The following is a 55749-nucleotide window of genomic DNA, read 5'->3' as shown; positions in this document are numbered from 1 at the left end:
AAGCGGCCGACGTGCTGGCCGTTCTCCTTGATTTCGAACAGGCGCACGTCCGGGTGCCAGCTGTCGAAGCCTTTCAGTTCGGCGATCTCGATGCCGTAGAGGCGCTGGACAATGGCGAACAGGCCGCTGAGAACCTTGTCGATCGGGAAGTAGGCGCGCAGGGCTTCCTGGGCCACGCTGTAACGTTGCTGGCGCAGTTTTTCACCGTAGAAACCGCTGTCCCAGCTTTGCAGGTCGGGGCAGCCCTGTTCGGCGGCATAGGCCTTGAGCTGTTCCAGGTCCTGGGCGGCGAATGGCTTGCTGCGCTTGGCCAGGTCACGCAGGAAACTGAGGACCTGGTCGCTGGACTCGGCCATCTTGGTCGCCAGGCTCAACTCGGCGAAGTTGGCGAAACCGAGCAATTGGGCCAATTCCTGGCGCAGGTCGAGGATCTGTTCCATCACCGGGCCGTTGTCGTTCTGGCCGGCGTTCGGGCCTTGGTCGGAGGCGCGGGTGCAGTAGGCGGCGTAGACCTCTTCGCGCAGGGCGCGGTCTTCGGCGTAGGTCATCACGGCGTAGTAGCTGGGGAATTCCAGGTTGATCAGCCAGCCGTCCAGCTCCTTGGCCTGGGCGGCCGCGGCCATTTGTGCCTTGGCCGAATCGGTCAGGCCGGCGAGGGCGGCTTCGTCAGTAACGTGCTTGGTCCAGGCCTGGGTCGCGTCCAGCAGTTGATTGGAGAAGCGGCTGCCCAGCTCGGACAGTTTGCTCTGCACCTCGGCATAGCGCTTCTGCTGCTCGGGCGGCAGGTCGATGCCCGACAGGCGGAAGTCGCGCAGGGAATGTTCGAGGATGGTTTTCTGCGCCACGTCGAAGCCGGCGGCTTCCGGGCTGTTCGCCAGGGCTTCGAAGGCCTGGAACAGTTCGCGGTTCTGGCCCAGTTCGGTGGAGTAGGCACTCAGCGCCGGCAGGCAGGCCTCGTAGGCTTCGCGCAGTTCCGGGCTGTTGCGCACGGCGTTCAAATGACTGACCGGGCTCCAGGCGGCGCCCAGGCGATCATTGAGCTCGTCCATCGCCAAAACCAGGCCGGCCCAGGTAGGCTGCTGGACTTGGGTCTTGAGGATTTCGGCAATGGCCGCACGGTTATCAGCCAGGATCTGCTCGATGGCCGGTTGCACGTGCTCGGCACGGATCGCCGAGAACGGCGGCAGGTCATAGGGCTGCAAAAGAGGGTTGTTCACGCTCACGGTCGACACCTTGGCTGGAAGAAACATTGGCCCATCTTAATTACAATCGGCGTTCACCGCAGCTAGCAGCGCCTATCACCGGATAAGAGAGAGCCTATCGTGACCCTTCGCACGTACCAGAACCACAGCCCGCGGCTCGCCCGTGGCGCTTTTGTCGACAGCACCGCGGTGGTGATCGGCGACGTCGAAATCGGCGAAGACAGCTCCGTCTGGCCGCTGACGGTCATTCGCGGCGACATGCACCGCATCCGTATCGGTGCGCGGACCAGTGTCCAGGATGGTTGTGTGCTGCACATCACCCACGCCGGGCCCTTCAATCCGGATGGCTTCCCGTTGCTGATCGGCGACGACGTGACCATCGCCCACAAGGTCATGCTCCATGGTTGTTCGGTGGGCAGCCGGATCCTGATCGGCATGGGCAGCATCGTCATGGACGGCGCGGTGGTGGAAGATGACGTGATCATCGGTGCCGGCAGCCTGGTACCGCCGGGCAAGCGCCTGGAAAGCGGCTTTTTGTACGTGGGCAGCCCGGTGAAACAGGCCCGGCCGCTGACCGACAAGGAACGCGCGTTTTTTACCTACAGCGCGGCGAACTACGTGAAGCTCAAGGACCTGCATCTGGCCGAAGGCTACGACCAGCCACAATCCTGACCGACCTGCCCGGGACCCTGTGGCGAGGGGATTTATCCCCGCTGGGCTGCGCAGCAGCCCTCTGAGGTGTGTCAGGTTGGATAGTTTTCAGCCTGATCGGGGCTGCTTCGCACCCCAGCGGGGATAAATCCCCTCGCCACAAAAGCATTCGAGCCCGTCCATTACTCTGGAACTGACATGCATTACCAAACCGTACTCTTCGACCTCGACGGCACCCTCACCGACCCGCGCGAGGGCATCACCCGTTCGATCCAGTTCGCCTTGAGCAAATTGGGCATCGACGAGCCCGACCTCACCCGCCTCGAGCATTTCATTGGCCCACCGCTGTTGCAGGCCTTCATGCAGTTCTATGACTTCGACGAAGCCAAGGCCTGGGAAGCGGTGAATTTCTACCGTGAGCGGTTCAAGGTCACCGGCCTTTATGAGAACCGGGTCTTCGACGGCGTGATGCCGCTGCTGGAAACCTTGGGCGGCCAAGGGCGCCAGTTGTACATCGCCACGTCCAAACCCTGGGTCTTCGCCCGGGAAATCGCCCGCCACTTCGACTTCGCCCGGCATTTCAAGGTGATCTACGGCAGCGAACTGGACGGCACCCGTACCAACAAGGTCGAGCTGATCGCCCACCTGCTGGCCGAAGAAGGCCTCGACCCGACCAGCACCCTGATGATCGGCGACCGCAAACACGACCTGATCGGCGCCCACAGCAATGGCCTGGATGCGGCAGCGGTCGGGTATGGGTTTGGCAGCCACGAAGAACTCACCACCGAACGCCCGGCGTATCACTTCCAGACGGTGGAGGCGTTGCATCAGGCGTTTTTGCGGCGTTGACTGGGTCGTCATCGCGAGCTTGCTCGCGATGGCGGCAGCCCAGACACCCCCCGGCCTCAAGGTGTAGCGGTGACTCAGGCCCTGAACTGGCTGGGCGCCACGCCGCTCCAGCGCACGAAGGCATGGCGGAAGCTGGCGGTTTCGCTGAAGCCCAGTCGTTCGGCGATTCGATAGATCGGCAATTGATCCTCACAGAGCATCTGCTTGGCCCGCTCGAAGCGCAGTTCGTCCAGCAGCTCCTGGTAGCTGCAGCCCAGGTCCTTGAGGTGGCGGCGCAAGGTGCGCGCCGAGCAGTTCATCTGTTCGGCCAGGCCCTCCAGCCCGGGGGCGGCGTCCAGTTGGGTGTCGAGCAACTGGCGGATCCGTCCCAGCCAGGCTTGGCGTCCGGTGAATTCGGTGTTCTGCCGGCGACAGCGTTCGGCCATGGCGTGATGGGTGATGGGGTCGGCCAGGGGCAAGGGTTGGTCGAGCCAGTGACGGTCGAAGGCGAAAGCGTTATCGATGCTGTCGAAGCGCACCGGGCAGTCGAAGAGCGTGGTGTAGCGCGCCTGGTAGTCGGGCGCCGGGTGTTCGAAGCGCGCGGCGTGCAACGGCAATGCATGGCCGAGGAGGTCGTTGCAGATCACCTTTAGCGAAACCATGCAGAACTCGGCATTGAACACCGCCAGGGCCGGGCTCTCCCGATAATCGTTGGCGCTGAACCAGATGTGCTCGCCATCGTCGTCCAGATTCAGCTCGAAGAGTGTTCCCAACAGCGCCGGATAGCGCAGTGCCAGGCGCAAAGCGTCACCTAAGGTGGCACTGGTGAGCAGGGCATAGCCGAGCATGCCGTAGGACGAAACGTGCATGCGCAGGCCCAATTCCAGGCCGATGTCGCGCTTGAGGGCCACGGCGTTGGCGCAGACCTGCATCTCCTGGTTGGTGGTGATGCGCGTATCGGCCCGGCTCAGGTCCGCCGCGCTGATACCGCTGCCGGCCAGCAAGGCATCGCTGGGCAAGCCTTCGCTTTTAAAGGTGCTCAGTACCAGCGAGACGGCGTTGAGGGTGGTGAGGTGGGAATGCAGCATGTTCGTTTCCAGCCTTGGGGAGGCTGGAGGTCGAGCAAATTGCATGCCGCGGGTGTGGTACAGCGATTGTGGCGAGGGCATCTATCGGTGGCGAGTGGGAATCAACGTTAGAGCAGCAATCCATCAATCGGCCTGCACCGAGTAAACCGGTCCCCAAGTTGAATGGCCAGTGGATTTTTTAGCCGGTACTTTTAAAGGGCGGTAGGTCAGTTGTTTGAGCACCTCGGCCATCTTAGGAAAACCGTAATCTGCAGCATTTAATACCTGCAAAACCTGATCAACCTCGGCGATCAGTTTTACCAGCCTGACTTGCTGAAGCTCACAGCGCATTTGGCTCTGCTGAGTTTGCCGGCAGCTTCCCTCCTTATACTCAAAACTCGGTGGATCAGCAAAGAAGCCATCGATCAGTACTACCTCGCCTGCCGCTACATCAAATGAGGCAAAGTCCTTGGACAAATGAGCAGATACCGTCCTGCCTTCAACATCGCGCTGTTGGATAGTTTTTCGCCAGCCTGCGGGAGACGTTTGGCGCTGTACCTCGTAAGAGTATTTGCCAGTGCTCACGCACTCGCCATTGACAACACGAACTGCAGTACAACGCTCCTCTTGGACCGTGTCGGTCGTGTAACTGGCATCCTCCCATCGCTCGCCACGGTCATACTCAGCGAAGCTCTTGGGCGAGAGGGTGATATAGCCCAAGCTTGAAGCCCGAATACCATGGTCACCGGGGGGCTCATAGGCGCTTGTCCTCGGTACGTCATAGCTGACGCCGCTGATTGTATAGTGGCCAGGATCTATCAAATAAATCTTGTACAGTGTACGGCCAAATACAACTTGAAAATAAGAGCCTTGCGGAGAGCCGATGGCGGTTTTCTGAGTATCGTAGCCGACTTTAAACTGGGCAGTGGAATTCTGTGTGTTCGTCCATTCGGTGACGGCCGAACGCAATTTTAGAAACTCCATTGTTGAATCATTGTTTTGGAAATCTGTGTTCAAGCTATCCAGGCTTGCGGTGGGTACCACTAATACCACCTTGCCCGTCGACTTGGCGTCAGCGAAAAGTTGGTCTTCGCGCTTCTGGAGCTCAATAGCTTCGGCGTCCGGCCCCGAGTCTTGCATTATATCGGTTTGGTCAATAGGTTGAATGGGGGCGATGGGGGCACACCCCACTAACAACGAAATGCCGGCCGCCATGACAGCAACCGGGCTTAGGGAGCGCAATAGGGAGATCATGTTCAGCAGCGTCCTTCGGCTTTAGTCAATGCGGTGCACTGAGTGGAGGATAGTTTTGGGCTATTGAAGGCGCGAGCGTGGCGTATCCATCCGGCGCCGACGCCAGAAAAGTCGAAGGCTAAAGCCGGGTAGGCATTAATGATTTCCATAAAAACAATTCCATTTGAATAGTTGAATTCTTCCAAGGTGACCAAGTGCCCAGGTTTATTTTCGTGATTCGCTACGAGTCATGATCAGCCCGAGAGGCACTTCACGTTTTTTAGTTGGCATCTATAAAGCAAGGGCCAAAAAAATAAAGCAATAGTGTGTCTGGGCTATTGCCTTGCCTGCTGCCGATGTGTATCAGCAGCGCCGCCATGAGGATCGGCGTAATTATGCCCATTTATCGCCGCAGTTTTTAGATCGGACGGGCACTGCTTTAAGCCGATAAGCAGCACCCGGTTCAGCCAATTGCTCAGCGCTGAGGGTGACTCAGCGGCATGGGCCTTCCAACTCGAAGGCCGCCCAGGTTAATGCTGGGCCAGTGTCAGGACAATTCGCCACACAGGTCCAGCTCAACCAGCCGCCGCACCTCTTCCACCGGCAACCCTGCGCCGATCAATGCCTGCAACTTGCCGAACGCTGCCTCGCGGGTCATGCCGCCGCCGGACAGCACGCCGACACCGCGCAAGCGGCTACCGGCTTCATACACGTCCAGCTCGACGCCACCTTCGTGGCATTGGGTCACCGCCACGACCACCACGCCGCTGTCCCGCGCCCGCTCGAGGCTGGCGAGGAAGGCCGGGTTGTCGCTCGGCCCGGTGCCGCTGCCGTAGCATTCCAGCACCAGGCCCTGGATACCGCTGCCCAGCAGGCCATCGAGGATCTGCGCACTGATGCCGGGAAACAGCGGCAGCGCCGCGATGTTCGCCAGTTGCTTGGGCTGGTTGTAGTTCAACTGCGCTGGCAGGGTCGGCGCCGGGGTGCCGCCGCCCTGGCGTTCCAGGCGCTTGAACGGGTGGCGACCGAAGCTGCGCACCTTCGCGCAACGGGTCGGCGCCAGCAGCTCACCGTGGAAGTACAAATGCACGCCCGGCGCCAGGCCCTGGCCGAGGGCGACCAGGGCGCCGCTGAGGTTTTCCCAGGCGTCGCTGTCGGTCACGCCGGCGGGCAGCATCGAGCCGGTGAAGCAGACCCGCGCATGCAGGCCCAGCAGTTGGAAGCTCATCGCCGCCGCGCTGTAGGCCAGGGTGTCGGTGCCGTGCAGGATCAGTACGCTGTCGCAGCCCTGCACGTCCACGGCATCGACTACCGCTTCGCGCAGTTGCTGCCAATAGGCCGGGGTCATGTTGGCGCTGTCGATCAACGGCGACATTTCCCGGAAGCGCCATTGCGGCACGACGAGTTCGGGTTGGCTGTGCAGGTAATCGCGCATCCGCGCTTCGAAACCGGATGCCGGGGCCAGGCCGTGGGCGCTGGCCTGCATGCCGATGGTGCCGCCGGTGTAGAGCACCATGACGTGCTGGGCGGCAGGGTAGGTCGAGGAATTCATGGTTGTTCTCCGAGGACGAAAACGGCAGCTTGGGTCAGCCGCCACAACATAAGGCCGAGCATGACGCCGACCCTACGCTGTGTCACGCCGGGCGCAGGGGATGCGCCCGGTTTTTTACAATCGGCCTGCCGATCAGCGTTGCGCTGCGGCCACGCCAGCAGTCGCGGCGTCGGGCTTGGCAACCGGTGCCGACGGGGTGGCTGGCCACGCCTTGCGGTCCAGGTCCAGGTCCGGGAACTTGCTGGAGTCGAACACGGGCACCTTGATGCCGGCCGAACGCTGGTCATCGTAGTCACGCAGGATGCGCATGCCGACCTTGAACAGCAGGAACAGCGCGATCAGGTTCACGAACGCCAGCAGGGTCATGGTGATGTCGGCGAACGCGAACACGGTGCCGAGGTTTTCGATGGCGCCCCAGAAAATCAGGACCAGGACCAGCGCGCGGTAGCCCATCAGGACCTTGCGATTGTCACCGATCATGAAGCGCAGGTTGTTCTCGCCCAGATAGTAGTTGTAGAGGATCGAGGTGAACACGAACAACGACAGGGCCACGGAGATGAATATCCGGCCCCAGTCACCCACGACGGCTGCCAGGGAGTTCTGGGTCAGGGCAATGCCGTCGCCTTCGAAGCCCGGGGTGTAGAAACCCGACAGCAGGATCAGCAACGCGGTGCAGGTGCAGATCACGAAGGTGTCCAGGAACACGCTGAACGCCTGGACCACGCCCTGGGCGACCGGGTGCTCGACCGACGCGACGGCGGCGACGTTAGGCGCACTGCCCAGGCCGGCTTCGTTGGCGAACACGCCACGCTTGACGCCCATGACGATGGCGCTGCCGATCAGGCCGCCGAAGGCCTGGTCCAGACCGAAGGCGCTCTTGACGATGGTCGCCAGCATGCCCGGTACATGTTCGAACTGCAGCACGATCACGTAGAGGGTCACGGCGATATACGCCAGGGTCTTGACCGGTACCAGCAGGTCGGCAACCTTGGCGATGCGCTTGATTCCGCCGATGAACACCAGGCCCAGCAGTACCGCCAGGCCGAGGCCGGTGTAGGTGGTGTCGAAGCCGAAAGCGTTGTTCAGGGAGTGGGTCACCGCGTGGGCTTGCAGGCCGTTGAAGGCGAAGCCGAAGGTGACCAGCAGCAGGAACGCCATGATCATGCCCAACCAGCGCTTCTGCAGGCCGTGCTGGATGTAATAGGACGGGCCGCCACGGTACTGGCCTTCGGAGTCGCAGCGCTTGTAGAGCTGGCCGAGGGAGCACTCGAAGAAGCTGCTGGACATACCGACCAGGGCGGTTACCCACATCCAGAACACCGCACCAGGGCCGCCGAGGGTCACGGCGATGCCGACACCGGCGATGTTGCCCGCGCCGACACGGCCGGCCAGGCTGAGCATCAGGGCCTGGAAGGAACTGAGCTGGTCAGTGCTGCTTTTCAGGCTGTCACGGAACACCGTGAACATGTGGAAGAAGTGACGGAACTGGACGAAACGCGAGCGGATCGTGAAGTAGCCACCGAGCCCGACAATGAGCACGATCAGCACTTTCCCTGATAGGAAGTCGTTGATGACTTCGAGCATGAGTATTCCTCGCTGTTTTTTGTTTAAGCAAATGCTGGCCATTTGGAAACATCGCGTTACATCGGTCGGCGCGCGGCCCGACAGGTGAGGCGAAGTTTCGTCCCGGTCCATTTTCGCGGGTTTGTTATTAGTTCGGTTTTCGCATGTTTAAGGGTCTCGTTGCGGACGACCGCTCATGCGAAGAGGGGCGGCACTATACCTATCAGTGCGGTGCCCGTCTGCACAGTTGTGGTGCGTCCGACGAAGCGGACCCGTTGAAACACCTGGCCTTACGGTCAGGTTCTTGTGGGGATGAGCCTGCTCGCGTTGGCTGGCGACACGGTTTACAACGGGCAGCGCGTCGTCGTTTATCGCGAGCAGGTTCCTTCCCACAGGTTCGGTCATCCTTGGCTGCTATCCATTAAAAAAAGGGCTTGGGGAAGATCCCCAAGCCCTCAAAAGGTGAGAGGTGTCTAGTCCCTCGACCTGGTGAGCGGTGGCCGTGTCGATCACGCTTTGAGCGGGACCAGACGCGGAGCAATCATGTTTTCCGGGCGCAGGATGTCGTCGAGCATGGCGTCGTCGAGCAAGCCTTCTTCGCGCACCAGTTCCAGCACGCCGCGGCCACTTTCCAGGGCAACACGGGCGATGCGGGTGGCGTTTTCATAGCCGATGTACGGGTTCAGGGCAGTGACCAGACCGATCGAGTGCTCGACCAGTTCGCGGCAGCGCGCTTCGTTGGCGGTGATGCCGACGATGCAGTGCTCGCGCAGCATGTCCATGGCCCGTTGCAGCAGGCGGATCGAGTCGAAGATCTTGAAAGCGATCAGCGGCTCCATCACGTTCAGTTGCAGTTGGCCGCCTTCGGCCGCGATGGTCAGGGCCAGGTCGTTGCCGATGATTTGGAACGCCACCTGGTTGACCGCTTCCGGGATCACCGGGTTGACCTTGCCGGGCATGATCGAGCTGCCTGGCTGGCGGGCCGGCAGGTTGATTTCGTTGATGCCGGTGCGTGGGCCGCTGGACAGCAGGCGCAGGTCGTTGCAGATCTTCGACAGCTTGACCGCGGTGCGCTTGAGCATGCCGGAGAACAGCACGAAGGCGCCCATGTCGGAGGTGGCTTCGATCAGGTCGGCGGCCGGTACCAGCGGCTGGCCGCTGATGGTCGCCAGGCGTTGTACGGCCAAGGCCTGGTAGCGCGGATCGGCGTTGATGCCGGTGCCGATGGCGGTACCGCCCAGGTTCACTTCGGTGAGCAGTTCAGGCGCCAGGGTTTTCAGGCGTGCCAGGTCTTCGCTCAGGGTGGTGGCGAAGGCGCGGAATTCCTGGCCGAGGGTCATCGGCACGGCATCCTGCAACTGGGTGCGGCCCATTTTCAGGACGTGGCTGAATTCTTCACCCTTGGCGGCGAACGCCTGGATCAGGCTGTCGAGGCTGGCCAGCAACGCGTCGTGACCCAGCAGCAGACCCAGGCGGATCGCGGTCGGGTAGGCGTCGTTGGTGGACTGCGCCATGTTCACGTCGTTGTTGGGGTGCAGGTACTGGTACTCGCCTTTCTGGTGGCCCATGGCTTCCAGCGCGATGTTGGCGATGACTTCGTTGGCATTCATGTTGGTCGACGTGCCGGCGCCGCCCTGGATCATGTCCACCACGAATTCTTCGTGGAAGTCGCCGCGGATCAATCGTGCACAGGCTTCGCTGATGGCGGCATGCTTGGCTTCGCTGAGCTGCCCCAGTTCGCGGTTGGCGTCAGCGGCGGCCTGTTTGACCATTGCCAGACCGACCACCAGCTTGGGGTAATGCGAGATCGGGACGCCGGAGAGACGGAAGTTGTTTACCGCTCGTAGGGTCTGGATGCCGTAATACGCTTGCGCTGGTACTTCAAGTACGCCAAGCAGGTCTTTTTCTGTGCGGAATGATGCAGCGGAGGACATGACGGAAATCATCTCGATAAGGACCCGGTCTGAGCCGGAACGCTGTGGATCCTAGGCTCTGGGAAAAAATAGGGCCAATGCTGTTAAACACTGGCCTATGCATATTCGGCATAATGCCGGTGTGACGTCGACGGTGCGGCGAACGTGTGACCTGTTTTGGTGCGTGTAAGGGAGGGCGTGATGAATCTTGAAAGCAAGTGGCTCGAGGACTTCAGTGCCCTGGCCGCGACCCGCAGTTTCTCCCAAGCGGCCGAGCGGCGTTTCGTGACGCAACCGGCATTCAGCCGGCGGATTCGCAGCCTTGAGGCTGCGCTGGGGCTGACCCTGGTCAACCGTTCCCGTACGCCCGTCGAGCTGACGGCGGCGGGGCAGTTGTTCCTGGTGACGGCGCGTACGGTGGTGGAGCAATTGGGCGAAGTGCTGCGCCATTTGCATCACCTGGAAGGCGGGCAGGGCGAAGTCATCCAAGTGGCGGCCGCCCACTCCCTGGCCCTGGGCTTCTTCCCCCGCTGGATCGCGCAACTGCGCAACGAAGGGATGAACATCGCCACGCGGCTGGTGGCGACCAACGTCGGCGACGCCGTCCACGCCCTGCGTGAAGGTGGCTGCGATTTGATGCTGGCCTTCTACGACCCGGATTCGGCCATGCAGATGGACCCGGAGATCTTCCCGTCACTGCACCTGGGCCAGACCGAAATGCTTCCGGTGTGCGCCGCCGATGCCAGCGGCAACCCGCTGTTCGACCTTGAAGGGGAGTCCAGCGTGCCGCTGCTGGCCTACAGCGCCGGGGCGTTCCTGGGGCGTTCGGTCAACCAGTTGTTGCGCCAGCGGGCGCTGCGATTCACCACGATCTACGAGACGGCCATGGCCGACAGCCTGAAAAGCATGGCCCTGGAAGGCCTGGGCATCGCCTGGGTGCCGCACCTGAGCGTACGCGCCGAACTGGCCCGGGGTGAACTGGTGATCTGCGGTGGCACGCAATGGCACGTGCCCCTGGAGATCCGCCTGTACCGCTGCGCCCTGGTGCGCAAGGCCAATGTGCGGTTGCTGTGGCGCAAGCTCGAAGGCGGCGCGGCGCAGGGCGCCATCGGATCCTGAAAACAATGCAGAACCCCTTGTGGGAGCGAGCAAGCCCGCTCCCACAGGGATTTATGCTGTTCCCTCGCTGACCTGCGAGTCAATAAAACCGCCACTTCAGCCCAAATGACAGATGGTCGGCGAAAGTGCGTTTAACGCACCATTTTCGGTATACTGCCCGGCCTTCGGTCGGTTCGCCCGGCCATCATTCGTACAACAAGCCACGCCGGTTTCCTGCGTGGCTTGTTGTTTTTTGACGCGCCTGCGGGCGCCCAGAGAGAAGAGGCACGACGATGAGTGCACTGGTTGGCGTGATCATGGGCTCCAAGTCCGATTGGTCCACCCTTAGCCACACCGCCGATATGCTGGAAAAGCTCGGCATCCCTTACGAGGTGAAAGTGGTCTCCGCCCACCGTACCCCGGACCTGCTGTTCCAGTACGCCGAAGAGGCCGAGGCACGTGGCATCGAGGTGATCATCGCCGGTGCCGGTGGCGCGGCCCACCTGCCGGGCATGTGCGCGGCCAAGACCCACCTGCCGGTGCTGGGCGTGCCGGTCCAGTCGTCGATGCTCTCGGGCGTCGACTCGTTGCTGTCGATCGTGCAGATGCCGGCCGGTATCCCGGTCGCGACCCTGGCCATCGGCAAGGCCGGCGCGATCAACGCGGCCCTGCTGTCGGCGAGCATCCTGGGCGCCAAGCATCCACAGTTTCATACCGTGCTGAAAAAATTCCGCGCTGAGCAGACAGACAGCGTCCTGGACAATCCAGACCCACGCATTGCCTGAGGTTGTTGACGAATGAAGATCGGTGTAATCGGTGGCGGCCAGTTGGGTCGCATGTTGGCCCTGGCAGGTACGCCGCTGGGGATGAACTTCGCTTTCCTGGACCCGGCGCCTGACGCCTGTGCCGCGGCGCTGGGTGAACACCTGCGGGCCGACTACGGCGACCAGGATCACCTGCGCCAATTGGCCGATGAAGTCGATCTGGTGACCTTCGAATTCGAAAGCGTCCCGGCCGAAACCGTGGCCTTCCTGTCCCAGTTCGTCCCGGTCTACCCGAGCGCCGAAGCCTTGCGGATCGCCCGTGACCGTTGGTTCGAAAAGAACATGTTCAAGGACCTGGGCATCCCCACGCCGGCCTTCGCTGACATTCAATCCCAGGCCGACCTGGACGCCGCTGTCGCCGCCATCGGCCTGCCCGCCGTGCTCAAGACCCGTACCCTGGGTTACGACGGCAAGGGCCAGAAAGTCCTGCGCAAGCCTGAAGACGTGGTCGGTACGTTTGCCGAGCTTGGCAGCGTGGCCTGCCTGCTGGAAGGTTTCGTGCCGTTCACCGGGGAAGTCTCGCTGATCGCCGTGCGTGCCCGCGACGGTGAGATCCGCTTCTATCCGCTGGTGCACAACACCCACAAGGACGGCATCCTCAAGCTGTCCGTCGCCAGCACCGATCATCCGTTGCAGGCCCTGGCCGAGGACTACTCCAGCCGGGTGCTCAAGCAACTGGACTATGTCGGCGTGATGGCGTTCGAGTTCTTCGAAGTGGACGGTGGCCTCAAGGCCAACGAAATCGCACCGCGGGTACACAACTCCGGGCACTGGACCACCGAAGGCGCCGAGTGCAGCCAGTTCGAAAACCACCTGCGGGCGGTGGCCGGGCTGCCGCTGGGGTCGACCGCCAAGGTCGGTGAAAGCGCGATGCTCAATTTCATCGGCAAGGTCCCTGACAGCGACAAGGTCCTGGCGATTGCCGACTGCCATTTGCATCACTATGGCAAGGCGTTCAAGGTCGGGCGCAAGGTCGGTCACGCCAACCTGCGCTGCGCTGACCGGGCCACGCTGGCCCAGCAGATCATCAAGGTCGAGGCGCTGATCGCCGAACAATAATCTGGAACGGCGGTGGAACCATTCGTCGGCTGATCTTTCTCATGGCTAAGTGCCAAAGCCTGACCGGGCTTTGGCTTCGCGACTCAATGAGAGGGAAATGCCATGGGAATCATCGGAACCATCTTTATCGGCTTGATCGTTGGCCTGTTGGCGCGCTTCCTGAAACCGGGCGATGACAGCATGGGCTGGATCATGACCATCCTGCTCGGTATCGGCGGTTCGTTGGCAGCCACTTACGGGGGCCAGGCCCTGGGCATCTACCAGGCCGGCCAAGGCGCCGGTTTCATCGGTGCCCTGGTGGGCGCGATCGTGTTGCTGGTGATCTACGGCCTGATCAAAAGAAACTGATCCAAATGCAGCAAGGCCCTCTCTGCGTGGCGAGCAGAGGGGGCTAGAATGCTCGGCGTTTCATTTTTCATTCATTGCCGAGCCCTTTCATGCGCCGTCTAGTATTGACCCTTCTTCTGCTGGGCAGTGGCCTGGCCCATGCCGCCGAGCTGCCGGAAACCGACTGGCTCGAACTGATGCCCAAGTCGGACCAGAAAGCCCTCGAGGCTATGCCCGAGATCGACCACAACTCCCCGGAAGCCAACGGCACCTTCACCGAAAAGGGCGGCCTGAAGCAAAGCAAGGGCTTGCCGGCGGTGATGTATTCGACCAAGACCGTGGCGGCGATGAACGACAAGCACATCCGCATCGGCGGTTACCCGGTGCCGCTGGAAACCGACGCCAAGGGCCGCAGCACGCTGTTTTTCCTGGTGCCCTACCCTGGCGCCTGCATCCACGTCCCGCCACCGCCGCCTAACCAACTGGTGCTGGTGCGCTATCCCAAGGGTCTGAAGCTGGACGACATCTACACGCCGCTCTGGGTGACGGGCACGCTGAAGATCGAAAAAGTCGACAACGACCTGGCGAGTGCGGCGTATGCGCTGGAGGCGGAGAAGGTGAGAGTGGTGCAGGAGGCGGATTTGTAGGGCGGCAGCTTGGCTTGACCCAAAACCCAATGTGGGAGCGAGCAAGCTCGCTCCCACAGTGGTTTTTGTGGTGGGGTTTAGAGCGGTTTGCTGCAGATGCTCACCCCGAGGGTATGGCTGCCCTGCGGTAACAACGTCACCACGTCGTCCATCACATTCGCCGTCTCGATGCACAACATGCGCTGCCAGCCATCGTCGGCCATGTCGCTGAAGGCCTTGGCGCGTTCGGTCCAGGGGTTCCAGATCACCGCCGAGCGCGAACCGCTGCTGGTCAGTTCGATCCGTCGTTCCCAGTGCGGGTCGATGATGCTCAGCGTCGGCGGGGTATCGAGGTAGATGCGGTCGGTCTCGCTGGCAAATGTCAGGTCGCCGGCCTGGGTGTGGGTGTTCCAGTCGTCCAGGGTCTCGATGTAGCTCAAGCCATCCACCCCCTCGACCCGCACGTTGCGCACGTCGCTCACGGCGAAGTAGCTGTGCAGCGCCTGGCTGAGGCTGACGGTGTCGCTGCCACGGTTATGGCTGGTGAGGCGGATGTGCAGTTGCTCGTCCATCACGATGGTCAGCGTCAGGTCCACCTGGTGAGGCCAGCCCGAGAGGCCGTTTTCAGGGTAGGGCAGCACGAATTCCACCTTGAGGCTTTCGCCTTCGGTTTCGATGCCCTTCAATTCCCAATCCATCGCCCGTACCAGGCCGTGGGCCGTGGCCGGGTCATTGGTCACGCGCATGGCCTGTACGCTGTCGGGGTTGCGGGTCAGGTTGCCGAACCACGGCCAGCACACCGGCACGCCCGCGCGGATGCTCTTGCCAGTCTTGAACGTGGCCTGGTCGTTGAGCCAGATCAGTGGCGGCTGGCCGTCCACTTGATAACTGAGGATGTGCGCGCCTTGCTGGGCCACCAGCAACTCGGCCTGACCGTGACGGATGCGCCAGGCGTTCAGTTCATCCAGTTTGACCGCTTCGACGTTGGGCGTAGGCATGTTGCAAATCTCGCTCGGGAACAGGGACTGCAATGGACCGCAAAACGGCCGCCATGTTTAACGGGCGCGCGGCGGAACCGAGCGGGTACGACCGCTGCCGTCGATGGCGACAAAGACAAAGACCGCCTCGGTCACCTTGCGCCATTCACTGGACAGCGGGTCGTCGCTCCAGACCTCGACCATCATCTGGATCGAGCTGCGGCCGATTTCCAGGGCCTGGGTATAAAAGGAAAGCTGTGCACCCACCGCCACCGGCACCAGGAACGCCATGCGATCGATCGCCACGGTGGCCACGCGTCCGCCGGCCACCTTGCTGGCCATGGCGGTGCCGGCCAGGTCCATCTGGGACACCAGCCAGCCACCGAAAATATCGCCGAAGCCGTTGGTCTCGCGAGGGAGCGCGGTGATTTGCAGGGCCAGGTCGCCTTGCGGGATTGGATCTTCTTGTTCGAGCTCTATCATGCCGGGGGGGCCTCTGACCCGTAACGCTGTCTGGTACTTCAGGTGAATAGCCGTCTTTGAAAAAAACGATTCAGCCCGAACATACTGCGTTCGTCACGTTTTTCGTAAAGGCGTGCCAAAGGGAAACTCTGCGAAACCGGCTGGTTCTGGTACTACGCCACCAACGACGTTTTCGCACAGCAACCCCTTACAGGGTACTGCAAGGTTGCGAGTATATCGGGCGATAGACGTCGAGACGACCACCCGGTTCTGATTTCGACTATCAAATACGCACCTCTATGTGCTTTTTCGAACAATTTGCTATCGTGCCGGACCTGCCCAGGCCCCAACCCGTGTTACCAGGGTTGCAGAACCGACTATAAGAGAAGCCCTTGCCATGACCACTGCGCCTTCGAGCACGGCGACGCCCGCACAACCAGCACGTCCACTGACCCGCAACGATTACAAGACTCTGTCGCTTTCAGCTTTGGGCGGTGCGCTGGAGTTCTACGATTTCATCATCTTCGTGTTCTTTGCCACCGTGGTCGGCAAATTGTTCTTCCCTGCCGAAATGCCTGAGTGGCTGCGCCTGATGCAGACCTTCGGCATTTTTGCCGCCGGTTACCTGGCCCGGCCGCTGGGCGGGATCATCATGGCCCACTTCGGCGACCTGCTGGGGCGCAAGAAAATGTTCACCCTGAGCATTTTCATGATGGCTGTGCCGACCCTGATCATGGGCCTGTTGCCCACCTATGCGCAGATCGGCATGTGGGCGCCCATCCTGCTGTTGCTGATGCGGGTGATCCAGGGCGCGGCCATCGGCGGGGAAGTGCCGGGGGCCTGGGTATTCGTTTCTGAACACGTTCCGGCGCGCCACATCGGCTACGCCTGCGGCACGCTGACGTGTGGCCTGACCGCGGGGATTCTGTTGGGTTCGCTGGTCGCCACGGCCATCAACAGCATTTATACGCCGGTGGAAGTGGCGGATTACGCCTGGCGGATCCCGTTCCTGCTGGGCGGTGTGTTCGGTCTGTTTTCGGTGTACCTGCGCCGCTGGCTCCACGAAACCCCAGTGTTCGCCGAGCTGCAACTGCGCAAGGCCCTGGCCGAGGAAATACCGCTGCGGGCCGTGCTGCGCGATCATCGCGGCGCCATCGCGATTTCGATGCTGCTGACCTGGCTGCTGTCGGCCGGCATCATCGTGATCATCCTGATGACCCCGACGGTGTTGCAGACCGTTTACCACTTCAGCCCGACCACCGCGTTGCAGGCCAACAGCCTGGCGATCGTGTTCCTGAGCTTTGGTTGCATCGGCTCCGGCGTGCTGGCCGACCGCTTCGGCGCCGGGCGGGTATTTGTCTTCGGTAGCGCGTTGCTGCTGATCACCTCTTGGACCTTTTATCACAGCCTGTTCGACCACCCCGACTGGCTATTCCCCCTCTATGCGCTGAGCGGCCTGCTGGTGGGCACCATCGGCGCGGTGCCTTACGTCATGGTCAAGGCGTTCCCGGCCGTGGTGCGCTTCAGCGGCCTGTCGTTCTCCTACAACCTGGCCTACGCCATCTTCGGCGGCCTTACCCCGATGATCGTGACCTTGTTGTTGAAAGAGAGCCCGATGGGGCCGGCGTATTACGTGGCGATCATTTGCGGAATAGGGATTGTGGTGGGCGGTTATCTCTGGAAGAAGGGGCGCTAGGTGGCGCTGAACAGGCTTCTGTGGCGAGGGGATCTATCCCCGTTGGGCTGCGAAGCGGCCCTCAAGCCAGCGCTCCTCGGTGTTTCAGACTGATTGCATCCAGCCGTTGGGCTGCCTTGCAGCCCAACGGGGGATAAATCCCCTCGCCACAACATCCTGTAAAACTCAATGCTGGCCTTTCATCCAATTGTCATATTTCAGCCATAGAGTGTTCACACGGCTTACCAATACTTGGCCGACTTAACACACCTATCTGCTAGGAGTAAGGCATGAAACTGAAGCGTTTGATGGCGGCAATGACTTTTGTCGCTGCTGGCGTTGCGACTGCCAACGCGGTTGCCGCTGTTGACCCTGCGATCCCGAGCTACACCAAGACCACTGGTGTGTCGGGTAATCTCTCCAGCGTCGGCTCCGATACCCTGGCCAACCTGATGACCTTGTGGGCCGAGAACTACAAGAAAGAATACCCGAACGTAAACATCCAGATTCAGGCCGCCGGTTCCTCCACCGCGCCGCCCGCGCTCACCGAAGGCACCGCCAACCTGGGCCCGATGAGCCGCAAGATGAAGGACAACGAACTGCAGGCCTTCGAACAGAAGTACGGCTACAAGCCAACCGCTATTCCGGTTGCCGTGGATGCCCTGGCCGTATTCGTGCACAAGGACAACCCGATCAAGCACCTGACCATGGCTCAGGTCGACGCCATTTTTTCCTCGACTCGCCTCTGCGGCGCCAAGGCTGACGTCAAGACCTGGGGCGACCTGGGCGTGACCGGCGACCTGGCCAACAAGCCGGTCCAACTGTTCGGTCGTAACTCGGTGTCCGGCACCTACGGCTACTTCAAGGAAGAAGCCTTGTGCAAAGGCGACTACAAGCCAAACGTCAACGAACAGCCGGGTTCGGCTTCGGTTGTGCAGTCGATCAGCAGCTCGCTTAACGGCATCGGCTACTCGGGTATCGGCTACAAGACCGCCAGCGTGAAAACCGTTGCCCTGGCCAAGAAAGAAGGCGGCGAGTTCATTGAAGACACCGAAGAAAACGCCCTGAACGGCAAGTACCCGCTGTCGCGTTTCCTCTACGTCTACGTCAACAAGGCCCCGAACAAGCCTCTGGCCCCGCTGGAAGCCGAGTTCGTGAAGCTGATCCTGTCCAAGCAAGGCCAGGAAGTCGTGGTCAAGGACGGTTACATCCCGGTACCTGCCAAAGTCGCCGCCAAGGCACTGGCTGACCTGGGGCTGCAGGAAGGCGGCAACGTCGCCAAGCAGTAATACCTGAGCCAGGGCCAACGCCCGGGCTCTCTGTGGGAGCGGGCTTGCTCGCGAATGCGGTGGATCAGTCGGCATCCATGTCGAATGTACTGGCCCCTTCGCGAGCAAGCCCGCTCCCACGGACACGAATTTTCCGTCCGCTGCCGCTTCTAGCTGGCGGCGGATTTGTTGCGTCACTTCACTGTCATCTTTCTGTCATACAGGATCGCTAGGGTGTGCGCATGAATGATCTGGCCAACTCCACAATGACTACGACTTCCCCTCCCAAGCGCATTGATTTCAATACGCCTGAGTTGCAACGCAAGCGTCGCATCCGCGCGCTCAAGGATCGCCTGACCCGCTGGTATGTGCTGGTCGGCGGCCTCGCCGTCCTGGCGGCCATTACGCTGATTTTCTTCTTCCTGGCCTATGTGGTGCTGCCCCTGTTCCAGGGCGCGGACCTGACCGCCAAGGACTCGATCACTCCGGCCTGGATGCAAGACGCCGGCAAACCGCTGATGATCTCTATCGAAGAACAGAACCAGGTCGCCATGCGGGTTTCCGACAAGGGCCAGGCGCTGTTTTTCGATGTCGGCAGTGGCGCCGAACTGCGCCGCGTCGACCTGCCGATTCCGGCCGGCGCCAGCGTGACCGCCATTGGCGAGGACCAGCCCGGCAGCCCATTGGTGGCGATCGGTCTGTCCAACGGCCAGGCCTTGGTGTTCCGTCACACTTATAAGGTCTCCTACCCGGACGGCAAGAAAACCATCTCGCCCGCCGTCGAATACCCTTACGGCGAGACGCCGATCGCCTTGAACGAACAGGGCGCGGCCCTGGAGCATGTCAGCCTCAACGCCACGGATTCGACCCTGCTGTTGGCCGGTTCCAGCGGCGCCCAGCTGCAAGTGCTGTCGCTCACCAGCGAAGAAAACATGATGACCGGTGAAGTCACCAGCGAGCAGACGCGTATCGACCTGCCGCAGATGACCGAGCCGGTGAAGAACATCTTCGTCGACCCGCGCCAGCAATGGCTGTATGTGGTCAACGGGCGTGCCCAGGCCGATGTGTTCAGCCTGCGGGACAAGAGTCTCAACGGCCGTTACAAATTGCTGGAAGACGGCGAAGCCCAAGTCACCGCCGCCACCCAGCTGGTGGGCGGGATCTCGCTGATCATCGGCGACTCCAAGGGCGGCCTGGCCCAATGGTTCATGGCCCGGGATCCGGACGGCGAACTGCGCTTCAAGCAGATTCGAACCTTCCAGATGGGCAGCGCGCCCATCGTCGAGATCAGCGCCGAAGAACGTCGCAAAGGTTTCGTGGCGCTCGACGCCGCCGGCAAGCTCGGCGTGTTCCACAGCACCGCCCACCGCACCCTGCTGGTGGACCAGGTGGTCGACGGCCAGGGCCTGTTCGGCATGTCGCCACGGGCCAACCGCCTGATCGTCGAACAGGGCGGCAAGCTGCAACCATTGACGCTGGACAACCCGCACCCGGAAGTGTCGTGGAGCGCGTTGTGGAGCAAGGTCTGGTACGAAAACTACGACGAACCTAAATATGTCTGGCAATCGACCGCCGCCAACACCGACTTCGAACCCAAGCTGAGCCTTTCGCCGCTGACCTTCGGTACCCTGAAGGCGGCGTTCTACGCGATGCTGCTGGCCGCGCCGCTGGCGGTTGCCGCAGCGATCTACACCGCCTACTTCATGGCCCCGGGCATGCGCCGCAAGGTCAAGCCGGTGATCGAGTTGATGGAGGCGATGCCGACGGTGATCCTCGGTTTCTTCGCCGGCCTGTTCCTGGCGCCGTACGTCGAAGGGCACCTGCCGGGTATCTTCAGCCTGTTGATGTTGCTGCCGATCGGCATTCTGGTCACCGGTTTCGCCTTCAGCCGCCTGCCGGAATCCATTCGCTTGAGAGTACCCGAGGGCTGGGAAAGCGCCCTGTTGATCCCGGTGATCCTGTTCGTGGGCTGGCTCTCGCTGTACATGAGCCCGTACATGGAAGCCTGGTTCTTCGGCGGCGACATGCGCATGTGGATCTCCCATGACCTGGGCATCACCTACGACCAGCGCAACGCCCTGGTGGTGGGCCTGGCGATGGGCTTCGCGGTGATCCCGAACATTTATTCCATCGCCGAAGACGCCGTGTTCAGCGTGCCGCGCGGCCTGACCCTGGGCTCCCTGGCCCTCGGCGCTACGCCGTGGCAGACCATGACCCGCGTGGTGATCCTCACCGCCAGCCCGGGCATCTTCTCGGCGCTGATGATCGGCATGGGCCGTGCGGTGGGCGAGACCATGATCGTGCTGATGGCCACCGGTAACACGCCGGTCATGGAAATGAACCTGTTCGAAGGCCTGCGCACCCTGGCGGCCAACGTGGCGGTGGAGATGCCCGAGTCGGAAGTCGGCGGCAGCCACTACCGCGTGCTGTTCCTCTCGGCCCTGGTGTTGCTGTTGTTCACCTTCGTCATGAACACCCTCGCCGAGCTGATCCGTCAGCGTCTGCGCAAGAAATATTCGTCGCTTTAAGAAAGGTAGAAGTCTGTGAAACAGAACTCCCTGAAAGGATGGTTCAAGAGCGGCGCCCCTGGCGTCTGGATCAGCGGTGGCGCGGTGTCCATCGCGGTCATCATGACCATTGGCCTGCTGGCGGTGATCGCTGTGCGCGGCCTGGGCCACTTCTGGCCGGCGGACCTGATCCACGCCAACTACAACGTGCCGGGCATGCCTGCGCACCTGGTGGTCGGCGAAGTCGTACAGAAAGAAGAAGTGCCTCGCGAGCGCCTGAAAAGCGCCGGCTTGCCGGTGCCGGACGAAGGCCCCGAGTTCATGACCCGCGAACTGATCAAGGTCGGCAACCGAGACCTGAACGGCACCGACTTCACCTGGATCGTCGGCGATTGGTTGACCAACCAGACCACGCCGCCGGAACTGATGGCCATCGAGCGTCGTGAGTGGGGCAACTTCTACGGTTACCTGGTCAACGTCAAGGAAGGCGGCAAGGTCATCGCCGAGGGCGAAGCGGCCTGGCCGCAACTGCAGGCTCGCGTACAGCGGGTCAATCAGTTGGCCGCCGAACTCAAGACCCTGGAAAAAGTCGACATCGGCGCTATCAACGCCGGTCTGGAGCGTATCCGCCTGCACGGTCGCAAGCTGGAGCTGGACGGCAAGCTCGATGCTTCGGCACAGGCCGATCTGGAAAGCGAACGCGCCGAACTCAACGCCCGCTACAAGGACATCGAAGCGCGCCTGGCCGACCTGCATGCGCAGTTCAACCGCGACAGCCTGACGGCCCGCGATGCCAACGGCAAGGAAGTGGAGATCGAAATCGGCAAAGTGGTGCACGCCTACCAGCCAAACGGCATGGGCACGTTCACCAAGCTGGGTTTCTACTTCAGCAAGGTCTGGGAGTTCCTCAGCGACGACCCCCGTGAAGCCAACACCGAAGGCGGCATCTTCCCGGCGATTTTCGGCACCGTGATGATGACCCTGATCATGGCAATGATCGTGACGCCGTTCGGCGTGCTGGCGGCGGTCTACCTGCGTGAATACGCCCGCCAGGGCCCGATGACCCGTCTGATTCGCATCGCGGTGAACAACCTCGCGGGCGTTCCAGCTATTGTTTACGGCGTGTTCGGCCTGGGCTTCTTCGTCTACGTGCTGGGTGGTTCGGTCGACCGCTTGTTCTTCCCCGAGGCCTTGCCGGCGCCGACCTTCGGCACCCCGGGCCTGCTCTGGGCGTCGCTGACCCTGGCGCTGCTGGCGGTGCCGGTGGTGATCGTGGCCACCGAAGAAGGCCTGGCGCGGATCCCGCGTACCGTGCGCGAAGGCTCCCTGGCCCTCGGCGCGACCAAGGCCGAGACCCTGTGGAAAATCGTCCTGCCCATGGCCAGCCCGGCGATGATGACCGGGATGATCCTCGCCGTGGCCCGTGCCGCGGGTGAAGTGGCGCCGTTGATGCTGGTGGGCGTGGTGAAACTGGCCCCGTCGCTGCCGCTGGACGGCAACTACCCGTACTTGCACCTGGACCAGAAGATCATGCACCTGGGCTTCCATATCTATGACGTCGGTTTCCAGAGCCCGAACGTCGAAGCGGCGCGACCGCTGGTCTATGCCACGGCGCTGCTGCTGGTGCTGGTGATCGCCACGCTCAACCTGTCGGCGGTGTGGATCCGTAACCACCTGCGCGAGAAGTACAAAGCGTTGGATAGCTAAAAGTCATTAGCCACAAGCGGCAAGCGACCCGCCGCTTTTGCTCAAACTTGCAGCTTGCAGCTAGAAGCTTGCAGCTACGAACGGAGTGAGACCATGCAACACGAAGCACATACACACGGCATCAACATGTCGGCCCTGGGCCGCGACAAGCAGAGCCTGGATCTGGCGCAAGAAACCGTCGCCATCGAAGTACCTGGCCTGAACCTGTTCTACGGCGAGAAGCAGGCGCTCTATGACGTCAGCCTGAACATCCCGAAACAGCGCGTCACCGCGTTCATCGGTCCATCGGGTTGCGGCAAGTCAACCTTGCTGCGCACCTTCAACCGCATGAACGACCTGGTGGACGGCTGCCGCGTCGAAGGTGAAATCAACCTCTACGGTAACAACATCTACCGCAAGGGCGAAGATGTGGCCGAGCTGCGTCGTCGCGTCGGCATGGTGTTCCAGAAGCCGAACCCGTTCCCGAAAACCATCTACGAGAACGTGGTCTACGGCTTGCGCATCCAGGGCATCAACAAGAAGCGCATCCTCGACGAAGCCGTGGAATGGGCCCTCAAGGGCGCCGCGCTGTGGGATGAGGTCAAGGACCGTCTGCATGAATCGGCCCTCGGTCTGTCCGGCGGCCAGCAGCAACGTCTGGTGATCGCCCGCACCATCGCCGTGGAACCGGAAGTGCTGCTGCTCGACGAACCCTGCTCGGCCCTCGACCCGATCTCGACGCTGAAAGTCGAAGAGCTGATCTACGAGCTCAAGTCCAAGTTCACCATCGTCATCGTGACCCACAACATGCAACAGGCGGCGCGGGTTTCCGACTACACCGCGTTCATGTACATGGGCAAACTGGTGGAATTCGGCGATACCGATACGCTGTTCACCAATCCGGCGAAGAAGCAGACCGAAGACTACATCACCGGTCGCTACGGCTAGTCGAGGCAGCTGCATAGCCGCACTGCGCTATCAGGATCAACATTTAACTGCTTGAAGCTTGCAGCTTGAAGCTTGCAACTTTCGCGGAGCGAACAAGATGATTTCGAAGGAAGGCCTTACTCACCACATTTCCGCCCAGTTCAACGCCGAGCTGGAGGAAGTGCGCAGTCACTTGCTGGCCATGGGCGGGCTGGTGGAAAAGCAGGTCAACGACGCGGTGACCGCACTGATCGAGGCCGACTCCGGCCTGGCCCAGCAGGTGCGTGAAATCGATGACCAGATCAACCAGATGGAGCGCAACATCGACGAGGAGTGCCTGCGTATCCTGGCCCGTCGTCAGCCGGCTGCCTCCGACCTGCGCCTGATCATCAGCATCTCCAAGTCGGTGATCGACCTTGAGCGGATCGGCGACGAAGCCACCAAGATCGCCCGTCGTGCCATTCAGTTGTGCGAAGAAGGCGAGGCGCCGCGCGGCTACGTCGAGGTTCGCCACATCGGCGACCAGGTGCGCAACATGGTCCGTGACGCACTGGATGCCTTCGCCCGTTTCGACGCCGACCTGGCGTTGTCGGTGGCCCAGTACGACAAGATCATCGACCGCGAATACAAGACCGCCCTGCGCGAGCTGGCCACCTACATGATGGAAGACCCGCGCTCCATTTCCCGGGTGTTGAGCATTATCTGGGTGCTGCGTTCTCTCGAGCGTATCGGCGATCATGCGCGCAACATCTCGGAACTTGTCATCTACCTGGTGCGCGGTACCGATGTGCGCCACATGGGGCTCAAGCGGATGAAGGAAGAAGTTGAGGGCACCCCGTCCGAAACCGCTAATGTTCCAGGCAAAACTGACGATAAGTAAGATTGCCAAGAAAAGCGCCCGGCCTTCTGGTCGGGCTTTTTTTTTGGCTTTTTTTAATCCAAAGCAGCACCCCGCGAACGAAAAGTCCCGGCGTGACTGACGGTTTTTTTGGCAATATGCCATCAGTAAAGCGGTATGCTTGCCGGGATTTTTTAGAGGTGTATCTGGATGAGTAAGGTCAGTGTGTTGGTCGTGGACGATGCTTCGTTCATTCGTGACCTGGTGAAGAAGTGCCTGCGCAACTACTTCCCGGGCGTGCGTATCGAAGACGCGGTGAACGGCAAGAAAGCCCAGGCCCTGCTGGCGCGCGAGGCATTCGACCTGGTGCTGTGCGATTGGGAAATGCCGGAGATGTCCGGTCTCGAACTGCTGACCTGGTGCCGCCAGCAGGACACCCTCAAGGGCATGCCCTTCGTGATGGTCACCAGCCGCGGCGACAAGGAAAACGTGGTCCAGGCGATCCAGGCCGGCGTTTCCGGCTACGTCAGCAAGCCGTTCACCAACGAACAGTTGCTGACCAAGGTCAAGCAGGCCCTGCACAAGGTCGGCAAGCTCGACACGCTGATGAACAGTGCTCCGACCAAGATGAACTCGGCGTTCGGTAATGATTCCCTCAGCGCCCTGACGGGCAATAAGGCGCCGGTTGCGGCTGTTGCTTCGGCACCGGCGGCGAATCCGTTTGCCAAGCCGGCGGCCGCTCCCGCTCCCGCAGCCGCTGCTGCCCCGGCCCGTGGACTGCTCAACAGCCCGCCGGTCAAGGCGCCGGTAACCGCCGCTTCGACAACCAACCGTGGCCAAGGCCAGTTGCGCCTGTCCAGCGGCACCCAGCAATGCGTGATCAAGGCCTTGAGCCTCAAGGAAGCGCTGCTGGTGGTCAAGCGTACCGACACCCTGCCACAAGTGCTCGAAAGCGCAGTGCTGGACATGGAGCAGGGCGACAACGCCGAAACGGCCCGTCTCAACGGCTACCTGCACGCCATCGTCGCCCATGAGCAGACCCCCGACAGCGAATGGCTGCAGCTGACGTTCCGCTTCGTCGACAAAGACCCGCAGAAACTCGACTACATCTCCCGCCTGATCGCCCGCGGTACGGCGCAGAAACACTTCGTGCCGGGCGCCTGATCCGGCCATGCAGATCGTTCCCATGCTCTGCGTGGGAATGCCTCTACGGACGCTCTGCGTTCGGCGCTTGAGGGGACGCGGAGCGTCCCTGGCTGCATTCCCACGCAGAGCGTAGGAACGATCACCAACACCGATCGCTGATCCAATTTTGAAACATCCGTCGACTACGCTGGTCCATCCCAGCTGCTAGGCTGCTGTGCAGGCCTTCATTTTCGACAGAACCTTTGCCCATGTTCGTGCCCCTGCTGTTTGCCTGTGGTCTTGTCCTGGCCTCCACCTCGGCCGTGGCCATGACGATCTACAAATCCACTGATGCCAATGGTGTGGTGTCCTATAGCGACCGCCCCAGCAAGGGCGCCCAGGTGTTCGTGTTCCGCGACCGCATGGTCGAGCGCCTGGAGCGGCAGGTGTTTCTGGATATCAAGAAACAGAACGGCGCGGACGCGGTATTCGTGCGCAACGATCTGTACGCGCCGGTGGAGATCGAATTGAGTTTCGCCGGGCTGCGTAACGTCAGCGGGGCGCCGAGCCGGCCGATTCGGCGGGTGCTGCCGGCGCGCAGCAACCTGCGCCTGGCGCTGCTCACGGCCACCCGGCCCGGCAGGCCGCTGGTGTACACCCCAAGGTTCGAATATTCCCTGGGCGACCCAGCAGGCGCCGCCGAGGCCTATCGGTACCCGCTGCCTTGGCGCGGAGGGCCGTTCCGGCTGAGCCAAGGGGCCAACGGCCAATACAGCCATTACGGCCCGAAGAATCGCTACGCCATGGACATCGCCATGCCCGTTGGCACGCCGATCATCGCCGCGCGGGGTGGCGTGGTCATCAAGACCGAAAACGAGCAGACCGGCCGCGGGGACGACCCCGCGGGCAACTTCGTGCGGGTGCTGCACGATGACGGCACCATGGGTGTCTACCTGCACCTGCAGAAGGGCTCGGTGAGCGTACGGGAAGGGCAGCGGGTCGGGGTGGGCACGCCGCTGGCGTTGTCGGGCAATACCGGCAACAGCTCAGGCCCGCACCTGCATTTCGTGGTGCAGCGCAATACCGGGTTGGGACTGGTGTCGATTCCCTACCAGTTCAATCAGCCGGTGGGCGACCTGCCCAACTTTGCGTTGGGCAAGCAGTAGCCTCTGCACAAGCCAAGGCGCTTTTGTGGCGAGGGGATTTATCCCCGCTGGGTCGCGAAGCGACCCCAACACTGCCGGCTCAATTCACCAGGCAAACTGGAATTTCAGGTTTTAGGGCTGCTTCGCAGCCCAGCGGGGATAAATCCCCTCGCCACAGGAGGGTAGTCGCCGGAAAGCGGTCGACACTCAATCGAGCATCAACACCTTCGCCAGGATGATCTTCGGCCCTTTCATTTTCTTGATGATGATCCGCAGGCCTTCGACTTCCAGCACTTCTTCCTCTTCCGGCACGCGCTTGAGGGTTTCATAGACCAGGCCGGCCAGGGTTTCCGCTTCGATGTGGTCCAGGTCGATCCCCAGCAGGCGCTCGACCTTGAACAGCGGCGTATCACCCCGTACCAGCAGCTTGCCCGGCTGGTAGGCCAGGATGCCGCGTTCGGCCTTGCGGTGTTCGTCCTGGATGTCGCCCACCAGCACTTCCAACACGTCTTCCATGGTCAGGTAGCCGATGATGTTGCCGTCGGCTTCCTCGACCAGGGCGAAGTGCGAGCCGCCCTTGCGGAACTGCTCCAGTAACTGCGACAGCGGCATGTGCCGCGACACCCGCTCCAGCGGCCGGGTCAGTTCGGCCAGGTTGAACGACTCGGGAATGTGATCCAGGGCCGCCAGTTCCAGCAGCAGGTCCTTGATGTGCAGCAGGCCGACGAACTCCTGGCGCTCGCTGTCGTACACCGGATAACGGCTGAACTTGTGGCGACGGAACATCGCCAGGATTTCCTTGAGCGGCGCGTTGAACTCCAGCGTCACCAGGTCTTCCCGGGAGTTGGCCCAGTCCACCACTTCCAGCTCGCCCATCTCCACGGCCGAGGCCAGCACGCGCATGCCCTGGTCGCTCGGGTCCTGGCCGCGGCTGGAGTGCAGGATCAGTTTCAGTTCTTCGCGGCTGTAATGGTGTTCATGGTGCGGGCCGGGCTCACCCTGGCCGGCGATGCGCAAGATGGCGTTGGCGCTGGCGTTGAGCAGGTAGATTGCCGGGTACATGGCCCAGTAGAACAGGTACAGCGGCACGGCGGTCCACAGCGACAGCAGCTCGGGTTTGCGGATGGCCCAGGATTTGGGCGCCAGTTCACCGACCACGATGTGCAGGTACGAAATGATGAAGAATGCGGTGAAGAACGACACGCCCTTGATCACTTCTGGCGACTGTACGCCGACCGCGCCCAGCAACGGCTCGAGGATGTGGGCGAACGCCGGCTCGCCGACCCAGCCCAGTCCCAGGGACGCCAGGGTGATACCCAGTTGGCATGCCGACAGGTAAGCGTCGAGCTGGCTGTGGACGGTGCGCAGGATGTGCCCGCGCCAGCCGTTCTGCTCGGCAATGGCTTCGACCCGGGTCGAGCGCAGCTTGACCATGGCGAATTCGGCCGCAACGAAAAAGCCGTTGAGCAAAACCAGGATCAGAGCGAAAAGAATCATGCCGAATTCGGCGAAGAGTGTGACGAGGGACAAGCCAGGGGAAGGGTCCATGATGGGGTTTTGCGGGTTCCGAATAGTCGTAGGAGTTGGAAATGGGCGCCTGAAAAGGCAGGCGCAAGCCAGTCAATGTAGCGGCTGACTCGGCGATTGCCTAGGGGGCGTGCTCAATCAGCGGGGCGGGCGAGGCGTGCGCGAACCACCTGGGCCGGGGCGAAATGGCAGGTAAAGGTGCTGCCATGGCCGGGTACGCTGCTGATTTCCATGCGGGCGCGATGGCGCAGCAGGACGTGTTTGACGATGGCCAGGCCCAGCCCGGTGCCCCCCGTGTTGGAGTTGCGGCTGGAGTCGACGCGGTAGAAGCGTTCGGTCAGGCGCGGCAAGTGCTTGCTGTCGATACCGATGCCCGAATCGCGCACGCTCAGGTGCGCGCCTTGCTCATCGCCCCACCAGCGCACATGGATCCGACCTTGCTCCGGTGTGTACTTGACCGCGTTGAACACCAGGTTGGAAAACGCACTGCGCAGTTCCGCCTCGCTGCCTTTGAGCTGAACGGCCGGGTCGGCTTCCAGGGTAATGGTCTGCTGCTTGGAGCCGGACAGTTCCTGCGCATCTTCGGCAATGGTTTGCAGCAGGTCGTCGATGGGCACTGGCTGGTTGTCCGACGGGTAATCGGTGGCTTCCAGCTTCGCCAGCAGCAACAAGTCGTTGAGCAGGGTCTGCATGCGCCCGCTTTGTTGGTGCATCTGCTGCAAGGCCCGGGTCCAGCGCGGGTTCACCTCCTCGACGTTGTCGAGCAGGGTTTCCAGGTAACCGCAGATCACCGTCAATGGCGTGCGCAGTTCATGGGAAACGTTGGCGATGAAATCCTTGCGCATCTGTTCCAGCTGATGGATCCGCGTGACATCGCGCACCAGCATCAGGTGCTCGTTGTTGCCGTAGCGGGTGATGTACAACTGGATGCGCAACCGATCGTTGGTGGGCGAAGGGATTTCCAGCGGCTCGGCATAGTTGGCTTGCTCGAAATATTCCTTGAAGCGCGGATGACGCACCAGGTTGGTCACCGGCTGGCCGCTGTCCTGGGGTGTCTTGAGGCCCAACAGGGTCTCGGCAGCGCGGTTCCACCACTCCAGGTTGCCGTCGCTGTCGAGCATGATCACCGCGTCTTTCAGCGCGGCGGTGGACTCCTGGACCCGGTCGATCACCGCCTGCAGGCGTCCGCGAACGCGCTGGTCGCGCCGTTGCAGGTGGTAGATGCTGTCGAACACCTCACCCCACAGGCCATAGCCGTCGGGCGGGGCTTCGTCGGGTTGGTGCAGGCGCAGCCATTCATGCAGCCGCAGCAATTGCTTGAGGGTCCAGGCCAGGTAAAGCCCCAGCCCGGCGGCCAGGCTCCAGCCGTAAAAACCGCTGATCAGGCCGATCAGCAAACAACCGGTCACCAGCAACAACATGTGGCGAATCAGGGTGCCATGCCAGTTTTGATTCACGTGACGCGCGTCCTTGTCAGCTTGTCGGGCGGTAAGGGCTCGGATCAGGCCTTGGTCGAAAAACGATAACCGGTGCCGCGCACGGTTTGTACCAGATTTTCATAAGCATCGCCGAGGGCCTTGCGCAGGCGCCGAATGTGCACGTCCACGGTGCGTTCCTCGACGTAGACGTTGCCGCCCCAGACCTGGTCCAACAATTGGCCGCGGGTGTAGGCACGTTCCTGGTGAGTCATGAAGAATTGCAGCAGGCGGTATTCGGTCGGGCCCATCTCGGCGGGTTTGCCGTCGATGGTCACGCGGTGGCTGATCGGGTCGAGCAGCAGGCCACCGACTTCAATCGGCGCTTCGCCATCGGTCGGCCCGGCGCGGCGCAGCACGGCTTTCAGGCGCGCCACCAGTTCCCGTGGGGAGAACGGCTTGGTGATGTAGTCGTCGGCACCGACTTCCAGGCCCTGGATCTTGTTGTCCTCTTCGCCCTTGGCGGTGAGCATGATGATCGGGATATCACCGGTCAGCTCGTCGCGCTTGAGGCGTCGCGCCAGTTCGATACCTGACGTGCCGGGAAGCATCCAGTCCAGCAGGATCAGGTCGGGCTTGCGGTCGACGATGATGGCATGGGCCTGTTGAGAGTTTTCTGCTTCCATGCAGTCATAGCCGGCCATCTCCAACGCAACGGCGATCATCTCGCGGATGGGTGCCTCGTCGTCGACGATCAGAATGCTCCTGCCAACCATGGGGTAATCCTCTTGTCATTTAACTGTCTTGCGCCGCATTAGATAACGGAATTATTGCAGTCGTGTGACAGTTATTTCATGACCCGGCAGCGAGGGGGATCCTGGGCTACGCTTTTCAGTCCGAATCCTGACAACCACAAAAGAAGGTTTCCATGACTTACTTCACCCAATCCATCAAGGCACTGGCGGTCACAGCTGCACTGGCGCTGCCGACCTGGGCGTTCGCGGCTGAGCCGGCGATGGTCTCAGACAAGGGGGTGCTGACTGACCACAAGGAGATGACGCTGTATACGTTTGCCAAAGACTCGGGCGGCAAGTCGATGTGCAACGACAAATGCGCCGCCAACTGGCCACCGCTCATGGCCGAAGAAAGCGACAAGCCCATGGGTAAATGGACCGTGATTACCCGCGACGACGGCAAGAAGCAGTGGGCCTACAATGGCAAGCCGCTGTACACCTTTGTCATGGACAAAAAGGCCGGGGACATGACCGGTGACGGCAAAATGGACGGCGCCTGGAAGGTCGCCAAGCCCGACTGATAGTTTTTCGCCAAAGTAGCGGCAGATCATTGTGGCGAGGGGATTTATCCCCGTTGGGGCGCGAAGCGGCCCCAGATCTGTCGCCTTGGTGTATCAGGCCAAACTCATTGGCTGTATGGGGGTTGCTGCGCAACCCAGCGGGGATAAATCCCCTCGCCACAAGGTAACGGTGGGCTTCAGCGCAGCGCGTAATCCAGCACGATCCCCACGAAAATCGCCAACCCGGCCCAATGGTTGTGCAGGAACGCCTGGAAGCAACGCATCCGGTCCCGGCCACGGGTGTACCAGAATTCCCAGGCAAAGCACGCGGCAGCGGCCACCAGCCCCAGGTGGAACCAGCCACCCAGCTGGAATTTCGACCCGGCCAGCAGCAGGCAGCCCAAGGCCAGGCCTTGCAGCGTCAGGATGATCACCCGGTCGGCGTCGCCAAACAGGATCGCCGTGGATTTCACGCCGATGCGCAAGTCATCGTCCCGGTCGGTCATCGCGTAATAGGTGTCGTAGCCCACCGTCCACAGCAGGTTGGCGATGTACAGCAACCACGCGGCCGCCGGCAGATGCCCGGTTTCGGCAGTGAACGCCATCGGCATGCCCCAGGAGAACGCCGCGCCCAGCACCACTTGCGGGTAGTAGGTATAGCGCTTCATGAACGGGTAGCTGAACGCCAGCGCCAGCCCCCCGAGGGACAACAGGATGGTCGGTGCATTGGTGCACAGCACCAGCAGGAAGCTCACGCTCATCAGCACGGCGAAGAACACCAGCGCTTCTTTCGAACTGATCTTGCCGCTCACCAGCGGGCGCTGCTCGGTGCGTTTGACGTGGCCGTCGACCTTGCGGTCGGCCCAGTCATTGATCACACAGCCGCCGGCGCGGGTCAGCACCACGCCGAGGACGAAAATCACCACGTTGGCGATGGACGGCGAGCCTTCACCGGCAATCCACAACGCCCACAGTGTCGGCCACAGCAGCAGGTAGATGCCGATGGGCTTGTCCATACGGGTCAGTTGCACGAAGTCCCACGCCCGTGGATTCAGGCGATTCAAGGATTTGAGCAGTTGCACGTACATCAGAAATTCTCCGAATAGGCGCGGGCGACAGTCCACAAGCGTGGCAGGAAGATTTCCGCCACCAGCACGCTCAACGCACCGCGATCGAAACGTGAACGGCGACCCCACAACCCGCTGGCGCGGACGTCTTGTGGCAACCCGGCCTCGGGGTAATGGCAAACCTCGATGGCCCGGCGCTGGAACGCCTGGTCGCAAAACAGCAATTCGCCCAGGGAGCGGCTGCCCAGTTCGTCCATCTGCAACCCGTCACCCTGCAAGGCACTGCGCGCCGCCACACTGCGGGCGAACACCCAAGGCTGGTCGCGGCCGCGCAGATACACTTCGCGTACCCAGCCCTCGCTACCCTCGGCCAGGTCCAGGGCGGCACATTCGTCGGCGCGCAACGGCTGCCAGCCTTCGAACAATGGCGTCACGCTGAAATGGCCGTCCGACAGGCGCGTGAGGCGCCGGGTCAGGGAGCCTTCGTCGAACAGCCAATCGAGTACACCCGCATCGGGGCGGGGCGACAGCAGGTGCTGGGGCAGCCATTGGAGTGTAGGAAATATCGAATTTGTATGCGGCACAGAGGTCTTGAATGGCAGCAAATGAGGCCGCGAGCTTACCATGTCGGTCGCGGGTTTTGACGGGCCCGGCCGGCTGCACAGCTGATCATGCTTGCATCTGTCGCAACCGATCAGTACAAAACGGCCCTGAGCCGGAAAATACCGGCCAAGGCCTGACATCTTGAGGAAGTATTGGAATGAAGAAGTGGCAATGTATTGTCTGCGGCCTGATCTACAACGAAGCTGACGGCTGGCCTGACGATGGCATCGCGCCCGGCACCCGCTGGGAGGATGTACCGGCAGACTGGCTGTGCCCGGACTGCGGCGTCGGCAAAATGGATTTCGAAATGATCGAAATCAACTGATCGTTTCATCAAATGGAGAGCAATATGAGCGCACCTGTCGTCATCGTCGGTACAGGCCTGGCCGGTTATAACCTGGCCCGGGAGTTTCGCAAGCTCGACAGTGAAACCCCGTTGCTGCTGATCACTGCGGACGACGGTCGCTCGTATTCCAAGCCGATGCTCTCCACCGGCTTTGGCAAGAACAAAGACGCCGACGGCCTGAGCATGGCCGAGCCGGGGGCCATGGCCGAGCAACTCAAGGCCGAAGTGCGTACCCATACCCGCATCAGCGGCATCGATCCGGGCCACAAACGGTTGTGGATCGGCGAAGAGGCGGTGAACTACCGCGACCTGGTCCTGGCCTGGGGCGCCGAAACCGTGCGCGTGCCGGTACAGGGCGATGGGGCGGACTTGATCTTTCCCATCAACGACCTGGAAGACTACGCACGCTTCAGGGCCGCGGCGACCGGCAAGCGTCGGGTGTTGTTGCTGGGTGCCGGCCTGATTGGCTGCGAGTTCGCCAACGACCTGAGCCTGGGTGGCTACGAAGTACAACTGGTGGCGCCGTGCGAGCAAGTCATGCCGACGCTGCTGCACCCGGCCGCCGCGGCAGCGGTCCAGGCCGGGCTGGAAAGCCTCGGTGCGCGCTTCCACTTGGGCCCTGTGCTCAACCGCTTGCAGAAGGTCGCCGACGGGCTGGAGGCACACCTGTCCGACGGCCAGGTGATCGCCTGCGACCTGGTGGTCTCGGCCATCGGCCTGCGCCCTCGTATCGACCAGGCAGCCGCGGCCGGCCTGGTGGTCAACCGCGGCGTTGTGGTCGACCGTCACCTGAAAACCTCTCACGCCAATATCTACGCCCTGGGCGACTGCGCCGAGGTCGACGGCTTGAACCTGCTGTATGTCATGCCGCTGATGAGCTGCGCCCGGGCCCTGGCCCAGACCCTGGCCGGCAACCCGACTGCCGTCAGCTACGGCCCCATGCCGATTACCGTAAAAACCCCGGTGTGCCCCTTGGTGGTGTCGCCGCCACCGCGAGGCAGCGAGGGCGTGTGGAGCGTCGAAGGGCAGGGGGCGGACATCAAGGCGCTGTGCCGCGACGCTCAAGGCAACCTGTTGGGTTATGCCCTGACAGGCACGGCGGTGATGGAGAAACTGGCGCTGAACAAGGAGCTTCCAGCCCTGCTGGCGTAAATACTGGTCGTTCTGTCGCAAAAACCCTACTTTTGGTCCCACAAAGGTCGCCCGGACACTGGCGCCGTTTTCGGCACCGTGCCATCCTCACTTCCGTCTGCCGCAGAGTAGAGCCTGCGGCGCCTTAGGGGCTGTTCCAAAGAGAGCAGCACGGACATAACAACAAAAAAACCGTCAAAGGGGCTTCATTCATGCGTAAACCAGAACTCGCCGCCGCTATCGCGGAAAAAGCAGACCTCACCAAAGAACAAGCCAACCGCGTCCTCAACGCCGTCCTGGAAGAAATCACCGGCGCCCTGCACCGCAAGGACAGCGTTACCCTGGTGGGCTTCGGCACTTTCTTGCAACGCCACCGCGGCGCCCGCACTGGCAAGAACCCACAGACCGGTGAGCCGGTGAAGATCAAGGCCAGCAACACTGTTGCCTTCAAACCAGGCAAGTCCTTGAAAGAAAGCGTCAACCCATAATTGCTACGAGTACCTCGGCCGGGGGAAAGAAAGCGGCAATCAAAAGGGCATATCGATGAGTTGGTATGCCCTTTTTTGTGGTGGTGCGTTGTGTAGGAGCTGCCGAAGGCTGCGATCTTTCGCTTGAGACTCAAGTGTCAGGAAAAAGATCGCAGCCTCGCTTCGCTCGGCAGCTCCTACACGCGATGACGTCCGTCTAGTCAGCGGAAGTTTTCGGCTGCGCCAAGGCCTTCAAAGCCGCCTTGCGCGCTTCGATCGGCAATTCGCCCAGCTTCTCCACCGCCGCATAAAATGCAACCCAATCACCGCCCTCGCGCCTGAACAGCGCCGCAAATGCCGGCACCCACTGGTCGTACAGCCCGAACGGCAATAGTCGCGCATTGTTCAGTGGCGCGTAGACCCAGGCGTCGTAGCGTTTGTCGCCTGCCCACTGGGTGTCGCGCATTTGCACATAGTCGGCACGCAGGCGCTCGAATTCCGCCGCTTTGCGGTGGCGCATCTGTTCGGCTGTCAGGGGCTGGGCGTAGAGGGTTTCCAGGCGCTGGCGGGTGTCGAGGATCAGTTGGATGAACTGGTCGCGCTGGCGCACCTGCTTGCCGTTGTCGGGCGCTAGCCCACGACTGGCACGCCATTGTCGGGTGCCTTCCTGTTCAACGAAGGTGGCGAAGGACTCATTGAATTCGGTGTCGTCCTTTACATAAAACCGCTGGTGCGCCAGTTCATGAAAGATCAGCGTCGCCAGGCGTTCGTCGCCCCAGTGCATCATCGAGCTCAGGATCGGATCGTTGAACCAGCCCAGCGTCGAATAGGCTTCCACACCGCCAATCGCCACGTCCATGCCCTGCAAGCGCTGCAACGCGGCCTCGCCACGGGCGGCGCCCTGGCTGTAATAACCGCGATAAGCCACGCAACCGGCAATGGGGAAACAATGATTCTGCGGCGCCAGGGAAAATTCTGGCGTGGCAAAGACATTCCAGACGACGAATGGCCGGCCTATATCCGCATACAGGCGATAGCTTCGATTGTCCGGTAAATGCAGGTGATCGCTGGCAAACGCCCGTGCCTCGCGCGCCTGGGCCAGGTGTGCCTTGAGTTGGGTATCGCGAGCGGGGTCGGCAATGACCTGGTCGATAGGCTCCCGGGCCTGCAACAACCGCAGTTGCCCGCCGACGAGCTGGCTGTAGTAACCGACGCTACTGCAACCGTTCAGTAACAAAAGCAGGAGGCCTGGAAACAAAATCTGGAAAACACGGTCGAGTAACCGACGGCTTGAACGCGGCCTGATCAATTGGAATCACCCTGGGAAGTCTGCCTCCAAGACTATCTCGCTTGCCTGGAGCTTCGCTATGCGCGTGTTGATGCTGACGAGTGGCCTGTTGCTGCTGACCGGTTGTGCCGGCTTGCCTGACCCGGATCCATCCCAAGCGTGGATCGACCTGGGAAACCAGCAGGACACCGCGCTACAAGCGCTGGAAGTCGATGACAAGATGTCCATTGACCGGCGTTATTTCGAAGTGCAACCCGGCAGCCATGAGCTGACGGTGCGTTATCAATTTGCCGTCGAGCCCGGCAACATCGGCCCGGATGCCGAGCCGCTGTGGCGCGATTGCCGGTTGAACCTGAAATTCAAGGACTTCAACGCCGGCCAGCGTTACCAGCTACAGGCCGGTAGCATAGGTTTCCGACCTTGGGCCAAGCTGTACGATCAGCAGCGCAAAGTGGTGGGGCAAGGTACGCCGGCGGGCTGCCAACAAACGTGATTGGCGCTATGCTCAGTGTCCGGTTTTAAGGAAACTCACGATGCGCTTATCCCTGCTGTTACTGGCCCTGGTCTCCATGAGCGGTTGTGCAACGAGCCCGCTGCCCCAGGTCGACCCGAACATGGCGTGGGTTGATTTCGCGACCCCTATGCCGGGCGGCAAAATGCTGATGGCTGAAAGCCTGGACGGCCAGCGATTGCGAGACGGACGGATCTTTCAGGTTTCGCCGGGCAGCCACGAATTGAAAGTGCGCTTCGACTTCGAAGTGTTCAGTGGCGGTGGCCTGGGCATGCAAGCCGAACCGCAAGAACGGCTGTGCTACATGCTCGTGCGTTACGACCATTTCGAGGCTGGCCAACGTTATCGGCTGGAGGCTCGCAACCTGGCATTCACACCCAGCGCCCGGCTCTATGACGCCAAGCGTCAAATCGTGGCCGAAGAGCGACAAGTCAACTGCGTTCCGTAGGACGCCCTAGCGGTCGTTCTTCTGGTAAATGATTTTCTTCGTGCCGTTTTCGCAAGTGCCCACTACCATGTTCTGGTCGTGGACTTCGTCATTCGTGACGATTTCCAGTGTGTAGGACGACACGTTATTGGCCTGGATCTTCGCTTCGATTTCCGCTTTCAGCTCTTCACAGGATTTGGGTGCGGCAAGGGCTGATGCAGCGAATGCGCAGCCGATGACCACCAGGGCTGATCGTTTCATGTTCGAATTCCTCATGGCAGCGCGCACTGCCTGTGCGCTGAAACTGCGGGCTTCATTCGACCATAATTGCGCCAGGGTAAACAGCTCGACCGCATTCAAAAAAACGCAGCCTTCGCCAACGCTGCAAAGGCTGCGATCCTTTCATGCGTCAGTTCACCAGCGTTGCATCCAGGGTGATCTGAGCGTTCAGCACCTTGGAAACCGGACACCCTTCCTTGGCCTTCTTGCTCAGCTCATCGAATTGCGCCTGGCTGGCACCGGGGATTTTCGCCTTGAGCACCAGCTTGACCGCCGTGATCGCAAACCCGCCCTCGACCTGGTCCAGGGTCACTTCGGCGTTGGTGTCGATGCTGTCGGCCTTGAGCCCGGCATCTCCAAGGATCATCGAAAAGGCCATGGAAAAGCAGCCGGCATGGGCCGCGCCGATCAACTCCTCGGGGTTGGTACCCTTGCCGCCTTCGAATCGTGCCTTGAAGCCATAGGGCGCTTCGCGCAACACACCGGTTTCCGTGGAGATGGAGCCGATACCGGTTTTCAGGTCACCTTCCCAATGAGCCGATGCTTTCTTGATGATAGCCATGTCTGCCTCCTGAAGATTCGGCGCGAAAGCCGCGCCTGTGTGTTTTTTAGCTGTCTGGGTTGTGAGGATAGACCGCCTGTAAAAGTTCACCCTGTCGATTAGCCGACGAATTTAGTAGGAAATTTCGTCGCTGCTATTGAAACTCGGGTATATGCCCACATTGCATGGAACACACCTATAGAAACGGCAGGCTTTTGCCCGTAGGAAAAGCCCGGAACGCCGTTGGAGATCCCGGCCCATGAAACAGCTGTCCGACGTGAAATTCTCAACCCTCGACTTGGTGCCCGTGCGCGCCGATGGCAATGCCGCCCAGTCCTTGCGCAACTCGCTGGACCTGGCGCAGCACGTGGAAAAATACGGCTACACCCGCTTCTGGGTAGCCGAGCACCACAACATGGACGGTATCGCCAGTTCGGCGACGGCGGTGCTGCTGGGTTATCTGGCGGGGGGCACTTCGACCATCCGCGTCGGCTCCGGCGGTGTCATGCTGCCCAATCATGCGCCGTTGATCATTGCCGAACAGTTCGGCACGCTGGAAAGCCTCTACCCGGGTCGAATCGATTTGGGCCTGGGACGTGCGCCAGGCTCCGACCAGATGACCGCGCGGGCGTTGCGTCGCGAGCGTTCCGGCAGTGCGGACGATTTCCCCGAGGACGTGGCCGAACTGATGCGCTATCTCGGCCCGCGTACCCCGGATCAACGCATCATCGCCATGCCCGGCACCGGGACCAACGTGCCGGTATGGCTGCTGGGTTCGAGCCTGTTCAGTGCGCAATTGGCCGGTGAGCGCGGTTTGCCCTACGCATTCGCCTCCCATTTCGCACCGCGCTTCATGCACGAGGCGATTCGCATCTACCGTAACCACTTCAAACCGTCGGCGGTGCTCGACAAGCCTTATGTGATGCTCGGCGTGCCGCTGGTCGCGGCGGATACCGATGAACAGGCCGATTACCTGGCGACGTCGGTGTACCAGCGGATACTGGCGCTGATGCGTGGCCAGAGCCTGGTGCAGCGTCCGCCGGTGGAAACCATGAACGGTCTGTGGTTGCCCCATGAGAAAGAGGCGGTTGGCGATTTCCTGGGCCTGGCCATGGTCGGCGGCCCGCAGAAGATTCGCGCCAAGCTGCAAGTATTGATCGAGCAAACCCAGGCCGATGAGCTGATTTTCACCAGTGACCTGTACGAACACGCCGATCGTTTACACTCCTACGAGTTGCTGGCGCAGGTCATGAAAGGCTGAATGACGCCCATGAAAAAGCCGACGCAATGCGTCGGCTTTGATGTTCGAAAGAATCACTTTTTATAGATGATTTCTTTCGTACCGCCCTCACAGGTGCCGACGACTTTTCCGCCAGTCGCTGCGCCTTTATCGACGATTTCCAGTGAATAACCTGGCACGCCCTTGGCGTCCAGCTTCGCTGCGATTTCGCTTTTCAGCTCTTCGCAGGGCATACCGGCCGCAAACGCACCACCGGCAAGGCTCAGCAAACCCAGGGCCACCATCAACTTTTTCATCGCTCGCACTCCTTGGTCGGATCAAATAGGGCAGGTATTGGAAAAAACGTAACGCGCAGACCATAGCGCATCGCCACTCCCTATGGCACTCCGCCAGCGTGCAAGTTCAAAAGAACCTCAGCTATTGGCTATCCGGAACCCGACTTTGATGGTCACCTGAAAGTGCGCGGCCCGGCCATTCTCGATGTGGCCGCGGGTTTCCGTGACTTCGAACCATTCCAGATGCTTGAGGCTTTTGCTGGCCTCGGCCAAGGCGTTGTTGATGGCGTCTTCAATGCTGGTGGGAGACGAGCCGACCAGCTCGACTTTTTTGTAAGTGTGATGATCACTCATGGGGATTCTCCTTGGTTGTGTTTAACAGCCTAGCAGCGATTTTTCGCCTTACGTGTGTCGTCGTTCGCGCGCTGAAGTTCAGATTTACTGCACTTTCAGAAACGACCGGAGTCCCAATTCACACACGCCACTCAACCACTGCAGGAGAGAGCCACCATGGCCAGCAATTCGTTACGCAAAGCCTCGTTGCAAAGCATGGAAGCGGAGATCGAGAGTCTGCTCAAGTCATTGGAAAGCCTGAAGGACGACGCTTCGGACGAGTCGCGCAAGACCCTCAAGTCGCTCAAGGCCAATGCCGAGAGCGCGCTGAAACATTCTCGTCATCTGCTCAGCGATGCCTATGAAGAGGTCAAGGTGAAAACCCGTGAAACCGGGATCGCCACTCGCGACTATGCGCAGGAACACCCGTGGACCACGGCCGGTGTCGCAGTCGGTGCGCTGGGTCTGCTGGCCGCTTACCTGCTGTGCAAGCGCGGTGACTGAGTCGGTTGGCTCAGCTCATGCCTGAGCCACTGGGCCAATTGCCGAGCGCGCCCATCTGCGGCGCGCTTGGGCAGCCACAACGCCAGTCGCGCCGCGGTTTCATCGAAGCCCCACGGCGCGACCAGGCGACCGGCGCGTACGTCCTCGGCCACCAGCGGCTCGGGCGCGATCGCCACGCCTAACCCCGCTACGGCGGCCTCCAGCAAATAATACAAATGCTCGAATCCTTGCCCGAACTTCAGTGCCTGGGGTTCCAGGGCGTTTTGTCGTGCCCAGGTCGGCCAGGCTTGGGGGCGGGATGTGGTGTGCAGCAACGGCTCGTCAAGCAGCGCGCTGGCCGGTGCGGCTTGCAAGCGGGCGAATCCGGCGTAGTGGGGGCTCACCACGGGGCCGATCCGCTCGCTCACCAGTTCGTACACCTGCATATCGGCCGGCCACGGCGGCTCGGCGAAGACCAGCAGGGCATCCAGCCCCGGTCGCCTGGGGTCCAGGTCGCCTTCGCCGGCGGAAAGGTGCAGGCGCAAATCCGGCAAGTCGGCGTTGAGCCTGCCCAGGCGGGGAATGAACCAGCGCGCCAGCAGGCTTCCCGAGCAGCCTAGGACAAACGGGGCATCTGCCGTACTTTGCATCAGCTCCGCGCAAACACCGCGCAACCGCTCGAACGCATCGGCGCTGACGTCCCGCAGGCGCATGCCTGCATCTGTGAGTTTCAGGCCGCGCCCGTCCTTGATGAACAAGCTGACGCCCAAATGCTCTTCCAGCACCTTCAGCTGTCGACTCACGGCCCCATGGGTGACATGCAGCTGTTCGGCCGCCTGGCTTACGCTGTTCAGGCGGGCGGTAGCTTCGAAGGCGCGCAAGGCGTTGAGCGGAGGAAGATCGTGGCTCATTTTATCTGTGAGTTTTCCTGACAGGTTGTGGCGATCTTATCGGTTTTCACCGGGGGATGTCAGGGGTAGAGTGAACCTCATAGTCTTTCAACGCATTTGCCTGGAGCGCCCGATGACCCAGCCTACGACCCCTTTCAACCTGCGCAGCGGCCCCGACGCCAACGGCCTGTTCGGTGCATTCGGCGGCCGCTATGTGGCCGAGACCCTGATGCCGCTGATCCTTGATCTGGCCCGTGAATACGAAGTGGCGAAGGAAGATCCGGCCTTCATAGAAGAATTGGCCTACTTCCAGCGCGACTACGTCGGTCGCCCAAGCCCGCTCTACTTCGCCGAGCGCCTGACCGAGTACTGCGGCGGTGCCAAGATCTATCTCAAGCGTGAAGAGCTGAACCACACCGGCGCGCACAAGATCAACAATTGCATCGGCCAGATCCTGCTGGCACGGCGCATGGGCAAAAAACGCATCATCGCCGAGACCGGCGCCGGCATGCACGGCGTGGCCACCGCCACCGTGGCCGCGCGTTTCGGGCTGGATTGCGTGATCTACATGGGCACCACCGACATCGAACGCCAGCAGGCCAACGTGTTCCGCATGAAGCTGCTGGGGGCCGAAGTGATCCCGGTGGTCGCCGGTACCGGTACCCTGAAGGACGCAATGAACGAGGCCCTGCGCGACTGGGTCACCAATGTCGACAGCACGTTCTACCTGATCGGCACTGTGGCAGGCCCGCATCCGTATCCGGCCATGGTGCGCGACTTCCAGGCCGTGATCGGCAAGGAAACCCGCGATCAACTGCAAGCCCAGGAAGGTCGCCTGCCGGATAGCCTGGTGGCGTGCATCGGCGGTGGCTCCAACGCCATGGGCCTGTTCCACCCGTTCCTGGACGACAAGAGTGTCGAGATCATCGGCGTCGAAGCCGCCGGTTATGGCATCGAGACCGGCAAGCACGCGGCGAGCCTGAACGGTGGCGTTCCGGGTGTACTGCACGGCAACCGCACCTTCCTGTTGCAGGACGACGACGGCCAGATCATCGATGCCCATTCGATTTCCGCAGGTCTCGACTACCCCGGTATCGGCCCGGAACATGCCTGGTTGCACGACATTGGTCGCGTCCAGTACACCTCGGTGACCGACGCCGAAGCCCTGGAAGCCTTTCACAAATGCTGTCGCCTGGAAGGGATCATTCCTGCACTGGAAAGCGCCCATGCCCTGGCGGAAGTGTTCAAACGCGCACCCAACCTGCCGAAAGATCACCTGATGGTGGTCAACCTGTCCGGCCGTGGCGACAAAGACATGCAAACCGTGATGCACCACATGGAACAGTCCCAGCAGGAGAAACACTGATGAGCCGCCTGCAAACCCGTTTTGCCGAACTCAAGGAACAGAACCGCGCCGCCCTGGTCACTTTCGTCACGGCCGGCGACCCGAACTACGACACCTCGCTGGCGATTCTCAAGGGGCTGCCGGCGGCCGGTGCCGACGTGATCGAGCTGGGTATGCCGTTCACCGATCCGATGGCCGACGGCCCGGCGATCCAGTTGGCGAATATTCGTGCCTTGGGCGCCCAGCAGAACCTGGCGAAAACCCTGCAGATGGTTCGCGAGTTCCGTAAGGACAATACTGAGACGCCGCTGGTGCTGATGGGCTACTTCAACCCGATCCACCGTTATGGCGTGCAACGTTTCATTGGCGAAGCGCTGGATTACGGTGTGGATGGCCTGATCGTTGTGGACATGCCGCCCGAGCACAACAGCGAACTGTGCGAACCGGCCCAGGCGGCTGGCTTGCACTTCATCCGCCTGACGACGCCGACCACCGACGATGTGCGTTTGCCGACGGTGCTTAACGGCAGTTCGGGTTTTGTGTACTACGTGTCGGTGGCGGGCGTGACCGGTGCCGGTGCCGCGACCCTGGAGCATGTAGAAGAAGCCGTGGCGCGTCTGCGTCGCCATACCGATCTGCCCATCAGCATTGGTTTCGGTATTCGTACGCCGGAGCAGGCTGCCGCCATCGCACGATTGGCTGATGGGGTGGTGGTGGGCTCGGCGCTGATCGACCATATCGCCAGCGCCGAAACATCGGAACAGGCAATTGATGGGGTGTTGAGCTTGTGTGCCGCCCTGGCCGACGGTGTGCGCAAGGCGCGTCTCGGCTGATTTGATTCAGCTGACAGCCACGAAAAAAAGGGTTCAGAACTCGGTTCTGAACCCTTTTTTTATTACACCAGGAACAGTCTTGGCGCTGCTCTTTGTAGGGTCAAGGCAACTCCAGCCCGCCCCCGGCCTTGTGCAGCTTGCGCAAATGCTCGCCAATCTCTTTCACATTGGCTTCGCTCGCCGCAATTTCAGCCGCGCGGCTCGGCTCGAGCAGCGCCCGGACTTCCTTGTCCAGATCGCCTGTCAGCGTTTGCAGTTGTTTCTGCCGTAAGCTGCTTTCCGATTCCAAGCGTTGCCACTCGCTGGGTTGCGGCAAGCCGTAGCCGCTGCTGCCCAGCAGTTCGGCCGGACGGCTCAGGAAACCGCTGTTGGCGAGGATCTGCTGCAGCGTCGCATTGGCCCTTTCCATCCCGCCGTTCTGCAATTCACGGGCACCCAGGTAGCGCTGTTTGACTTCATCCTGCGCCAACAACAATTGCCGGCGATAACTGGCCTGTTCCAGCAGCAACAACGCCGCGCTGGTGCGCAGGTCGGCCTGTTCGAACCAGACGCGGCGTTCGGCGGCGTCCAGGGTCAGCCAGTCTTCCACCGTTTGTTGCTTGATCGGCAGATACTTCTTCAGCACCTCGAACATCGCCTGGTACCGCTCGCGGAATGAGTCGAAGCGGTAGCCCAGCCGCAAGGCTTCCTTGGGATCATCCAGCACGCTGGTATCCGCCAGGCCCCGGCCCTTGAGTACCTCCAGCAGGCCGTTGGGCATGATGCTGTCCAAGCCCTTGAGTTGCTCGTTATTGCTGCCGCTGCGCAACAGTTTCAAGCTCTCCACGGCGCAGTTATTGGACAGGAAGTAATAGTTGCCGTCGTAGCTCCAGTGCATTTCGGCGGCGTGCTCGACCGTTTCCTCGATCTCGGTACGTGACAGGTTCAGCGGCACCGATGCCAGGCTGCGCAGTTCGGTCTTGGTGTATTCATCGATCACCTGGGCCAACGGCAATACGAACAGGCGCGACGGGTATTTGCCGACCAGCCCGTCCCAGCTCGACAACTGCACATCGCCCACGAAGGCGCGGTATGACAGCACCAGGTGTTGGTCCAGATCCAGTCGGCAGTCCGGGCCACGTGGGCGGCCCGGTGCGCAGATCACCAGTCGGAGCATGCTGTGGCCCCAGCGGCTCACCCAGTTCTGGTTGGCCTCGGCCAGCAGGTAATCGATGGCATAGACCCGTTCTGGATCAACCTTGCCCAGCGGTGTCTTGGCGAAGTCGTTCCCGGCGTTGAGGAAGGCGAACGATTGGGTGCAGGTGTCCTTGGCGGCGGGGGCCCAACCGAAGTGTTCCTGGTAATAGCGATACAGGGCGGGGCGTCGGCAGGCATAGCTGGAGTCCAGGAGAAAGTACTCCATGTTGACCGCGACGAACTCCTTGGGGCTGCTCGTTTCATAGAGATCCGGGCTGCGGGCGACCTGGCGGTTGTGCTGTTCCCGTTCACCGCGACGGCCGACGTATTGTGGCCAGCCGGCCAGGTCCAACAAGCGAGGATCATCGCTAAGGGTGAAACGGCGGTCGTTCTGGCCCCGGCATTCATCGGGAAGACCGATCAACCCGGCGCTGCTGTTGCGTCGAGTGCAACGCTGGATCAGTGCGCGTTCGGCCTCTGGCCATAGACGCGAGCGATCATAGATGTGGGTCAGTTCGTGCAGGACCGTGGCGAGCATTTCCCGGCGCACGGTGCCGTGGGGGCGGTGGGTCTTTTGCGTCGCGGCGCTGCCGTCCACAAGGCTGTCGAGCAGGTTGCTATTGAGGTCCAGTTGCGACACCAGCGAGGCCTGGCCGTAGGCATTGGCGGGCATCTGGTCGGTCCAGCCGACATCGATGCGTCGGTCCAGCCGCTCGATGAAGCGCGGCGGCAGGGCCCGCATTGCTTCATCGAGCAGTGCCTGGCTGGCCTGCTGTTGCGCCGGGCTCAGGCCTTCGACGTTGAGGTGCAATTGCAGGCCGGCCTGGGCCATGCTGCCCGTGAGCAGCAAGACCCCGGCCGCCAGCCAGGCGGCGAACCGCCTCACAATGCGAGAATGGCTTCGGCGAGAACCTGGTCACTGGCGTCGCGGGCTTCCGGCACGCGGGTGCGCAAGGTGTCGAAGGCGGCCTCGAGATGAGCACCACGAATTTCACCATTGCTGGCGACAAAACTGGCCGCATCGTCATGGGCTTCGCGGACGATTTTCGAATCACGGATGGACGTGGTGGTGTCGGAAGTGAAATCGATCGTGCGCTGGGAAGCGCGAACGATGATGTTACTGGTGGCTACCAGGGTATGTGCCTGGGCCACATCGGCCAACACCAGCAGGCCTAAGGCGGCAGCAATCAGCGGGCTACGCATGGAACGACTCCGGAAAAATAAGGATAACTATTGGACGAGAATTGCTTGTGCCAGTTCAAGGTCGCTGACGTGAAGTTTTGGCTGGGTCCGGCGCAGGTAATCCAGGGCCGACTCCAGTTGTGCACCTCGCAGTTGCCCGTCGCTGGCGATGAATGCCGCAGCGTCATCGTGAGCGGCGACGATCAGTTTATGGTCGAAGGGCGCGGAGGTCACCATGCTCGTGGCATAGCCGCTGACCACCACTTGTTGGGTGGACACATCGAAGGCATGGGCCGGAACAGACCAGCAAGAAACGATGAAGAAAGACGCGATGAACAGATCTGAGTAGAAACGCATGGGACTCGACGGTTGATGGCGAGTTTGAAGGCTAGCGCAAACCGGCGGGCCAGAGCCAGCGCTGAAACATCGGAACACCATTTGGCGCCCGATGTTTCATGTTGCATCAGATCACCAGGATGGCTTGGGCCAGTTGCGCATCGGTGGCGTTGAGCTGCGGTGCCTGCTGGCGGATGTAATCCAGGGCGCTTTCCAGTTTCACGCCACGGATGGCGCCTTCGCTGGCGACGAAGCTGGCGGCGTCATCACGGGCGGCTTGAACGATCTTGTTGTCACGCAGGGATGAGGTTGCATCGGAGGTCACGTCGGAGGTGGCCTTGAGTGCTCCGACGATGGAGTCGGTGGTAACAATGAAGCTGCTGGCGTTGGAGTGGGCGGCTACGGCCAGCAGGGCAACTGCGCTGAGCAGGCGAAGACGGATCATGATGAAACTCCTTGAATGATGGGGTGATGCCGGTGCGTGTAGCAGGAAGAGGAGACGCATGCTCGACTCGCTTCGCCACGTTCGCCTCGATATTAGGACAGGATCGCGTTGGCTGACAGCCCTTGCGACCGCCATTGGCTGCATGGGGCGAGCTACTGTACTGGTGTTTTTTATATATTGTTTAAACTGTTATGTCTCCAAGGCTTTCGTCAAAATCGGTCCCCGGAAACGACAAGACCCGTCGCGGTTACCCGCGACGGGTCTTGTGTGTTCAATTCGGTGCTGGCGGTGGACCCGGTGGGTCAGGGCCAGCGACGCTGAGTTAGCGCCAGAACGGCTTGCTCAGCTCTTCGTAGCGTTGTGCTTCGCTGATACCGGCGTCAGCCAGCAGGCGCGAATCCAGACGAGCCAGTTGGTGACGGCTGGCGATGCGGCGCTGCCACAACATCAGGTTGGCGATAACGCGAAGAGGCAGGGAAGCCTGGTTTTTTGCAGCTTTGTCTTCGAAAAACAGCTCGGAACTGAGTGTACGTTCCATGGTTGACATCCTTCCGCTTGTGGCGGGATTAGGTAGTGGTTTGACTGGTGCCCATGATCCTCTCGTTTGGCCAGTCTCTCTAGATACAGTTCACCTGTATTGTGAGAGACCAGTTAACTGTTAAAGAGCGGTGTACTGGTCGATATTGAGGCAACTGTACCTGTCTGCGCAATATTGGTGCATTTTTGCTAGCTGACGTTGAGTTTGTGGGAGAAGACTGTAAGGAAACACCGGTACAGCAGTACAGTTTTTGCTTCGTTAGGGGCGTGTGACGGCCTTCAACCAAAACTGTATTTGCGATAACGGTGATCCAGCTGTATCAGACGGCCAACATGCATCCGGTTTCTTCGAGGTTCAGGTGCCAACTCAGTGCATCGCGCAGGATGTGCGGAGTATGTCCGCCCAGGGCGCACGCGGCGTTGAAATATTCATTCAAGGCCTGGCGGTAGGTGGGGTGCACGCAATTGTCGATGATCACTCGCGCGCGTTCCCTTGGTGCCAGGCCCCGCAGGTCGGCCAAGCCGATCTCGGTCACCAGGATGTCGACGTCATGTTCGGTATGGTCCACATGGCTGACCATCGGCACGACGCTGGAAATGGCCCCACCCTTGGCAATCGACTTGGTGACGAAAATCGCCAGGTGGGCATTGCGGGCGAAATCCCCTGAGCCGCCGATGCCATTCATCATCCGCGTGCCGCAGACATGGGTGGAATTGACGTTGCCGTACAAGTCGAACTCCAGCGCGGTGTTGATGGCAATGATGCCCAGGCGACGCACGACCTCGGGATGGTTGGAGATCTCTTGTGGGCGCAGGACCAGCTTGTCCTTGTACCTTTCCAGGTTGCCAAACACATCGGCATTGCGTCGACCCGACAGCGTGATCGAGCTGCCGGAGGCGAAACTCAGCTTGCCTGCGTCGATCAGGTCAAATGTCGAGTCCTGCAAAACCTCGGAATACATGGTCAGGTCTTCGAACGGGGAATCGATCAGCCCGCACATCACGGCATTGGCGATGTTGCCGATCCCGGCCTGCAACGGCCCGAGCTTGTTGGTCATGCGGCCGGCCGAAACCTCCTGCTTGAAGAAATCGATCAGGTGATCGGCAATGGCCTGGGTGTCGCTGTCCGGTAGCGCGACGGTCGAAGGCGAGTCGCCTTGGTTGGTAATGACAATGGCGGCGATTTTTTCCGGCGGGATCGCAATGGCGGGGCTGCCAATACGGTCGTCGACTTTCACCAGGGGGATGGGTGTACGGGTGGGGCGATAGGTCGGGATATAGATGTCGTGCAGCCCTTCCAGATTCGGGTTGTGAGCCAGGTTGATCTCGACGATCACTTGTCGGGCGAAAATGGCGAAGCTGGCTGAGTTACCCACCGATGTAGTGGGTACGATATGTCCTTGCTCGGTAATGGCCACGGCTTCGATCACGGCAATATCGGGCAGCTTGAGCTGGCCGTTGCGCAGTTGCTCGACAGTTTCCGAAAGATGCTGATCGATGAACATCACCTCGCCTGCGTTGATCGCCTTGCGCAGCGTGCTGTCGACCTGGAACGGCATGCGTCGTGCCAGTACGCCGGCTTCGGTGAGCTCCTTGTCGAGGTCATTGCCCAGGCTTGCACCGGTCATCAGGCTGATTTTCAACGGGGTGATCTTGGCGCGTTCAGCCAGGGCGTGGGGCACTGCTTTCGCTTCTCCGGCGCGGGTAAAGCCGCTCATGCCGACGGTCATGCCGTCCTGAATCAACAAGGCTGCTTCGGCAGCGCTCATCACTTTATTCAATAACGAAGGCAGGCGAATGCGATCACGGTACATAGGTGGTTATCTCGGGCTGGAAGCAAGATGCGCAGTCTAGTGAATTAGCGCTGTGCCCGACCCGCTACAAAGGTCGCATTTTAGGCGTCTATTACAAGCGTCTCAGGCAAAACATCATTACCGGATCGGTAATATTTTGCCTTGATACAAATCAAAACGCCCCGACAGGTCGGGGCGTTTTCGGGTAAAGCGGCGAGGGTTAATCCACCGCTTTGACCATGTCTTCGATGACCTTCTTGGCGTCACCGAACACCATCATGGTCTTGTCGAGATAGAACAGCTCGTTGTCCAGGCCCGCATAGCCGCTGGCCATCGAGCGTTTGTTGACGATGATGGTCTTGGCCTTGAACGCTTCGAGGATCGGCATGCCGGCAATCGGCGACTTCGGATCGTTCTTCGCCGCCGGGTTCACCACGTCGTTGGCGCCGAGCACCAGCACCACGTCGGCCTGGCCGAACTCGGAGTTGATATCTTCCATCTCGAACACCTGATCGTAAGGCACTTCGGCCTCGGCCAGCAGGACGTTCATGTGCCCGGGCATGCGACCGGCCACCGGGTGGATCGCGTATTTGACGGTCACGCCGTGGTGGGTCAGCTTCTCGGTCAATTCTTTCAGCGCGTGCTGGGCCCGGGCCACCGCCAGGCCATAGCCCGGCACGATGATCACGGTATCGGCGTTGGTCAGCAGGAAGGTGGCGTCGTCAGCCGAGCCGGATTTCACCGGACGGGCTTCTTTGGAGCCGGCCGGGCCAGCAGCATCTGCGGTATTGCCGAAACCGCCGAGCAGCACGTTGAAGAACGAACGGTTCATTGCCTTGCACATGATGTACGACAGGATCGCACCGCTCGAGCCCACCAGCGAACCGGCAATGATCAGCATTGAGTTGTTCAGCGAGAAGCCGATACCCGCTGCAGCCCAACCGGAATAACTGTTGAGCATCGACACCACTACCGGCATGTCCGCGCCGCCGATCGGGATGATGATCAGCACGCCCAGGACAAAGGCCAGGGCCAGCATCAAGGCGAACGCGCCGAGGTTGCCGGTGAACATGAAGGTCAGGCCCAGACCCAGCGTTGCCAGACCCAGGATCAGGTTGAGCTTGTGCTGGCCACCAAACTGTACTGGTGCGCCCTGGAACAGACGGAACTTGTACTTGCCCGAGAGCTTGCCGAATGCGATCACCGAACCGGAGAAGGTGATTGCACCAATGGCTGCGCCGAGGAACAGTTCCAGACGGTTACCGGCTGGAATCGAATCACCCAATTGCTTGACGATACCCAGGGACTGCGGCTCGACGACGGCCGCGATGGCAATGAATACCGCCGCCAGGCCGATCATGCTGTGCATGAACGCCACCAGTTCCGGCATCTTGGTCATTTCGACGCGCTTGGCCATGATCGAGCCGGCGGTACCGCCGACCAGCAGGCCGACGATCACGTAGCCGATGCCGGCGGTCGCCAGTTCGGCCCCCAGTTTGTAGATGAGGCCCACAGTGGTCAGCACCGCCAGCGCCATGCCGAGCATGCCGAACAGGTTGCCTCGGCGGGAGGTGGTGGGGTGCGACAGGCCTTTGAGGGCTTGGATGAAGCAGATCGACGCAATCAGGTAGAGCGTCGTTACCAGGTTCATGCTCATTACTTGGGCGCCTCTTCTTTTACGGCTTTCGGGGCTTTTTTCTTGAACATCTCAAGCATGCGGCGCGTCACGAGGAAGCCACCGAAGACGTTCACCGCGGCCAGGGCCACGGCAAGGGTGCCCATGGTCTTGCCCAAAGGGGTCACGGTCAGCGCGGCGGCGAGCATGGCGCCGACGATCACGATCGCCGAAATGGCGTTGGTCACCGCCATCAACGGCGTGTGCAGCGCGGGCGTTACGTTCCAGACCACGTGGTAACCGACATAAATCGCCAGCACGAAGATGATCAGGTTGTAGATACCGGGGGAGATAAGCTCTTCCATTGTCTGAATCCCTGCTTAGGCGTTTTTACGGATGACTTGGCCGTCGCGGCACATCAGGCACGCGGCGACGATGTCGTCTTCCAGGTTCACGTCGAACTGACCTTCCTTGGTGAAGACCAGCTTCAGGAAGTCCAGCAGGTTACGGGCGTACAGCGCCGAAGCGTCGGCCGCGACTTCACCGGCCAGGTTGGTCGGGCCGCAAATGGTCACGCCGTTCTCGATCACGACCTGATCAGCCACGGTCAGCGGGCAGTTACCGCCTTGGGCTGCCGCTAGGTCGATGACCACCGAGCCGGGTTTCATCTGCGCGACAGTTTCGGCGCTCAGCAACGTCGGTGCCTTGCGGCCCGGAATCAGTGCGGTGGTAATGACGATGTCAGCCTGTTTGGCGCGCTCGTGCACGGCTTGGGCCTGGCGCTGCATCCAGCTGGCCGGCATCGGCCGGGCGTAGCCGCCGACGCCGACGGCGCACTCACGCTCTTCGTCGGTCTCGTAAGGCACATCGACGAACTTCGCGCCGAGGGACTCGATTTGCTCCTTGACCGCCGGGCGCACATCCGAAGCCTCGATCACCGCGCCCAGGCGCTTGGCCGTGGCAATCGCCTGCAACCCGGCGACGCCCGCACCGAGAATCAGCACGCGCGCCGCTTTCACGGTGCCTGCGGCAGTCATCAGCATCGGCATGAAGCGCGGATAGTAATGGGCGGCCAGCAATACGGCTTTGTAACCGGCGATGTTCGCTTGAGACGACAGCACATCCAGGCTCTGGGCTCGGGAAGTGCGTGGCGCGGCCTCAAGGGCGAAAGCGGTAATGCCGCGCTCGGCCAGCTTGACGATGGTTTCGTTGTTGAACGGATTGAGCATGCCCACCAGAACGGTGCCGCTCTTGATCAGCGTCAGTTCGCTGTCGCTGGGAGCCACCACCTTGAGGATCAGCTCGGCCCCGAATGCATCACTGGCGCTGCCAATGGTTGCGCCCGCTGCCTCATAGGCACTGTCGATAACGCTGGCCTTGATACCGGCGCCGCTTTGAACAGTGACTTTATGGCCTTGGCCGACCAACTTCTTGATGGTTTCCGGGGTAGCAGCAACCCGTGTTTCACCCGTTTGGGTTTCGAGGGGAACACCAATGTGCACGTCAAATCTCCTGCGTGATCTTATTGAGTAAACCCAGGCACTTCGGATGGTGCGGCTGGGGCGGCCGATCAGCACGGCCCCGCCAAACCAGACGGGGCGCGGCATTTTGCAGGCGAAAATTCAGCCCTTCAAGAGATTATGACGGGTGACGGAAAATTAACTACAAGTCACCCTGTGACCGAATGTCGCAATTATCGATCGGCAGCCCGTGTAGGCCGTGCTTTCCAAGGATTCAGGTTCAAATTGACAATTTTTCCCATCGGCCAGATGAATAAGCGCTGATGCGTTGCGCGATATGGCTCCAGGCCATGTATTTAGACGCTTTGGAGACTACTGCACAGGATTGATAACAGATTGACTGAATGCGACATAAACTTATATCTGTAGCGACTTCTGTTAGTTTACTACCTAAGTCTGTTTATACTTTTCCCTTATTAATCAAGTAGATAGTTGTTGGCTTTTTTCACGAGCCAATCACGAAAGGCTCGAAGGGAGGCGGATTCGGCCTTTCGCTCTGGAATCATCAGGTAGTAGGCCTTGATGCTCGACAGCGCGTTACGGTTGGCCACGACCAGTCGTTTCTCTGCCAGTTCGCGTTGAATCAAAAAGGGCGGAATCAGCGCGATACCCATGTCGTGCATAGCCGCTTGGGCGAGCATGGAGAATAGTTCATAACGCGGCCCTGTCAGGTCTCGCGCAATATTCAGGCTCTGGGCGTTGAACCACTGGCGCCATGCGTACGGACGAGTGGTCTGCTGGAGCAAGGGCAGTTCGGCGACCTCCTCTGGTGTCAGGCCCTTGCGACCGTCTAGCAAGGCGGGGCTGCATACCGGCATCGGATTTTCGCCCATCAGCTTGTGGGATTCGGTACCGGACCAGTCCCCATCGCCAAAATAGATGGCGGCGTCAAACTCCGTATCGGCAAAGAGAAAGGGGCGCGTGCGGTTGGTCAGGTTGACGGTGACTTCCGGATGCTGCTGCTGGAAATCCTTGAGGCGTGGCAGCAGCCATTGGGTGCCGAAGGTTGGAACCACGGCCAGTTCGATCACGTTCGCACCGGTGTGCCCCATCACTGAAAGTGTGTCGCGCTCGACTGCATCCAGTTGGGTGGCAACGCGTCGGCTGTAGGAAAGACCTGCTTCGGTCAGTTTGACGCCGCGGCGCGAGCGTCGGAAAAGCTCCACGCTGAGGAAGTCCTCCAGGCTGGCGATCTGTCGGCAGATAGCGCCTTGCGTGAGAGAAAGCTCCTGCGCCGCCTTGGTGAAGCTTTCATGGCGCGCGGCAGCCTCGAAACTGACCAGGGCGGCGGTGCTGGGGATTTTACGGCGCATGTACCTAAGCCTCACTCATTAGCCGTGCAACCAGGGTTTATAGTGTTTACGAAGTGAGAAATTAGCACAGGTTAGTGCGTAATCCTCGTTTGCCCTTGTAGGAAACCGCGCCTAGGATCAATCCACGACTTCATTTAATTGGCGAGGACTCTTTCATGGCCGGTAAAGCGAGCTTCAACTGGATCGATCCGTTGTTGCTGGATCAGCAGCTCACCGAAGAAGAACGCATGATCCGCGACACTGCCGAGCAGTTCGCCCAACAGAAACTCGCACCGCGGGTGCTGGAAGCGTTCCGTCATGAGAAAACCGACCCGGCGATCTTCCGCGAGATGGGTGAAGTCGGCCTGCTGGGGGCTACCATTCCTGAACAGTACGGCGGCAGCGGGTTGAACTACGTCAGCTATGGCCTGATCGCTCGTGAAGTAGAGCGTGTGGATTCCGGTTATCGCTCGATGATGAGCGTGCAATCCTCGCTGGTCATGGTGCCGATCAACGAATTCGGGACTGAGGCGCAGAAACAGAAATACTTGCCGAAGCTGGCGTCTGGTGAATGGATCGGCTGTTTTGGTCTGACTGAGCCGAACCACGGTTCCGACCCCGGTGCGATGATCACTCGTGCGCGTAAAGTGGAAGGCGGCTACAGCCTGACGGGCAGCAAGATGTGGATCACCAACAGCCCGATCGCTGATGTATTTGTCGTCTGGGGCAAGGACGACGCCGGTGATATCCGCGGCTTCGTTCTGGAAAAAGGCTGGAAGGGGCTGAGTGCGCCGGCCATTCATGGCAAGGTCGGGCTGCGCGCCTCCATCACTGGCGAAATCGTCATGGACAACGTATTCGTTCCGGAAGAGAACATCTTCCCGGATGTCCGTGGCCTGAAGGGCCCGTTTACTTGTCTGAACTCGGCGCGCTACGGCATCTCCTGGGGCGCCTTGGGGGCGGCTGAATTCTGCTGGCACACTGCTCGCCAGTACACGCTGGACCGTCAGCAGTTTGGTCGCCCGCTCGCTGCGAATCAGTTGATCCAGAAGAAACTGGCCGATATGCAGACTGAAATCACGCTGGCCCTGCAGGGATGCCTGCGTCTGGGGCGTATGAAAGACGAGGGCACGGCGGCGGTCGAGATTACCTCGATCATGAAGCGCAACTCCTGCGGCAAGTCCCTGGATATTGCCCGCATGGCGCGGGACATGTTGGGCGGCAACGGTATTTCCGATGAGTTCGGCATCGCGCGTCATCTGGTGAACCTGGAAGTCGTGAACACCTATGAAGGCACGCACGATGTGCATGCGCTGATTTTGGGGCGTGCGCAAACCGGTATCCAGGCGTTCTACTAATAGGAGAACGGTCATGGGCGCGCTTTCGCATCTGCGGGTATTGGATTTATCGAGGGTATTGGCCGGGCCGTGGGCCGGACAGATCCTGGCGGACCTGGGGGCTGATGTCATCAAGGTCGAGCGTCCCGGCAATGGTGACGATACGCGCGCCTGGGGGCCGCCCTTCCTGAAGGATGCCCGAGGCGAGAACACGACCGAAGCCGCTTATTATCTTTCAGCCAATCGCAACAAACAGTCGGTAACCATCGACTTCACGCGGCCAGAGGGGCAGCGGCTGGTGCGAGAGCTGGCAGCCAAGTCCGACATCCTGATCGAGAACTTCAAGGTGGGCGGCCTGGCGGCGTATGGCTTGGACTATGACTCGCTAAAGGCGCTCAATCCGCAATTGATCTATTGCTCGATCACCGGGTTTGGCCAGACCGGCCCTTACGCCAAGCGCGCCGGGTATGACTTCATGATCCAGGGGCTGGGGGGCTTGATGAGCCTGACCGGTCGCCCCGAAGGCGATGAGGGTGCGGGGCCGGTGAAGGTAGGGGTCGCGTTGACGGATATCCTCACGGGGCTGTATTCGACCGCTGCCATTCTGGCGGCGTTGGCTCATCGTGATCATGCCGGCGGCGGGCAGCACATCGATATGGCCCTACTGGATGTTCAAGTGGCTTGCCTGGCCAACCAGGCGATGAACTACCTGACCACGGGCAATGCGCCGAAGCGTTTGGGTAATGCTCATCCGAATATCGTGCCTTATCAGGATTTTCCGACGGCGGATGGCGATTTCATCCTGACGGTGGGTAATGACGGCCAGTTCCGAAAGTTCGCTGAGGTTGCCGGTCAACCGCAGTGGGCTGATGATCCGCGTTTTGCCACTAACAAGGTGCGGGTGGCGAACCGGGCGGTGTTGATTCCGTTGATTCGCCAGGCGACGGTGTTCAAGACCACCGCTGAATGGGTGACTCAGTTGGAGCAGGCGGGTGTGCCGTGTGGGCCTATCAACGACCTGGCCCAGGTGTTTGCCGATCCTCAGGTGCAGGCTCGCGGGTTGGCGATGGAATTGCCCCACCTGCTGGCCGGTAAAGTGCCGCAGGTGGCCAGTCCGATTCGACTGTCCGAGACGCCAGTGGAGTATCGCAATGCGCCTCCTTTACTAGGAGAGCATACGTTGGAGGTGCTGCAGCGAGTGTTGGGGTTGGACGAGGCTGCGGTGATGGCGTTTAGAGAGGCTGGGGTGCTGTGAGTCTTCTCTTCTATATAGAGGAGCGTGTTAAAGGGCAAAAGCGACAGGTTTACCGGTGCTGCGCAACTTATTGATAGAAATGCGAAATTAAGGGTTGACGGCAGATTCTGGAAGTCTATAATTCGCCCCACTTCCGGCGCAGTCTAAGCGGAAAACTCCTTGAGATTCAATGAGTTAAGTAGGTTTCGAAGGCGCAGGGCTTCAGTTCATCGAAGTCTGGAAGGGGCAGATGGGGCGGTGTTGTTTGGCTCTATGTGCGGTTCGATCTTCTCGGTCGAAAGCGGTGAAAAAGAGGTGTTGACAGCAGCGAGTAACGCTGTAGAATTCGCCTCCCGCTAACGAGAGATCGGAGGCGCAAGTGGTTGAAGTTGTTGAGGTTTCCGAGGCGAAACTTTGAAAACTTCTTAAAATAA

General features: G+C 60.9%; 56 protein-coding genes (1 of these 56 only partly in view). 27 read left to right on the top strand and 29 right to left on the bottom strand.

The genetic code is table 11. From position 1 onward, the window contains the following. Positions 1 to 1250: the 5' portion of an oligopeptidase A gene (prlC, locus tag BM317_RS22755; RefSeq protein ID WP_170866276.1), read on the bottom strand. The gene continues 829 nt to the left of window position 1, outside the view; only the first 1250 of its 2079 coding nucleotides appear in the window; the start codon lies at positions 1248 to 1250; its stop codon lies off the left edge, out of view. Positions 1251 to 1322: 72 nt separating this feature from the next. On the opposite strand from prlC, the gene BM317_RS22750 reads away from it, so the two are divergent. Both BM317_RS22750 and BM317_RS22745 read left to right on the top strand, forming a co-directional pair. Continuing rightward, complete coding sequence (locus BM317_RS22750) at positions 1323 to 1874, top strand: gamma carbonic anhydrase family protein (RefSeq protein WP_092167695.1); 552 nt, start codon at positions 1323 to 1325, stop codon at positions 1872 to 1874. A gap of 177 nt (positions 1875 to 2051) precedes the next feature. Continuing rightward, on the top strand, positions 2052 to 2702 hold the full coding sequence (locus tag BM317_RS22745; protein WP_092167693.1) for an HAD family hydrolase: 651 nt from the start codon (positions 2052 to 2054) through the stop codon (positions 2700 to 2702). A 74-nt stretch (positions 2703 to 2776) separates the two neighbouring features. On the opposite strand, the gene BM317_RS22740 is transcribed toward BM317_RS22745, so the two are convergent. From BM317_RS22740 to aspA, 5 genes are all read right to left on the bottom strand, one after another. Further along, positions 2777 to 3769: an AraC family transcriptional regulator gene (locus BM317_RS22740; RefSeq protein WP_092167690.1), complete on the bottom strand. Its 993-nt coding sequence runs from the start codon at positions 3767 to 3769 to the stop codon at positions 2777 to 2779. A gap of 123 nt (positions 3770 to 3892) precedes the next feature. Then, positions 3893 to 5002, bottom strand: a complete 1110-nt coding sequence (locus BM317_RS22735) for a hypothetical protein (RefSeq protein ID WP_256574207.1) — start codon at positions 5000 to 5002, stop codon at positions 3893 to 3895. A 526-nt stretch (positions 5003 to 5528) separates the two neighbouring features. Further along, on the bottom strand, positions 5529 to 6533 hold the full coding sequence (locus BM317_RS22730; protein ID WP_092167687.1) for an asparaginase: 1005 nt from the start codon (positions 6531 to 6533) through the stop codon (positions 5529 to 5531). Between the two features lie 132 nt (positions 6534 to 6665). After that, positions 6666 to 8117: an alanine/glycine:cation symporter family protein gene (locus BM317_RS22725; protein WP_092167684.1), complete on the bottom strand. Its 1452-nt coding sequence runs from the start codon at positions 8115 to 8117 to the stop codon at positions 6666 to 6668. A gap of 488 nt (positions 8118 to 8605) precedes the next feature. Beyond that, entirely contained in the window at positions 8606 to 10030 is a 1425-nt protein-coding gene (aspA, locus tag BM317_RS22720) for an aspartate ammonia-lyase (protein WP_003196363.1), read from the bottom strand. Between the two features lie 180 nt (positions 10031 to 10210). On the opposite strand from aspA, the gene BM317_RS22715 reads away from it, so the two are divergent. From BM317_RS22715 to BM317_RS22695, 5 genes are all read left to right on the top strand, one after another. Continuing rightward, on the top strand, positions 10211 to 11128 hold the full coding sequence (locus BM317_RS22715; RefSeq protein ID WP_092167681.1) for a LysR substrate-binding domain-containing protein: 918 nt from the start codon (positions 10211 to 10213) through the stop codon (positions 11126 to 11128). Between the two features lie 272 nt (positions 11129 to 11400). Continuing rightward, positions 11401 to 11892, top strand: coding sequence for a 5-(carboxyamino)imidazole ribonucleotide mutase (purE, locus tag BM317_RS22710; protein WP_003196369.1), 492 nt, complete (start codon positions 11401 to 11403; stop codon positions 11890 to 11892). 12 nt (positions 11893 to 11904) lie between these two features. Then, positions 11905 to 12990, top strand: coding sequence for a 5-(carboxyamino)imidazole ribonucleotide synthase (locus BM317_RS22705; RefSeq protein ID WP_092167679.1), 1086 nt, complete (start codon positions 11905 to 11907; stop codon positions 12988 to 12990). A 102-nt stretch (positions 12991 to 13092) separates the two neighbouring features. Further along, a complete protein-coding gene (locus tag BM317_RS22700) occupies positions 13093 to 13338 on the top strand; it encodes a GlsB/YeaQ/YmgE family stress response membrane protein (RefSeq protein WP_003187057.1) in 246 nt (81 codons plus the stop codon). Positions 13339 to 13427: 89 nt separating this feature from the next. Next, positions 13428 to 13964: a DUF3299 domain-containing protein gene (locus BM317_RS22695; RefSeq protein ID WP_013691991.1), complete on the top strand. Its 537-nt coding sequence runs from the start codon at positions 13428 to 13430 to the stop codon at positions 13962 to 13964. Between the two features lie 77 nt (positions 13965 to 14041). Here the strand turns inward: BM317_RS22695 and BM317_RS22690 are convergent, their stop codons facing one another. Continuing rightward, positions 14042 to 14941 (bottom strand): D-hexose-6-phosphate mutarotase, encoded by a 900-nt coding sequence (locus tag BM317_RS22690; protein ID WP_092167994.1) that lies wholly within the window; start codon positions 14939 to 14941, stop codon positions 14042 to 14044. A 57-nt stretch (positions 14942 to 14998) separates the two neighbouring features. Beyond that, positions 14999 to 15403 carry an acyl-CoA thioesterase gene (locus BM317_RS22685; RefSeq protein ID WP_003177184.1) on the bottom strand — a complete coding sequence of 135 codons (405 nt, stop codon included), beginning with the start codon at positions 15401 to 15403 and terminating at the stop codon, positions 14999 to 15001. A 376-nt stretch (positions 15404 to 15779) separates the two neighbouring features. On the opposite strand from BM317_RS22685, the gene BM317_RS22680 reads away from it, so the two are divergent. The 8 genes from BM317_RS22680 to BM317_RS22645 all read left to right on the top strand — a co-directional run bounded on the left by BM317_RS22680 (position 15780) and on the right by BM317_RS22645 (position 26574). Then, positions 15780 to 17078, top strand: coding sequence for an MFS transporter (locus BM317_RS22680; RefSeq protein WP_092167676.1), 1299 nt, complete (start codon positions 15780 to 15782; stop codon positions 17076 to 17078). A gap of 269 nt (positions 17079 to 17347) precedes the next feature. Continuing rightward, positions 17348 to 18346, top strand: coding sequence for a phosphate ABC transporter substrate-binding protein PstS (locus BM317_RS22675; RefSeq protein ID WP_053127032.1), 999 nt, complete (start codon positions 17348 to 17350; stop codon positions 18344 to 18346). A gap of 473 nt (positions 18347 to 18819) precedes the next feature. Next, entirely contained in the window at positions 18820 to 20853 is a 2034-nt protein-coding gene (locus BM317_RS22670; RefSeq protein ID WP_170866277.1) for an ABC transporter permease subunit, read from the top strand. A 15-nt stretch (positions 20854 to 20868) separates the two neighbouring features. Next, positions 20869 to 22539 carry a phosphate ABC transporter permease PstA gene (pstA, locus tag BM317_RS22665; protein WP_060739810.1) on the top strand — a complete coding sequence of 557 codons (1671 nt, stop codon included), beginning with the start codon at positions 20869 to 20871 and terminating at the stop codon, positions 22537 to 22539. 93 nt (positions 22540 to 22632) lie between these two features. Then, a complete protein-coding gene (gene pstB / locus BM317_RS22660) occupies positions 22633 to 23466 on the top strand; it encodes a phosphate ABC transporter ATP-binding protein PstB (RefSeq protein ID WP_072411200.1) in 834 nt (277 codons plus the stop codon). A gap of 97 nt (positions 23467 to 23563) precedes the next feature. Continuing rightward, a complete protein-coding gene (gene phoU, locus BM317_RS22655; protein WP_092167670.1) occupies positions 23564 to 24325 on the top strand; it encodes a phosphate signaling complex protein PhoU in 762 nt (253 codons plus the stop codon). Positions 24326 to 24493: 168 nt separating this feature from the next. Beyond that, on the top strand, positions 24494 to 25447 hold the full coding sequence (locus tag BM317_RS22650) for a response regulator (protein ID WP_092476339.1): 954 nt from the start codon (positions 24494 to 24496) through the stop codon (positions 25445 to 25447). A 230-nt stretch (positions 25448 to 25677) separates the two neighbouring features. Beyond that, entirely contained in the window at positions 25678 to 26574 is an 897-nt protein-coding gene (locus tag BM317_RS22645; RefSeq protein WP_092167665.1) for a peptidoglycan DD-metalloendopeptidase family protein, read from the top strand. Positions 26575 to 26760: 186 nt separating this feature from the next. Here the strand turns inward: BM317_RS22645 and BM317_RS22640 are convergent, their stop codons facing one another. The 3 genes from BM317_RS22640 to phoB form a co-directional block, all read right to left on the bottom strand. Continuing rightward, complete coding sequence (locus BM317_RS22640; RefSeq protein ID WP_014335895.1) at positions 26761 to 28101, bottom strand: hemolysin family protein; 1341 nt, start codon at positions 28099 to 28101, stop codon at positions 26761 to 26763. 113 nt (positions 28102 to 28214) lie between these two features. After that, positions 28215 to 29501: a phosphate regulon sensor histidine kinase PhoR gene (gene phoR, locus BM317_RS22635; protein WP_256574209.1), complete on the bottom strand. Its 1287-nt coding sequence runs from the start codon at positions 29499 to 29501 to the stop codon at positions 28215 to 28217. Positions 29502 to 29581: 80 nt separating this feature from the next. Then, positions 29582 to 30271, bottom strand: coding sequence for a phosphate regulon transcriptional regulator PhoB (gene phoB / locus BM317_RS22630; RefSeq protein ID WP_003177195.1), 690 nt, complete (start codon positions 30269 to 30271; stop codon positions 29582 to 29584). Between the two features lie 152 nt (positions 30272 to 30423). Here phoB and BM317_RS22625 point away from each other — a divergent pair, with 152 nt between their 5' ends. Beyond that, entirely contained in the window at positions 30424 to 30810 is a 387-nt protein-coding gene (locus BM317_RS22625; RefSeq protein ID WP_092167657.1) for a COG4315 family predicted lipoprotein, read from the top strand. Between the two features lie 176 nt (positions 30811 to 30986). Here BM317_RS22625 and ubiA read toward each other — a convergent pair whose 3' ends face one another. Beyond that, positions 30987 to 31877 (bottom strand): 4-hydroxybenzoate octaprenyltransferase, encoded by an 891-nt coding sequence (ubiA, locus tag BM317_RS22620; protein WP_014335898.1) that lies wholly within the window; start codon positions 31875 to 31877, stop codon positions 30987 to 30989. Then, positions 31877 to 32440, bottom strand: coding sequence for a chorismate--pyruvate lyase family protein (locus tag BM317_RS22615; RefSeq protein ID WP_092167989.1), 564 nt, complete (start codon positions 32438 to 32440; stop codon positions 31877 to 31879). Before BM317_RS22615 ends, ubiA begins: the two co-directional genes overlap by 1 nt. Before the next feature lie 176 nt (positions 32441 to 32616). Here BM317_RS22615 and BM317_RS22610 point away from each other — a divergent pair, with 176 nt between their 5' ends. From BM317_RS22610 to BM317_RS22600, 3 genes are all read left to right on the top strand, one after another. Next, positions 32617 to 32784, top strand: coding sequence for a rubredoxin (locus tag BM317_RS22610; protein ID WP_003177199.1), 168 nt, complete (start codon positions 32617 to 32619; stop codon positions 32782 to 32784). Positions 32785 to 32808: 24 nt separating this feature from the next. Further along, complete coding sequence (locus tag BM317_RS22605) at positions 32809 to 33957, top strand: NAD(P)/FAD-dependent oxidoreductase (protein ID WP_092167655.1); 1149 nt, start codon at positions 32809 to 32811, stop codon at positions 33955 to 33957. A gap of 191 nt (positions 33958 to 34148) precedes the next feature. Further along, entirely contained in the window at positions 34149 to 34424 is a 276-nt protein-coding gene (locus BM317_RS22600; protein ID WP_060739802.1) for an HU family DNA-binding protein, read from the top strand. Between the two features lie 196 nt (positions 34425 to 34620). Here BM317_RS22600 and BM317_RS22595 read toward each other — a convergent pair whose 3' ends face one another. Continuing rightward, positions 34621 to 35712 (bottom strand): aminopeptidase, encoded by a 1092-nt coding sequence (locus tag BM317_RS22595; protein ID WP_092476336.1) that lies wholly within the window; start codon positions 35710 to 35712, stop codon positions 34621 to 34623. Positions 35713 to 35770: 58 nt separating this feature from the next. On the opposite strand from BM317_RS22595, the gene BM317_RS22590 reads away from it, so the two are divergent. Together BM317_RS22590 and BM317_RS22585 are read left to right on the top strand one after the other, a co-directional pair. Further along, entirely contained in the window at positions 35771 to 36184 is a 414-nt protein-coding gene (locus BM317_RS22590; protein WP_060739800.1) for a PA0061/PA0062 family lipoprotein, read from the top strand. 40 nt (positions 36185 to 36224) lie between these two features. After that, entirely contained in the window at positions 36225 to 36650 is a 426-nt protein-coding gene (locus BM317_RS22585) for a PA0061/PA0062 family lipoprotein (RefSeq protein ID WP_060739799.1), read from the top strand. Between the two features lie 6 nt (positions 36651 to 36656). Here the strand turns inward: BM317_RS22585 and BM317_RS22580 are convergent, their stop codons facing one another. Next, positions 36657 to 36890 carry a DUF1161 domain-containing protein gene (locus BM317_RS22580; protein ID WP_003196417.1) on the bottom strand — a complete coding sequence of 78 codons (234 nt, stop codon included), beginning with the start codon at positions 36888 to 36890 and terminating at the stop codon, positions 36657 to 36659. Between the two features lie 148 nt (positions 36891 to 37038). Next, the gene (locus tag BM317_RS22575; protein ID WP_092476333.1) at positions 37039 to 37470 is read right to left on the bottom strand and encodes an OsmC family protein; all 432 of its coding nucleotides are present in this window, start codon (positions 37468 to 37470) and stop codon (positions 37039 to 37041) included. A 238-nt stretch (positions 37471 to 37708) separates the two neighbouring features. Between BM317_RS22575 and BM317_RS22570 the strand changes: the two genes are divergently transcribed. After that, positions 37709 to 38710, top strand: a complete 1002-nt coding sequence (locus tag BM317_RS22570; protein WP_092167650.1) for an LLM class flavin-dependent oxidoreductase — start codon at positions 37709 to 37711, stop codon at positions 38708 to 38710. A gap of 53 nt (positions 38711 to 38763) precedes the next feature. On the opposite strand, the gene BM317_RS22565 is transcribed toward BM317_RS22570, so the two are convergent. Together BM317_RS22565 and BM317_RS22560 are read right to left on the bottom strand one after the other, a co-directional pair. Further along, positions 38764 to 38985, bottom strand: a complete 222-nt coding sequence (locus tag BM317_RS22565) for a DUF1161 domain-containing protein (protein WP_092476330.1) — start codon at positions 38983 to 38985, stop codon at positions 38764 to 38766. Positions 38986 to 39102: 117 nt separating this feature from the next. Further along, the gene (locus BM317_RS22560; protein WP_003177209.1) at positions 39103 to 39318 is read right to left on the bottom strand and encodes a dodecin; all 216 of its coding nucleotides are present in this window, start codon (positions 39316 to 39318) and stop codon (positions 39103 to 39105) included. Positions 39319 to 39474: 156 nt separating this feature from the next. Here BM317_RS22560 and BM317_RS22555 point away from each other — a divergent pair, with 156 nt between their 5' ends. Further along, a complete protein-coding gene (locus tag BM317_RS22555) occupies positions 39475 to 39801 on the top strand; it encodes an ElaB/YgaM/YqjD family protein (protein WP_025211165.1) in 327 nt (108 codons plus the stop codon). Here the strand turns inward: BM317_RS22555 and BM317_RS22550 are convergent. Further along, positions 39774 to 40691 carry a LysR family transcriptional regulator gene (locus BM317_RS22550; protein ID WP_092476327.1) on the bottom strand — a complete coding sequence of 306 codons (918 nt, stop codon included), beginning with the start codon at positions 40689 to 40691 and terminating at the stop codon, positions 39774 to 39776. The two genes, BM317_RS22555 and BM317_RS22550, sit on opposite strands and share 28 nt — an antisense overlap. 112 nt (positions 40692 to 40803) lie before the next feature. Between BM317_RS22550 and trpB the strand changes: the two genes are divergently transcribed. Both trpB and trpA read left to right on the top strand, forming a co-directional pair. Then, on the top strand, positions 40804 to 42036 hold the full coding sequence (trpB, locus tag BM317_RS22545; protein ID WP_053127073.1) for a tryptophan synthase subunit beta: 1233 nt from the start codon (positions 40804 to 40806) through the stop codon (positions 42034 to 42036). Next, complete coding sequence (gene trpA, locus BM317_RS22540; RefSeq protein WP_092476323.1) at positions 42036 to 42848, top strand: tryptophan synthase subunit alpha; 813 nt, start codon at positions 42036 to 42038, stop codon at positions 42846 to 42848. Before trpB ends, trpA begins: the two co-directional genes overlap by 1 nt. Before the next feature lie 100 nt (positions 42849 to 42948). Here trpA and BM317_RS22535 read toward each other — a convergent pair whose 3' ends face one another. The 10 genes from BM317_RS22535 to BM317_RS22490 all read right to left on the bottom strand — a co-directional run bounded on the left by BM317_RS22535 (position 42949) and on the right by BM317_RS22490 (position 52765). After that, the gene (locus BM317_RS22535; RefSeq protein ID WP_092476317.1) at positions 42949 to 44910 is read right to left on the bottom strand and encodes a DUF7844 domain-containing protein; all 1962 of its coding nucleotides are present in this window, start codon (positions 44908 to 44910) and stop codon (positions 42949 to 42951) included. Further along, on the bottom strand, positions 44907 to 45227 hold the full coding sequence (locus BM317_RS22530; protein WP_003187020.1) for a DUF2388 domain-containing protein: 321 nt from the start codon (positions 45225 to 45227) through the stop codon (positions 44907 to 44909). Before BM317_RS22530 ends, BM317_RS22535 begins: the two co-directional genes overlap by 4 nt. A 27-nt stretch (positions 45228 to 45254) precedes the next feature. After that, on the bottom strand, positions 45255 to 45563 hold the full coding sequence (locus BM317_RS22525; protein WP_092167633.1) for a DUF2388 domain-containing protein: 309 nt from the start codon (positions 45561 to 45563) through the stop codon (positions 45255 to 45257). Positions 45564 to 45669: 106 nt separating this feature from the next. Continuing rightward, the gene (locus BM317_RS22520; RefSeq protein ID WP_003196441.1) at positions 45670 to 45987 is read right to left on the bottom strand and encodes a DUF2388 domain-containing protein; all 318 of its coding nucleotides are present in this window, start codon (positions 45985 to 45987) and stop codon (positions 45670 to 45672) included. A 322-nt stretch (positions 45988 to 46309) separates the two neighbouring features. Further along, the gene (locus tag BM317_RS22515) at positions 46310 to 46525 is read right to left on the bottom strand and encodes a DUF1127 domain-containing protein (RefSeq protein ID WP_072398028.1); all 216 of its coding nucleotides are present in this window, start codon (positions 46523 to 46525) and stop codon (positions 46310 to 46312) included. A gap of 319 nt (positions 46526 to 46844) precedes the next feature. After that, entirely contained in the window at positions 46845 to 48338 is a 1494-nt protein-coding gene (locus BM317_RS22510) for an acetyl-CoA hydrolase/transferase family protein (protein WP_092167630.1), read from the bottom strand. A 199-nt stretch (positions 48339 to 48537) separates the two neighbouring features. Further along, complete coding sequence (locus BM317_RS22505; RefSeq protein ID WP_092167627.1) at positions 48538 to 49974, bottom strand: NAD(P)(+) transhydrogenase (Re/Si-specific) subunit beta; 1437 nt, start codon at positions 49972 to 49974, stop codon at positions 48538 to 48540. Continuing rightward, positions 49974 to 50297 carry an NAD(P) transhydrogenase subunit alpha part 2 gene (locus tag BM317_RS22500; RefSeq protein WP_003187010.1) on the bottom strand — a complete coding sequence of 108 codons (324 nt, stop codon included), beginning with the start codon at positions 50295 to 50297 and terminating at the stop codon, positions 49974 to 49976. Before BM317_RS22500 ends, BM317_RS22505 begins: the two co-directional genes overlap by 1 nt. Before the next feature lie 15 nt (positions 50298 to 50312). Next, positions 50313 to 51434: a Re/Si-specific NAD(P)(+) transhydrogenase subunit alpha gene (locus BM317_RS22495; RefSeq protein ID WP_092167624.1), complete on the bottom strand. Its 1122-nt coding sequence runs from the start codon at positions 51432 to 51434 to the stop codon at positions 50313 to 50315. 434 nt (positions 51435 to 51868) lie between these two features. After that, positions 51869 to 52765: a LysR family transcriptional regulator gene (locus tag BM317_RS22490; RefSeq protein WP_092476313.1), complete on the bottom strand. Its 897-nt coding sequence runs from the start codon at positions 52763 to 52765 to the stop codon at positions 51869 to 51871. Between the two features lie 155 nt (positions 52766 to 52920). On the opposite strand from BM317_RS22490, the gene BM317_RS22485 reads away from it, so the two are divergent. Further along, on the top strand, positions 52921 to 54102 hold the full coding sequence (locus BM317_RS22485; protein ID WP_014335919.1) for an acyl-CoA dehydrogenase: 1182 nt from the start codon (positions 52921 to 52923) through the stop codon (positions 54100 to 54102). A 13-nt stretch (positions 54103 to 54115) separates the two neighbouring features. Then, a complete protein-coding gene (locus BM317_RS22480) occupies positions 54116 to 55336 on the top strand; it encodes a CaiB/BaiF CoA transferase family protein (protein ID WP_092476311.1) in 1221 nt (406 codons plus the stop codon). Positions 55337 to 55749 lie beyond the last annotated feature (413 nt).

The sequence above is a fragment of the Pseudomonas sp. NFACC24-1 genome (genome assembly GCF_900115235.1).
In the GTDB taxonomy this organism is placed as follows: domain Bacteria; phylum Pseudomonadota; class Gammaproteobacteria; order Pseudomonadales; family Pseudomonadaceae; genus Aquipseudomonas; species Aquipseudomonas fluorescens_AA.
The sequence above is the reverse complement of the archived record's forward strand: the minus strand, read 5'-3'. Positions and strand labels throughout refer to the sequence as shown.

Coding starts and splice junctions, on each gene's coding strand:
- BM317_RS22745 (WP_092167693.1), top strand. CDS start 2,052: ATGCATTACCAAACCGTACTCTTCGACCTCGACGGCACCCTCACCGAC.
- BM317_RS22740 (WP_092167690.1), bottom strand. CDS start 3,769: ATGCTGCATTCCCACCTCACCACCCTCAACGCCGTCTCGCTGGTACTG.
- BM317_RS22735 (WP_256574207.1), bottom strand. CDS start 5,002: ATGATCTCCCTATTGCGCTCCCTAAGCCCGGTTGCTGTCATGGCGGCC.
- BM317_RS22730 (WP_092167687.1), bottom strand. CDS start 6,533: ATGAATTCCTCGACCTACCCTGCCGCCCAGCACGTCATGGTGCTCTAC.
- BM317_RS22725 (WP_092167684.1), bottom strand. CDS start 8,117: ATGCTCGAAGTCATCAACGACTTCCTATCAGGGAAAGTGCTGATCGTG.
- aspA (WP_003196363.1), bottom strand. CDS start 10,030: ATGTCCTCCGCTGCATCATTCCGCACAGAAAAAGACCTGCTTGGCGTA.
- BM317_RS22715 (WP_092167681.1), top strand. CDS start 10,211: ATGAATCTTGAAAGCAAGTGGCTCGAGGACTTCAGTGCCCTGGCCGCG.
- purE (WP_003196369.1), top strand. CDS start 11,401: ATGAGTGCACTGGTTGGCGTGATCATGGGCTCCAAGTCCGATTGGTCC.
- BM317_RS22705 (WP_092167679.1), top strand. CDS start 11,905: ATGAAGATCGGTGTAATCGGTGGCGGCCAGTTGGGTCGCATGTTGGCC.
- BM317_RS22700 (WP_003187057.1), top strand. CDS start 13,093: ATGGGAATCATCGGAACCATCTTTATCGGCTTGATCGTTGGCCTGTTG.
- BM317_RS22695 (WP_013691991.1), top strand. CDS start 13,428: ATGCGCCGTCTAGTATTGACCCTTCTTCTGCTGGGCAGTGGCCTGGCC.
- BM317_RS22690 (WP_092167994.1), bottom strand. CDS start 14,941: ATGCCTACGCCCAACGTCGAAGCGGTCAAACTGGATGAACTGAACGCC.
- BM317_RS22685 (WP_003177184.1), bottom strand. CDS start 15,403: ATGATAGAGCTCGAACAAGAAGATCCAATCCCGCAAGGCGACCTGGCC.
- BM317_RS22680 (WP_092167676.1), top strand. CDS start 15,780: ATGACCACTGCGCCTTCGAGCACGGCGACGCCCGCACAACCAGCACGT.
- BM317_RS22675 (WP_053127032.1), top strand. CDS start 17,348: ATGAAACTGAAGCGTTTGATGGCGGCAATGACTTTTGTCGCTGCTGGC.
- BM317_RS22670 (WP_170866277.1), top strand. CDS start 18,820: ATGCAAGACGCCGGCAAACCGCTGATGATCTCTATCGAAGAACAGAAC.
- pstB (WP_072411200.1), top strand. CDS start 22,633: ATGCAACACGAAGCACATACACACGGCATCAACATGTCGGCCCTGGGC.
- phoU (WP_092167670.1), top strand. CDS start 23,564: ATGATTTCGAAGGAAGGCCTTACTCACCACATTTCCGCCCAGTTCAAC.
- BM317_RS22650 (WP_092476339.1), top strand. CDS start 24,494: ATGAGTAAGGTCAGTGTGTTGGTCGTGGACGATGCTTCGTTCATTCGT.
- BM317_RS22645 (WP_092167665.1), top strand. CDS start 25,678: ATGTTCGTGCCCCTGCTGTTTGCCTGTGGTCTTGTCCTGGCCTCCACC.
- BM317_RS22640 (WP_014335895.1), bottom strand. CDS start 28,101: ATGGACCCTTCCCCTGGCTTGTCCCTCGTCACACTCTTCGCCGAATTC.
- phoR (WP_256574209.1), bottom strand. CDS start 29,501: ATGTTGTTGCTGGTGACCGGTTGTTTGCTGATCGGCCTGATCAGCGGT.
- phoB (WP_003177195.1), bottom strand. CDS start 30,271: ATGGTTGGCAGGAGCATTCTGATCGTCGACGACGAGGCACCCATCCGC.
- BM317_RS22625 (WP_092167657.1), top strand. CDS start 30,424: ATGACTTACTTCACCCAATCCATCAAGGCACTGGCGGTCACAGCTGCA.
- ubiA (WP_014335898.1), bottom strand. CDS start 31,877: ATGTACGTGCAACTGCTCAAATCCTTGAATCGCCTGAATCCACGGGCG.
- BM317_RS22610 (WP_003177199.1), top strand. CDS start 32,617: ATGAAGAAGTGGCAATGTATTGTCTGCGGCCTGATCTACAACGAAGCT.
- BM317_RS22605 (WP_092167655.1), top strand. CDS start 32,809: ATGAGCGCACCTGTCGTCATCGTCGGTACAGGCCTGGCCGGTTATAAC.
- BM317_RS22600 (WP_060739802.1), top strand. CDS start 34,149: ATGCGTAAACCAGAACTCGCCGCCGCTATCGCGGAAAAAGCAGACCTC.
- BM317_RS22590 (WP_060739800.1), top strand. CDS start 35,771: ATGCGCGTGTTGATGCTGACGAGTGGCCTGTTGCTGCTGACCGGTTGT.
- BM317_RS22585 (WP_060739799.1), top strand. CDS start 36,225: ATGCGCTTATCCCTGCTGTTACTGGCCCTGGTCTCCATGAGCGGTTGT.
- BM317_RS22580 (WP_003196417.1), bottom strand. CDS start 36,890: ATGAAACGATCAGCCCTGGTGGTCATCGGCTGCGCATTCGCTGCATCA.
- BM317_RS22575 (WP_092476333.1), bottom strand. CDS start 37,470: ATGGCTATCATCAAGAAAGCATCGGCTCATTGGGAAGGTGACCTGAAA.
- BM317_RS22570 (WP_092167650.1), top strand. CDS start 37,709: ATGAAACAGCTGTCCGACGTGAAATTCTCAACCCTCGACTTGGTGCCC.
- BM317_RS22565 (WP_092476330.1), bottom strand. CDS start 38,985: ATGAAAAAGTTGATGGTGGCCCTGGGTTTGCTGAGCCTTGCCGGTGGT.
- BM317_RS22560 (WP_003177209.1), bottom strand. CDS start 39,318: ATGAGTGATCATCACACTTACAAAAAAGTCGAGCTGGTCGGCTCGTCT.
- BM317_RS22555 (WP_025211165.1), top strand. CDS start 39,475: ATGGCCAGCAATTCGTTACGCAAAGCCTCGTTGCAAAGCATGGAAGCG.
- BM317_RS22550 (WP_092476327.1), bottom strand. CDS start 40,691: ATGAGCCACGATCTTCCTCCGCTCAACGCCTTGCGCGCCTTCGAAGCT.
- trpB (WP_053127073.1), top strand. CDS start 40,804: ATGACCCAGCCTACGACCCCTTTCAACCTGCGCAGCGGCCCCGACGCC.
- trpA (WP_092476323.1), top strand. CDS start 42,036: ATGAGCCGCCTGCAAACCCGTTTTGCCGAACTCAAGGAACAGAACCGC.
- BM317_RS22530 (WP_003187020.1), bottom strand. CDS start 45,227: ATGCGTAGCCCGCTGATTGCTGCCGCCTTAGGCCTGCTGGTGTTGGCC.
- BM317_RS22525 (WP_092167633.1), bottom strand. CDS start 45,563: ATGCGTTTCTACTCAGATCTGTTCATCGCGTCTTTCTTCATCGTTTCT.
- BM317_RS22520 (WP_003196441.1), bottom strand. CDS start 45,987: ATGATCCGTCTTCGCCTGCTCAGCGCAGTTGCCCTGCTGGCCGTAGCC.
- BM317_RS22515 (WP_072398028.1), bottom strand. CDS start 46,525: ATGGAACGTACACTCAGTTCCGAGCTGTTTTTCGAAGACAAAGCTGCA.
- BM317_RS22510 (WP_092167630.1), bottom strand. CDS start 48,338: ATGTACCGTGATCGCATTCGCCTGCCTTCGTTATTGAATAAAGTGATG.
- BM317_RS22505 (WP_092167627.1), bottom strand. CDS start 49,974: ATGAGCATGAACCTGGTAACGACGCTCTACCTGATTGCGTCGATCTGC.
- BM317_RS22500 (WP_003187010.1), bottom strand. CDS start 50,297: ATGGAAGAGCTTATCTCCCCCGGTATCTACAACCTGATCATCTTCGTG.
- BM317_RS22490 (WP_092476313.1), bottom strand. CDS start 52,765: ATGCGCCGTAAAATCCCCAGCACCGCCGCCCTGGTCAGTTTCGAGGCT.
- BM317_RS22485 (WP_014335919.1), top strand. CDS start 52,921: ATGGCCGGTAAAGCGAGCTTCAACTGGATCGATCCGTTGTTGCTGGAT.
- BM317_RS22480 (WP_092476311.1), top strand. CDS start 54,116: ATGGGCGCGCTTTCGCATCTGCGGGTATTGGATTTATCGAGGGTATTG.